54 protein-coding genes and 1 tRNA gene (2 of these 55 running past the window's edge) are annotated in these 55,822 nt (G+C 70.1%); 27 read left to right on the top strand and 28 right to left on the bottom strand.

Going from position 1 to position 55,822, the window contains the following annotated elements; all coding sequences use genetic code 11:
* Positions 1-603, top strand: the 3' portion of a protein-coding gene (locus AC3RX0_RS08860; RefSeq protein WP_491505612.1) for an IclR family transcriptional regulator. The gene continues 207 nt to the left of window position 1, outside the view; 603 of the gene's 810 nt are visible here — the last part of the coding sequence; its start codon lies beyond the left edge, outside the window; its stop codon occupies positions 601-603.
* Between the two features lie 523 nt (positions 604-1,126).
* On the opposite strand, the gene aceE is transcribed toward AC3RX0_RS08860, so the two are convergent.
* A complete protein-coding gene (aceE, locus tag AC3RX0_RS08865; protein WP_491505613.1) occupies positions 1,127-3,853 on the bottom strand; it encodes a pyruvate dehydrogenase (acetyl-transferring), homodimeric type in 2,727 nt (908 codons plus the stop codon).
* A gap of 47 nt (positions 3,854-3,900) precedes the next feature.
* Between aceE and AC3RX0_RS08870 the strand changes: the two genes are divergently transcribed.
* The gene (locus AC3RX0_RS08870) at positions 3,901-4,647 is read left to right on the top strand and encodes an SDR family oxidoreductase (RefSeq protein ID WP_491505614.1); all 747 of its coding nucleotides are present in this window, start codon (positions 3,901-3,903) and stop codon (positions 4,645-4,647) included.
* Between the two features lie 35 nt (positions 4,648-4,682).
* On the opposite strand, the gene AC3RX0_RS08875 is transcribed toward AC3RX0_RS08870, so the two are convergent.
* The 6 genes from AC3RX0_RS08875 to AC3RX0_RS08900 form a co-directional block, all read right to left on the bottom strand.
* Positions 4,683-6,185 (bottom strand): nucleobase:cation symporter-2 family protein, encoded by a 1,503-nt coding sequence (locus AC3RX0_RS08875; RefSeq protein ID WP_491505615.1) that lies wholly within the window; start codon positions 6,183-6,185, stop codon positions 4,683-4,685.
* A 38-nt stretch (positions 6,186-6,223) separates the two neighbouring features.
* Positions 6,224-7,141 carry a factor-independent urate hydroxylase gene (pucL, locus tag AC3RX0_RS08880; protein ID WP_491505616.1) on the bottom strand — a complete coding sequence of 306 codons (918 nt, stop codon included), beginning with the start codon at positions 7,139-7,141 and terminating at the stop codon, positions 6,224-6,226.
* Positions 7,142-7,146: 5 nt separating this feature from the next.
* Positions 7,147-7,488: a hydroxyisourate hydrolase gene (gene uraH / locus AC3RX0_RS08885; RefSeq protein ID WP_491505617.1), complete on the bottom strand. Its 342-nt coding sequence runs from the start codon at positions 7,486-7,488 to the stop codon at positions 7,147-7,149.
* Positions 7,485-7,970: a 2-oxo-4-hydroxy-4-carboxy-5-ureidoimidazoline decarboxylase gene (gene uraD, locus AC3RX0_RS08890; protein WP_491505618.1), complete on the bottom strand. Its 486-nt coding sequence runs from the start codon at positions 7,968-7,970 to the stop codon at positions 7,485-7,487. Before uraD ends, uraH begins: the two co-directional genes overlap by 4 nt.
* Positions 7,971-8,176: 206 nt before the next feature.
* On the bottom strand, positions 8,177-8,653 hold the full coding sequence (gene bcp, locus AC3RX0_RS08895) for a thioredoxin-dependent thiol peroxidase (protein WP_491505619.1): 477 nt from the start codon (positions 8,651-8,653) through the stop codon (positions 8,177-8,179).
* Positions 8,654-8,683: 30 nt separating this feature from the next.
* A complete protein-coding gene (locus AC3RX0_RS08900) occupies positions 8,684-9,538 on the bottom strand; it encodes an HpcH/HpaI aldolase/citrate lyase family protein (protein WP_491505620.1) in 855 nt (284 codons plus the stop codon).
* A 111-nt stretch (positions 9,539-9,649) separates the two neighbouring features.
* On the opposite strand from AC3RX0_RS08900, the gene AC3RX0_RS08905 reads away from it, so the two are divergent.
* Together AC3RX0_RS08905 and AC3RX0_RS08910 are read left to right on the top strand one after the other, a co-directional pair.
* Positions 9,650-10,564, top strand: a complete 915-nt coding sequence (locus AC3RX0_RS08905) for a formylglycine-generating enzyme family protein (protein WP_491505621.1) — start codon at positions 9,650-9,652, stop codon at positions 10,562-10,564.
* Between the two features lie 59 nt (positions 10,565-10,623).
* Complete coding sequence (locus AC3RX0_RS08910; RefSeq protein ID WP_491505622.1) at positions 10,624-11,079, top strand: hypothetical protein; 456 nt, start codon at positions 10,624-10,626, stop codon at positions 11,077-11,079.
* A 16-nt stretch (positions 11,080-11,095) separates the two neighbouring features.
* Here the strand turns inward: AC3RX0_RS08910 and AC3RX0_RS08915 are convergent, their stop codons facing one another.
* Positions 11,096-12,199, bottom strand: a complete 1,104-nt coding sequence (locus AC3RX0_RS08915; RefSeq protein WP_491505623.1) for a glycosyltransferase — start codon at positions 12,197-12,199, stop codon at positions 11,096-11,098.
* A gap of 1 nt (position 12,200) precedes the next feature.
* A complete protein-coding gene (locus tag AC3RX0_RS08920) occupies positions 12,201-13,469 on the bottom strand; it encodes a glycosyltransferase (RefSeq protein ID WP_491505624.1) in 1,269 nt (422 codons plus the stop codon).
* 77 nt (positions 13,470-13,546) lie between these two features.
* Between AC3RX0_RS08920 and AC3RX0_RS08925 the strand changes: the two genes are divergently transcribed.
* Positions 13,547-14,149, top strand: a complete 603-nt coding sequence (locus AC3RX0_RS08925) for a hypothetical protein (RefSeq protein WP_491505625.1) — start codon at positions 13,547-13,549, stop codon at positions 14,147-14,149.
* A gap of 135 nt (positions 14,150-14,284) precedes the next feature.
* On the opposite strand, the gene AC3RX0_RS08930 is transcribed toward AC3RX0_RS08925, so the two are convergent.
* A complete protein-coding gene (locus AC3RX0_RS08930) occupies positions 14,285-15,592 on the bottom strand; it encodes a glutamyl-tRNA reductase (RefSeq protein ID WP_491505626.1) in 1,308 nt (435 codons plus the stop codon).
* 86 nt (positions 15,593-15,678) lie between these two features.
* On the opposite strand from AC3RX0_RS08930, the gene hemE reads away from it, so the two are divergent.
* The 8 genes from hemE to AC3RX0_RS08970 all read left to right on the top strand — a co-directional run bounded on the left by hemE (position 15,679) and on the right by AC3RX0_RS08970 (position 24,650).
* The gene (hemE, locus tag AC3RX0_RS08935; protein ID WP_491505627.1) at positions 15,679-16,803 is read left to right on the top strand and encodes a uroporphyrinogen decarboxylase; all 1,125 of its coding nucleotides are present in this window, start codon (positions 15,679-15,681) and stop codon (positions 16,801-16,803) included.
* A gap of 4 nt (positions 16,804-16,807) precedes the next feature.
* Entirely contained in the window at positions 16,808-18,481 is a 1,674-nt protein-coding gene (locus AC3RX0_RS08940; RefSeq protein ID WP_491505628.1) for a protoporphyrinogen/coproporphyrinogen oxidase, read from the top strand.
* A gap of 35 nt (positions 18,482-18,516) precedes the next feature.
* Complete coding sequence (gene hemQ / locus AC3RX0_RS08945) at positions 18,517-19,248, top strand: hydrogen peroxide-dependent heme synthase (RefSeq protein ID WP_491505629.1); 732 nt, start codon at positions 18,517-18,519, stop codon at positions 19,246-19,248.
* Entirely contained in the window at positions 19,245-20,288 is a 1,044-nt protein-coding gene (locus tag AC3RX0_RS08950) for a ferrochelatase (RefSeq protein WP_491505630.1), read from the top strand. Before hemQ ends, AC3RX0_RS08950 begins: the two co-directional genes overlap by 4 nt.
* Positions 20,285-21,283: a hydroxymethylbilane synthase gene (hemC, locus tag AC3RX0_RS08955; RefSeq protein ID WP_491505631.1), complete on the top strand. Its 999-nt coding sequence runs from the start codon at positions 20,285-20,287 to the stop codon at positions 21,281-21,283. Before AC3RX0_RS08950 ends, hemC begins: the two co-directional genes overlap by 4 nt.
* Entirely contained in the window at positions 21,280-22,260 is a 981-nt protein-coding gene (gene hemB, locus AC3RX0_RS08960; protein ID WP_491505632.1) for a porphobilinogen synthase, read from the top strand. Before hemC ends, hemB begins: the two co-directional genes overlap by 4 nt.
* A complete protein-coding gene (hemL, locus tag AC3RX0_RS08965) occupies positions 22,257-23,558 on the top strand; it encodes a glutamate-1-semialdehyde 2,1-aminomutase (protein WP_491505633.1) in 1,302 nt (433 codons plus the stop codon). Before hemB ends, hemL begins: the two co-directional genes overlap by 4 nt.
* Positions 23,559-23,780: 222 nt before the next feature.
* Complete coding sequence (locus AC3RX0_RS08970; RefSeq protein ID WP_491505634.1) at positions 23,781-24,650, top strand: SDR family oxidoreductase; 870 nt, start codon at positions 23,781-23,783, stop codon at positions 24,648-24,650.
* Between the two features lie 186 nt (positions 24,651-24,836).
* On the opposite strand, the gene AC3RX0_RS08975 is transcribed toward AC3RX0_RS08970, so the two are convergent.
* From AC3RX0_RS08975 to AC3RX0_RS08985, 3 genes are all read right to left on the bottom strand, one after another.
* Entirely contained in the window at positions 24,837-26,468 is a 1,632-nt protein-coding gene (locus AC3RX0_RS08975; RefSeq protein WP_491505635.1) for a fucose isomerase, read from the bottom strand.
* A gap of 22 nt (positions 26,469-26,490) precedes the next feature.
* Positions 26,491-28,005, bottom strand: coding sequence for an FGGY-family carbohydrate kinase (locus AC3RX0_RS08980; RefSeq protein ID WP_491505636.1), 1,515 nt, complete (start codon positions 28,003-28,005; stop codon positions 26,491-26,493).
* 171 nt (positions 28,006-28,176) lie between these two features.
* Complete coding sequence (locus AC3RX0_RS08985) at positions 28,177-29,163, bottom strand: LacI family DNA-binding transcriptional regulator (protein ID WP_491505637.1); 987 nt, start codon at positions 29,161-29,163, stop codon at positions 28,177-28,179.
* Between the two features lie 279 nt (positions 29,164-29,442).
* Here AC3RX0_RS08985 and AC3RX0_RS08990 point away from each other — a divergent pair, with 279 nt between their 5' ends.
* The 7 genes from AC3RX0_RS08990 (at position 29,443) to AC3RX0_RS09020 (ending at position 36,609) form a co-directional block, all read left to right on the top strand.
* Positions 29,443-30,792 carry an ABC transporter substrate-binding protein gene (locus tag AC3RX0_RS08990; protein ID WP_491505638.1) on the top strand — a complete coding sequence of 450 codons (1,350 nt, stop codon included), beginning with the start codon at positions 29,443-29,445 and terminating at the stop codon, positions 30,790-30,792.
* 64 nt (positions 30,793-30,856) lie between these two features.
* Positions 30,857-31,762: a carbohydrate ABC transporter permease gene (locus tag AC3RX0_RS08995; RefSeq protein WP_491505639.1), complete on the top strand. Its 906-nt coding sequence runs from the start codon at positions 30,857-30,859 to the stop codon at positions 31,760-31,762.
* On the top strand, positions 31,759-32,658 hold the full coding sequence (locus AC3RX0_RS09000) for a carbohydrate ABC transporter permease (RefSeq protein WP_491505640.1): 900 nt from the start codon (positions 31,759-31,761) through the stop codon (positions 32,656-32,658). The genes AC3RX0_RS08995 and AC3RX0_RS09000 overlap by 4 nt, the downstream gene beginning before the upstream one ends.
* Entirely contained in the window at positions 32,655-34,121 is a 1,467-nt protein-coding gene (locus tag AC3RX0_RS09005) for an FGGY-family carbohydrate kinase (protein ID WP_491505641.1), read from the top strand. The genes AC3RX0_RS09000 and AC3RX0_RS09005 overlap by 4 nt, the downstream gene beginning before the upstream one ends.
* A 10-nt stretch (positions 34,122-34,131) precedes the next feature.
* Complete coding sequence (locus tag AC3RX0_RS09010; protein ID WP_491505642.1) at positions 34,132-34,770, top strand: class II aldolase/adducin family protein; 639 nt, start codon at positions 34,132-34,134, stop codon at positions 34,768-34,770.
* A gap of 16 nt (positions 34,771-34,786) precedes the next feature.
* Positions 34,787-35,755, top strand: coding sequence for a ketose-bisphosphate aldolase (locus AC3RX0_RS09015; RefSeq protein ID WP_491505643.1), 969 nt, complete (start codon positions 34,787-34,789; stop codon positions 35,753-35,755).
* Between the two features lie 56 nt (positions 35,756-35,811).
* On the top strand, positions 35,812-36,609 hold the full coding sequence (locus AC3RX0_RS09020; RefSeq protein ID WP_491505644.1) for a DeoR/GlpR family DNA-binding transcription regulator: 798 nt from the start codon (positions 35,812-35,814) through the stop codon (positions 36,607-36,609).
* A 36-nt stretch (positions 36,610-36,645) separates the two neighbouring features.
* Here AC3RX0_RS09020 and AC3RX0_RS09025 read toward each other — a convergent pair whose 3' ends face one another.
* From AC3RX0_RS09025 to AC3RX0_RS09060, 8 genes are all read right to left on the bottom strand, one after another.
* A complete protein-coding gene (locus AC3RX0_RS09025) occupies positions 36,646-37,575 on the bottom strand; it encodes a dihydrodipicolinate synthase family protein (protein WP_491505645.1) in 930 nt (309 codons plus the stop codon).
* Complete coding sequence (locus tag AC3RX0_RS09030) at positions 37,560-38,393, bottom strand: SDR family oxidoreductase (protein WP_491505646.1); 834 nt, start codon at positions 38,391-38,393, stop codon at positions 37,560-37,562. The genes AC3RX0_RS09025 and AC3RX0_RS09030 overlap by 16 nt, the downstream gene beginning before the upstream one ends.
* A gap of 20 nt (positions 38,394-38,413) precedes the next feature.
* Entirely contained in the window at positions 38,414-39,556 is a 1,143-nt protein-coding gene (locus AC3RX0_RS09035; RefSeq protein ID WP_491505647.1) for a mandelate racemase/muconate lactonizing enzyme family protein, read from the bottom strand.
* A gap of 37 nt (positions 39,557-39,593) precedes the next feature.
* Positions 39,594-40,505 (bottom strand): carbohydrate ABC transporter permease, encoded by a 912-nt coding sequence (locus tag AC3RX0_RS09040; RefSeq protein ID WP_491505648.1) that lies wholly within the window; start codon positions 40,503-40,505, stop codon positions 39,594-39,596.
* The gene (locus tag AC3RX0_RS09045) at positions 40,502-41,413 is read right to left on the bottom strand and encodes a carbohydrate ABC transporter permease (RefSeq protein ID WP_491505649.1); all 912 of its coding nucleotides are present in this window, start codon (positions 41,411-41,413) and stop codon (positions 40,502-40,504) included. Before AC3RX0_RS09045 ends, AC3RX0_RS09040 begins: the two co-directional genes overlap by 4 nt.
* Positions 41,414-41,415: 2 nt before the next feature.
* Positions 41,416-42,687 carry an ABC transporter substrate-binding protein gene (locus AC3RX0_RS09050; RefSeq protein ID WP_491505650.1) on the bottom strand — a complete coding sequence of 424 codons (1,272 nt, stop codon included), beginning with the start codon at positions 42,685-42,687 and terminating at the stop codon, positions 41,416-41,418.
* A 26-nt stretch (positions 42,688-42,713) separates the two neighbouring features.
* Entirely contained in the window at positions 42,714-43,421 is a 708-nt protein-coding gene (locus AC3RX0_RS09055; protein ID WP_491505651.1) for a FadR/GntR family transcriptional regulator, read from the bottom strand.
* A 147-nt stretch (positions 43,422-43,568) separates the two neighbouring features.
* Positions 43,569-44,156 (bottom strand): TetR family transcriptional regulator, encoded by a 588-nt coding sequence (locus AC3RX0_RS09060; protein WP_491505652.1) that lies wholly within the window; start codon positions 44,154-44,156, stop codon positions 43,569-43,571.
* 56 nt (positions 44,157-44,212) lie between these two features.
* Here AC3RX0_RS09060 and AC3RX0_RS09065 point away from each other — a divergent pair, with 56 nt between their 5' ends.
* Genes AC3RX0_RS09065 through AC3RX0_RS09075 form a run of 3 tightly spaced genes read left to right on the top strand, consistent with a single transcriptional unit; the run spans position 44,213 to position 46,150 of the window.
* Positions 44,213-44,815, top strand: a complete 603-nt coding sequence (locus tag AC3RX0_RS09065) for a biotin transporter BioY (RefSeq protein WP_491505653.1) — start codon at positions 44,213-44,215, stop codon at positions 44,813-44,815.
* Between the two features lie 13 nt (positions 44,816-44,828).
* A complete protein-coding gene (locus AC3RX0_RS09070) occupies positions 44,829-45,545 on the top strand; it encodes an energy-coupling factor ABC transporter ATP-binding protein (protein ID WP_491505654.1) in 717 nt (238 codons plus the stop codon).
* Positions 45,539-46,150, top strand: coding sequence for a CbiQ family ECF transporter T component (locus AC3RX0_RS09075; protein WP_491505655.1), 612 nt, complete (start codon positions 45,539-45,541; stop codon positions 46,148-46,150). The genes AC3RX0_RS09070 and AC3RX0_RS09075 overlap by 7 nt, the downstream gene beginning before the upstream one ends.
* Before the next feature lie 47 nt (positions 46,151-46,197).
* Here AC3RX0_RS09075 and AC3RX0_RS09080 read toward each other — a convergent pair whose 3' ends face one another.
* The 5 genes from AC3RX0_RS09080 to dnaK all read right to left on the bottom strand — a co-directional run bounded on the left by AC3RX0_RS09080 (position 46,198) and on the right by dnaK (position 50,751).
* Positions 46,198-46,668 (bottom strand): DUF1348 family protein, encoded by a 471-nt coding sequence (locus tag AC3RX0_RS09080; RefSeq protein ID WP_491505656.1) that lies wholly within the window; start codon positions 46,666-46,668, stop codon positions 46,198-46,200.
* A gap of 130 nt (positions 46,669-46,798) precedes the next feature.
* The gene (locus tag AC3RX0_RS09085) at positions 46,799-47,251 is read right to left on the bottom strand and encodes a heat shock protein transcriptional repressor HspR (protein ID WP_491505657.1); all 453 of its coding nucleotides are present in this window, start codon (positions 47,249-47,251) and stop codon (positions 46,799-46,801) included.
* A 35-nt stretch (positions 47,252-47,286) separates the two neighbouring features.
* Positions 47,287-48,276 (bottom strand): DnaJ C-terminal domain-containing protein, encoded by a 990-nt coding sequence (locus tag AC3RX0_RS09090; protein ID WP_491505658.1) that lies wholly within the window; start codon positions 48,274-48,276, stop codon positions 47,287-47,289.
* A 12-nt stretch (positions 48,277-48,288) separates the two neighbouring features.
* Complete coding sequence (locus AC3RX0_RS09095; RefSeq protein ID WP_491505659.1) at positions 48,289-48,879, bottom strand: nucleotide exchange factor GrpE; 591 nt, start codon at positions 48,877-48,879, stop codon at positions 48,289-48,291.
* A 3-nt stretch (positions 48,880-48,882) separates the two neighbouring features.
* Positions 48,883-50,751: a molecular chaperone DnaK gene (gene dnaK / locus AC3RX0_RS09100; RefSeq protein ID WP_491505660.1), complete on the bottom strand. Its 1,869-nt coding sequence runs from the start codon at positions 50,749-50,751 to the stop codon at positions 48,883-48,885.
* A 222-nt stretch (positions 50,752-50,973) separates the two neighbouring features.
* Between dnaK and AC3RX0_RS09105 the strand changes: the two genes are divergently transcribed.
* The gene (locus AC3RX0_RS09105) at positions 50,974-52,329 is read left to right on the top strand and encodes an MFS transporter (protein ID WP_491505661.1); all 1,356 of its coding nucleotides are present in this window, start codon (positions 50,974-50,976) and stop codon (positions 52,327-52,329) included.
* A gap of 267 nt (positions 52,330-52,596) precedes the next feature.
* On the opposite strand, the gene AC3RX0_RS09110 is transcribed toward AC3RX0_RS09105, so the two are convergent.
* Complete coding sequence (locus AC3RX0_RS09110) at positions 52,597-53,214, bottom strand: MarR family winged helix-turn-helix transcriptional regulator (protein ID WP_491505662.1); 618 nt, start codon at positions 53,212-53,214, stop codon at positions 52,597-52,599.
* A gap of 106 nt (positions 53,215-53,320) precedes the next feature.
* Between AC3RX0_RS09110 and AC3RX0_RS09115 the strand changes: the two genes are divergently transcribed.
* A complete protein-coding gene (locus AC3RX0_RS09115) occupies positions 53,321-54,160 on the top strand; it encodes a MarR family winged helix-turn-helix transcriptional regulator (protein WP_491505663.1) in 840 nt (279 codons plus the stop codon).
* 302 nt (positions 54,161-54,462) lie between these two features.
* On the opposite strand, the gene dcd is transcribed toward AC3RX0_RS09115, so the two are convergent.
* Complete coding sequence (gene dcd, locus AC3RX0_RS09120) at positions 54,463-55,068, bottom strand: dCTP deaminase (protein WP_491505664.1); 606 nt, start codon at positions 55,066-55,068, stop codon at positions 54,463-54,465.
* A 130-nt stretch (positions 55,069-55,198) separates the two neighbouring features.
* On the opposite strand from dcd, the gene AC3RX0_RS09125 reads away from it, so the two are divergent.
* Positions 55,199-55,272: transfer RNA gene (locus AC3RX0_RS09125), tRNA-Gly, on the top strand.
* 165 nt (positions 55,273-55,437) lie between these two features.
* Positions 55,438-55,822, top strand: partial view of a Dps family protein gene (locus AC3RX0_RS09130; RefSeq protein ID WP_491505665.1) — the 5' portion only. Its footprint extends 167 nt past the window's final position; only the first 385 of its 552 coding nucleotides appear in the window; its start codon is at positions 55,438-55,440; its stop codon lies beyond the right edge, outside the window.

Raw genomic sequence — 55,822 nt, forward strand, 5'->3', positions numbered from 1 at the left:
ACGCTGGTCGCGCTCGGCTACGCGCGCCAGCTGCCCAACCGCCGCTACGCGCTCGGCCCCCGCCTGATCCGCCTCGGCGACGGCGCCACCAAGCAGTTCGGTGCGCTCGCCCGGCCCCAGCTCACGCACCTCGTGAACTCGCTCGGCGAGAGCGCGAACATGGCCGTGCTCGACGGAGACATGGTCGTCTACGTCGCGCAGGTGCAGTCGTCGCGCTCGATGCGCATGTTCACCGAGGTCGGCCGCCGTGCGAACGTGCACGACACCGGCGTCGGCAAGGCGATCCTCTCGCAGCTGCCGGACGATGTCGTGCGCGGGATCGTGACGCGCACCGGGATGCCGACACCCACGAAGTACAGCATCGGAACCATCGACGGGCTCATCGCCCAACTCGACCGCGACCGCCGCCGCGGATACTCGATGGACGAGCAGGAGCAGGAGATCGGCGTGCGCTGCTACGCCATGGCCATCCCGGGCGCGCCGACGCCGAGCGCCGTCTCGGTCTCGGGCCCGATCTCGCGCGTCGACGAGGACTTCGGCGAGCGCGCCGTGCCGCTGCTGCGCGCGGCGGCCGAGCAGATCGCCGGCTCGCTCATCGCCTGACCGCAGGGCTTCAGTCGGCGCAAATGGCGGCCCACGCCGCCGAACACCTACCACGTGCGACGACCGAACGGCGCGCGTGCCGGGGCCCCACGCTTCCGTCGTCACAAATGGCGGCCCACGCCGCCGAACACCCACCACGTGCGACGACCGAAGCGGGTCGCGGGCTTTCGGCCATCATGTCGAGCCGTCCGCCGCGGTCGGCCCTCGCGCAAGGCGAGGGGATCTCACGAAACGAGGGCGGTTCGGGCAGGTTCCATCCTCGTTTCGTGAGATCTCCTCGCGTGAGGCGAGGACGGATGCCGCGGCCCGCCGTTGCACAGAAACCACCGGGTCGAGGGTGGTGCCGAAGCCATCATCGACGACCGGCCCGCGATCCACGCGTGCCCGCATCCCCAGCCGCGGGTGCTCTTACACAAGTACCTTTTCGAACTGTCTGTAAGACAGTCGGAGATGGTCGGTCCTGCCCCCGGAACGGCGAACGGCCCCGGATCCGCGGATCCGGGGCCGTTCGCGTCGAGCAGGGTCAGGCGTCGCCGCCGGCCGAGCCGGACGTGCCCGCGTTCACATCGAGCAGCCGGTACTTCGCCGCCGCAGCGGCCGGGATCGCGGCATCCACTTCTCCGCGCGCAGCCAGCAGCTGGAGCGCGCGCACCACGATCGACGGGCCGTCGATGTGGAAGAACCGGCGCGCGGCGGCCCGGGTGTCGCTGAAGCCGAAGCCGTCCGCGCCGAGGGTCGCCCAGTCGTTCGGCACGAACTGCCGGATCTGGTCGGGCAGGTCCTTGGCGTAGTCGCTGACGGCCACGACAGGTCCGTGCGCGTCGGCGAGCTGCCGCTGCAGGAACGGCGTGCGCGGCTCGCGTTCGGGATGCAGGAACGCCTCCTCCTCAGCGGCGACGGCGTCACGGCGCAGCTCGGTCCACGAGGTGACCGACCAGACATCGGACTCGACGCCCCAGTCGTCGCGCAGCAGCTGCTGGGCCTCCTGCGCCCAGGTCACGCCGATGCCCGACGCCAGCAGGTGCGCCTTGGGGGCATCGACCGCAGAGATGCGGTGGATGCCGCCCAGCACGCCGTCGACGTCGAGGTCGACCGGTGCCGGCGGCTGAACGATCGGCTCGTTGTAGACCATGATGTTGTAGATGTGGTTGCGGTCGGTCGAGTCCGCTCCGTACATCCGCTCCAGGCCCGCGCGCACGATGTGGCCGATCTCATACCCGAACGCCGGGTCGTAGGTCACCACCGCCGGGTTCGTGGCCGCCAGCAGCGGCGAGTGCCCGTCGGCGTGCTGCAGCCCCTCGCCGGTCAGCGTCGTGCGACCCGCGGTCGCCGAGATGAGGAACCCGCGGGTCATCTGGTCGGCTGCGGCCCACAGCGAGTCGCCGGTGCGCTGGAAGCCGAACATCGAGTAGAACACGTACACCGGGATCAGCGGCACGCCGTGCGTGGCGTAGGCGGTTCCGGCCGCGGTGAACGCCGCGATCGAGCCCGCCTCGTTGATGCCGACGTGCAGGATGCGCCCCTCGACCGCCTCTTTGTACGCGAGCACGATGTCGCGGTCGACCGACAGGTAATGCTGACCCTTGGGGTTGTAGATCTTCGCGGTCGGGAAGAACGAGTCGATGCCGAACGTGCGCGCCTCGTCGGGGATGATCGGCACGATGCGCTTGCCGAACTCGGGGTCGCGCATGAGGTCCTTGAGCACGCGGACGAACGCCATCGTGGTGGCCGCCTGCTGCGTGCCGCTGCCACGGTCGGCCACGGCGTACGCCTTGGCGTCCGGCAGGGCGATCTGCGCATGGTCGGGGCGCCGCTCGGGCAGGTAGCCGCCGAGCGCACGCCTGCGCTCCTGCAGGTACTGGATCTCGGGTGCGTCCTGGCCGGGGTGGTAGTACGGCGGCCGGTACGGGTCGGCCTCGAGCTGTGCGTCGGTGATCGGGATGCGCAGCAGGTCGCGGAAGCTCTTCAGGTCGTCCAGGGTCAGCTTCTTCATCTGGTGCGTGGCGTTGCGCGCCTCGAAGCGTGCACCCAGGCCGTAGCCCTTGACGGTCTTGACGAGGATCACGGTCGGCTTGCCATTGCGCTGCATCGACTGCGCGTAGGCCGCGTACACCTTGTGGTAGTCGTGGCCGCCGCGCTTGAGCTGCCAGATCTGCTCGTCGGTATAGCCGTCGACGAGGGCGCGGGCGCGGGGGTCGCGCCCGAAGAAGTTCTCGCGGATGAACCCGCCCGACTCGCCCTTGAACGTCTGGTAGTCGCCGTCCAGGGTCGTGTTCATGATGTCGCGCAGGGCGCCCGAGGAATCGCGGGCGAGCAGGTCGTCCCACTCGCGACCCCACACGACCTTGATGACGTTCCAGCCCGCGCCGCGGAAGAAGCCCTCGAGCTCCTGGATGATCTTGCCGTTGCCGCGCACCGGGCCGTCGAGGCGCTGCAGGTTGCAGTTGATCACGAACGTCAGGTTGTCCAGACCGTCGTTGGCAGCCAGCTGCAGCAGGCCGCGGCTCTCGGGCTCGTCCATCTCGCCGTCGCCGAGGAACGCCCACACGTGCTGGTCGGACGTGTCCTTCAAGCCCTGGTTGTGCAGGTACCGGTTCGACTGGGCCTGGTAGATCGCGTTCATCGGGCCGATGCCCATCGACACGGTCGGGAACTCCCAGAACTCCGGCATCAGCCGCGGGTGCGGGTAGGACGACAGCGCGTGACCCTCGTGCGACTTCTCCTGACGGAACCCGTCGAGGTCCTCTTCGCCCAGGCGCCCCTCCATGAACGCGCGCGCGTACATGCCGGGTGAGGCATGGCCCTGGAAGAACACCTGGTCGCCGCCGCCCGGGTGGTCCTTGCCGCGGAAGAAGTGGTTGAAGCCGACCTCGTACAGGGTCGCCGCGCCCGCGTACGTGGAGATGTGGCCGCCCACGCCGATGCCGGGCCGCTGCGCGCGGTGCACCATGATCGCGGCGTTCCACCGCATCCATGCCCGGTAGCGGCGCTCGATCGCCTCGTCGCCCGGGTAGGCGGGCTCTGCCGACGCCGGGATCGTGTTGAGGTAGTCGGTGGTCACCGGGCCGATGGATGCCGCGGCCCCGCCTGCTCCGGATCTCTCGGCCAGAGTGCGCAGGATGAACTCGCCGCGCTCGGCGCCGCGTTCGCGGACCAGGGCGTCGAGCGAGTCGATCCATTCCGACGTCTCTTCGGGGTCGGAATCGACCGGGTGACCATTGCCGCTCAGGGCGGTGTGCAGTGTAGACACGGATGGTCCTTTCTCTCGTGGATGATGGAGGTCATGAGGTGGTTCGAATGAGCGGGCGGGTCGCCGTCGTCACGGGTGCCGGATCAGGGATCGGGCGGGCCGTGGCCCGGGCGATGCTGGCATCCGGGTACCGGGTCGCGCTGGCCGGGCGCCGGCCCGACGCGTTGCACGAGACGGCTCAGGGTCATCGCGACGCGCTCATCGTCCCGACGGACGTGACCGACGCCGCCCGGGTCGACGCGCTGTTCGACGCCGCCGTGCACGCCTTCGGCCGGGTCGACGTGCTGTTCAACAATGCCGGAGCGTTCGGCCCCACGGCATCCGTCGACGAGATCGGGCTGGGCGAATGGGACGCGATGATCGCCGTGAACGTCACCGGCACCATGCTGTGCGCCCGCGCCGCCGTCCGCGTGATGAAGGCGCAGTCGCCGCAGGGCGGACGGATCATCAACAACGGCTCGATCTCGGCGCACGTCCCCCGGCCCCGATCGGTGGCCTACGCGGTGAGCAAGCACGCCATGACGGGGCTCACGAAGTCCATCGACCTGGACGGCCGGGCGTTCGGCATCTCGTGCGGGCAGATCGACATCGGCAACACGGCCACTGAGATCACGACGGAGTTCGGCGAGGGCAGCGGTGCCCTCCAGCCGGACGGCTCGCGCCTGGTGGAGCCCACGTTCCCGGTGACGGATGCCGCGGCCGCCGTGCTGCTGATGGCAGACCTTCCCGCGGCGGCGAACATCGGATCGCTGGTGGTGACGGCCGCAGGCATGCCTTTCGGCGGCCGCGGGTAGTCCCGCGGCCGCCGAAAGGTCGGTGAGCCGTCTGTTCAGTGCGCTGCTCCCGCGGGCTGCTCGTCCTCGTCCACGTCCAGGACCGGAACGGTCTTGCCCTTGGCGTCGAGCAGCTTGCCTCCCTTGACGTGGTCGCCGTCCTTGAGGACGCGGATCACGTCGGTACGGATCATCCGCACCGGGCTCGCCGCGAACACCGAGGGGTTCTCGGGCACGCCCCGCGTGAAGTGGTTGAACAGCAGGTTCAGCGCCACCGCCATGACCGCCGCCGAGCTGATGCCCGAGTTGAAGATGACCTGGAACCACGACGGGAAGTTGCTGTAGATGTCGTGGTTCAGCTCGGGGAGGGCCCCGAACGTCACCGAGGTCGCCACGATGATCAGATTCATGTTGTTGTCGTACTTGACCTTGCTCAGGGTCCGGATGCCGCTGGCGGCCACCGTTCCGAACAGCACGATCCCCGCGCCGCCGAGGACCGGCAGCGGCACCGCGTTGACGATGCGGCCGAGCACCGGGAACAAGCCCAGCACGACCAGCACGACACCGCCGGCGGCCACCGCGAAGCGGCTCTTGATCCTCGTCACCGCGACCAGGCCGACGTTCTGGGCGAACGCGCTCTGGGTGAACGAGTTGAACACCGGCGAGACGGCGCTGGCGAGCATGTCGGCACGCAGACCCGCGGCGATGCGCTTGCGGTCCACCTTCGTGCCGACGATCTCGCCCACGGCCAGCAGGTCGGCCGTGGTCTCAGTGAGGATCACCAGGATCACGATGACCATCGAGATGATCGCGGCGGGGTCGAACGTCGGCAGGCCGAACGCGAACGGCGTCGGGAAGGCGAAGATCTGGCCCTCGAACACGTGGGAGAAGTCCGCCTTGCCGATCAGCGCGGCGAACACCGTGCCGATGATCAGCGCGAACAGGATCGACAGGCGCGAGATGGTCGCGTTGCCCACCTTGCTCAGGATCATGATCACGGCCAGCGTGAAGGCGGCCAGCCCGACGTTCGCGGGGCTCGCGTAGTCCGGGGCGTCGGGGTTGTTCCCGACGATCCAGCCCGCGGCCACCGGCACCAGCGACAGACCGATCGTGGTGATCACGACACCAGTCACGACCGGTGGGAAGAACCGCACGATCTGGGCGAAGAACGGGGCGATCACCAGTCCGATCAGCGATGCGACCAGCACCGCGCCGAACACTCCGGTGATGCCCGCGCCGCTGTTGACGATCGCCAGCATGGTGGCGACCGCCGCGAACGACACACCCTGGACCAGGGGCAGCTTCGAGCCGAAGAACGGGATGCCGAGCGTCTGCAGCAGGGTGGCCAGGCCCCCCACGAACAGACAGCAGGCCAGCAGGACCACGATCTGGTCGTCGCTGACGTGCGCGGCCTTGCCGATGATCAGCGGCGGCGCGATGATGCCGCCGTACATCGTCAGGACGTGCTGCAGGCCGTACGCGAACGCACTGCCGACCTTCATCCGCTCGTCTTCGGGACGTTCCTCGACGTCCACTGTCTTCTTACGTGTGCGTGCCATTTGTCGACCTCCTCGTCGATGGGGGCGGTGCTGCCGGCTCAGCAGAAGCCGGCGATGCCTGCCCAGGCCTTGTTGTCGGTGTCGGCGCCTTCGCGCAGGAATGCGGCCTCGATCAGGCCGTACGGACGGTCTGCGGCGAAGAACACCTCGTTGGGGTTGTCCAGCCCGAACGGCTCGAGGTCCACGACGAAGTGGTGGCTGTTCGGCGTCGAGAACCGGATCTCGTCGATCTCGGGGTGGGCGATGAGCACGGCCTCGGCCATGTCCTTCAGTGTGTTCTGCAGCGCGTGCGAGTACTTGGCGGTGAAGCCCTCGAGCATCAGCCGGCGCACATCCGCGAACACCTCGTTGAAGTCGATGTCGGTGCGGTTGTACACCCACTTGGCGGTCACCGAGGTCGCGAGGATCCGGTCGGTGGTCTCCTGCAGCGTCGTGTACCGGTCCTTCGGGTAGCCGACGAAGCCGCTCTCGGTCGACTTGAGGACCTTGAGGTCCTGCAGGCCGGCGATCACGCGGGTCTCGCCGTCATCGATCTGCACGACGGCGGTGCGGGTCTCGGTGCCGCCGCGCACGAACGAGTGGTCGTGACCCTCGCCGTCGACCGGGATGCGCTCCCAGGTGTACTGCTCGGCCTTCCAGATGCCGCCGGTCACCCAGTCGAAGTCGGCCGTGAAGTGCGCACCCAGACGCAGCAGGAACTCCTCGGGGCTGCCGATGCCGTCCTTGGCGAAGGCGTAGACCGTGTTCTTCTGGGTGTCGGTCGGGACCACGTGCTCGTTGTTGCCGTCGACGTGGGCGCTGGCGAAGTCGCCGTGCAGGAGCGAGGTGACGTTGAGGTCCTCGATCTCGTGGCGGGGGTTGTCGCGGGTGATGCGGACGAGGCGGACCTCGGCCTTGCCGTACTGGTTGTGTCCCAGCACGATGTTGGTCTTCTGCTCCACAGCGATGTCGGTCATTTCCTTCAGCTTCCTCGGTAGGTGGAATAGGCGAACGGACTGAGCAGGAGCGGCACGTGGTAGTGCGCCTGCTCGGCGTCGACCTGGAAGGTCAGCGCCACCTCCGGAAAGAAGGTGTCCGTGTCGATGCCGGCGAAGTAGGCGCCCGTGTCGAACCGCAGTCGGTACACACCGCTGTCGATCCGCTCGGGGCCCAGTTCTTTCACCCGCCCGTCAGCATCGGTGAAGCCCGTACCGATCCCGACCCAACCATCGCCGTCGCGGGCTTCGAGCACGACGGAGACGCCGGGCGCCGGGCGCCCGAGTGTTGTGTCCAGGATGTGGGTGGTCACGTGGGAAACGCTCATGAGAGTGCTCCTTGCAGTCGAAGGGCTGCGATCTCGCGCAGCTGCGTGTCGATCACGGCCAGCTCCTCGGTGGGAGTGTGCTCCAGCCGTTCGCGGAGGGCCGTGAGGATGTCGTCGGCCGAGCGGCCGGCGGCGCGGACGAGGAAGACCCGATCGAACTTCGCCTCGTAGGCGCGATTGCCGTCCGCGAGCGCATCGGCGGACGAGGCATCCACCCCCGCCTGCTCGCTGCGCGACATCGTCGCCTCGGCGCTGGAGCCCGCGGCCCGCTCGCCGATCCGAGGGTGGTGCACGAGCGCGCCGTCGATCTCGGCCTCGGTGAACGGCATCGCCGCGTTCTGTGCGGCGGCCGCGAGGTCGGCGACCGAGCCGTACGGCCGGCCGTCCACGACGGCGTCGATCCAGCGCGGGACGTCCAGCGCGGGTCGGACGACGGCGACGGCCTGGTCGCGGTCTGCGGTGTTGAAGCTCTCGAGCAACATCCTTGGTCCTCAAGTCCGAAGAATCTCGTATTCCAAGATACGAAAGTCTTATTTCGTTCTGCGTAACTATTGTCTGTTGGGCTCGACAGGCTTGTCAAGGGATTCAAGCAACTTTTTTTGAGGAATTCCAGAAAGGATGCCGCAACCTTCCGGGTATGCCGCAGGGGCCGGCGCACCCTGGCTCCGGCCCCTGTTCTCGCGCGCGTTCAGGCCGCGTCGACGCCCAGCTCCGCCCGCAGCCGCGCCACGTGACCGGTCGCCTCGACACCGTATTCGGCCCGCCGCACGACGCCGTCGGCGTCCAGCACGAACGTGGACCGGATGACGCCCTCGACGACCCTGTCGCCGATCGTCTTCTCGCCCCACACGCCCCAGGCGCGCGCGGTGGCGCCGTCGAGGTCGGACAGCAGCGGGAAGGTCAGCGACTCGGCCTCGGCGAACGCCGCGATGTCGTCCACCGGGTCGGGCGAGACGCCCAGCACGGTGTAGCCGGCCGCCGCCAGCGCCGAGAGGCTGTCGCGGAAGTCGCATGCCTCGGTCGTGCACCCGGGCGTGGCCGCCTTCGGGTAGAAGTAGACGACGACGTCGCCGCCGCGCTGGTCGGCGAGCGAGACCGGGGTGCCGCCGGCGTCGTTCAGCGTGAAGGCGGGGGCGACGTCGCCCGTGGACAGTCGTTCGGTCATGGTTCCTCCAGAGTGGGTGTTCGGGATGCCTCAGCCGACGGAGACGACGTCGAAGGCCTCGGCCAGCTGCATGATCTTGCGGGCGCGGCCGAGGCGCGGCAGGTCGCTGCCGTCGCGGACGATGCGCCCGCGCGCGTCGAAGTCGGCGAGGAACTCCTGGGCCCATTCGACGTCGGTGCGCGTAGGGCTGATCACCTCGTTGACGACGGGGGTCTGATCGGCCGACAGGCACAGCTTGCCGGTCATGCCCATCGTGACGGTGGTGGCCGACTGCTCGCGCAGGATCGGGTGGCTCGTGCCCACGGTCGGGCCGTCGATCGGACCCGGCAGATTGCCGCAGCGGCTGGAGATCACCAGGCGCGCACGTGGATAGGCCATCGCCTCGCGGTCGGCTGACATCCCCGTGTCGCGGCGGAAGTCGCCGCTGCCGAAGGCGAGGCGGAACGCGCCGCGCGCGCGGGCGATCTCGGTGGCGTTCTCGATGCCCAGTGCCGACTCGACGAGCGCCACGACGGGCACGTCGCCACCCAGGCGCTGGGCGGTGTCGGTGACCTGGTCGCCGAACTCGGTCTTGGCGAGCATGACGCCCTTCAGGCCCGGCACCCGCCGCAGTCCCTCCAGGTCGTCCGCCCAGAAGTCGCTGGTGGCGTCGTTGATGCGCACCCAGGCCTCACCGCCGTCGCTGAGCCAGCGGATCACATCGGCACGGGCGTCGGCCTTGTGCGAGGCATCCACCGCGTCTTCGATGTCGAGCACGACGACGTCGGCGTGCGAGCGGGCCGCATCGTCGAAGGTCTCGGGACGGGTCGCGGCCACCAGGAGCCACGACCGCGCCAGTTCGGCGGGGACGGGGCGCTTGGCCGTCGCGGTAAGAAGGGCGTTCATCGTCAATTCCGTTTCATGGAAGTTTGCTTCTATCTAACGGAATAGCGTACCCCTGTGGGGCGAGAAACGCACCCGGTCCATTCTGCCCCATTCCGTGATTACGGTGGAACCATGGCCAACGACGAGCGCGAGACGGTGCTGATCCCGGGCGGTGTGTTCCGGATGGGCTCGGACGAGTTCTACCCCGATGAGCAGCCTGTGCACGAGCGCGAGGTCGCGACCTTCCGCATCGACCGCTACGCCGTGACGAACGCCGACTACGCGCGGTTCGTCGACGCCACCGGCTATGTCACGGTCGCCGAGCGCCCGCTCGATCCGGCGGCGTACCCCGGCATCTCCCCCCACGACCTCGCCCCTGGAGCGATGGTGTTCACGCCGACGAGCGGCCCGGTGGACCTGGCCGACTGGCGCAACTGGTGGCGCTGGCAGCCCGGTGCGAACTGGCGGGCGCCGTTCGGCCCGGGCTCGACGATCGACGAGCGGATGCGGCATCCCGTCGTGCACATCGCCTACGAGGATGCCACGGCCTACGCCGAGTGGGCAGGGCGGCGTCTGCCCACCGAGGCCGAGCACGAGTACGCCGCGCGCGGCGGTGTCGACGGCGCCCGCTTCGCCTGGGGCGACGAGGCGTACCCCGGCGGCGTCGCCCGGGCCAACTCGTGGCTCGGGCACTTCCCCTATGACAACCGCGGCGTCGGCGACACCGCCGCGGTCGGGTCGTATCCGGTGAACGGCTACGGCCTGTACGACATGATCGGCAACGTCTGGGAGTGGACGAGCGACTACTACACGCCGCGCCACCTGCGGCCCTCGGACCGGGCGGTCGACGCCGGCCGGCGGCAGAACCTGCTGGCGACCGCGAGCTCGGGCGAGAGCGGGTCGATCCCCCGCCGCGTGCTCAAGGGCGGGTCGTTCCTGTGCTCGCCCGAGTACTGTCTGCGCTTCCGCCCGGCCGCCCGATCGCCGCAGGCGGAGGACACGGGGATGTCGCACGTGGGGTTCCGCCTCGCCGCCGACGTCGATTGAGCCCTGCGGGCGTCACAGCATCCGCATAGACTCGGGGATCGACGAGAGGTGGATCGACGATGAGCACTCCCCCGTACGGCCCCGAACCGACGCCGGCGTCGCCCGGGCGGCCGCCGCAGGAGCAGACGCCGGCGCAGACGCCGTCTCCGACCGGTGCCGCGTATGCACGGCCGATCCCGCCCCGCACCCGCAACCCCTACGGGGTGGTCGCGCTGATCGCGGGCGTGGCGCTGATCGCGCTGGGGGTCATCCGCTCGGTGTACCAGGCGCTCATGATCAACGGGCTGCGCGGTGGCATGGACTACAGCGCGTTGACCGCTGTGAGCGCCGTGTTCTCGTTCGCCGAGATCGCCCTTGCCCTCATCGCGATCGCGTGCGGTGTCATCGGCCTGGTCGCGAAGGGACGCCCGAGGGCCACCGCGGGCATCGGGCTGGGGATCGGCGCCGCCGTGGCGCTGGGCCTGCTCAGCGGGCTCGTGTATGCGACGCTGATCGGTCTGCACTCTTCCTTCTGAGCGCAGAACGCACTGCTCAGCGAGCGGGGCGGGCCGCCAGCTTCTCGACGACGTCGAGCAGGATCGCCGCGGAGCGCGGCCACGTGAACCGGGCGATGTGGGCGGTGCCCGCCTCGACTAGCGCGGTGCGCACCGCGTCGTCGTCGAGAGCGGCGACGGCGTCGGCGAAGTCGTCGGGATCGTCGGGATCGACGTAGCGCGCACCCGGGCCGGCCACCTCGTGGAAGATCTCCACGTCGCTGACGACGGCCGGCACACCGAGCGCGAGCGCCTCGGCGATCGGCAGACCGTAGCCCTCGTCGACGCTCGTGGTCACCAGCACCGCGCGGTCGGCGAGCAGCCGGGCGTACTCGGCGTCCGAGACCCCGTTGTGGAAGACCACGTCGGCGCCGGCCGGCACCAGAGCCTCGAGCTGGGCGCGGCGCTTCGGCGAGATGCGGCTCAGCAGATGCAGTGTGCGGCCGGGGAGCCGCCCCATCGCCCGAACCAGGGTCTCGACGTTCTTGTAGGGCATGAACGAGCCCATGTAGACGAGGTTGGCCGCCCCGCCGACGACCTCCGCATCCGCCGGCAGCAGGGCGTGCAGGTCCTGCGGCGCGTCGGGGACGACCACCACCGGGCGCCGCGTGAGCCGCACCTGCGCGAACTGCCGCTTGCTGGTGCGGCTGACGGTCGCGACGACGTCCGCGCCGTCGAGCACCATCCGCTGGGGCATGTACGACAGATGGAAGATGCGCCACCCGATCCGCACCGGCCAGGGCAGGTCGGCCGGCGGACGGCGATGCCGGTAGTAGATCATGTCGTGCAGGGTCAGGATCAGGCGGTAACGGCGACCGGCCGCACCGATCGTCTGCATCGGCGAGAACACGACGTCGGGGCGGTGCCGGTTCAGCCGCAGCGCGGTGAAGGGCTCGCGCATCGAGGTGGGCGCGTGGATCTTCAGCACGCGGACGCCTGCCGGCAGCAGCGCCCGCTGCGCATCCGTCCAGATCAGGAACACCACCTCGACGCCCCGCTCGGCAGCCAGCGGCGGCAGCGCCGCCGCCAGATCCGCCGAGTAGCGGCTGATGCCGTCATGGAAGTCGGTGCGGATGTAGCGCGCGTCGAAGAACAGCCGCATCTCAGATCGGTTCGCCGCGATACAGCTTCTCGAACGTCTGGAGGGTCTTCTGGATGTCGTGGATCTCCACGCCCTCCAGCGACGCCTTCTGCATCCGCAGGTACTCGGCGTCGTCGGCGGTGAGCACCCGGCGCAGGCGGTCGGCGAGCGCGTCGACGTCGCCCGGGGGGAACAGGTAGCCGTTCTCGCCGTCGTGGATCAGATGCGGCAGGGCCACGGCATCCGCCCCGATCACCGGCAGCCCCGACGCCATGGCCTCCATCGTCGCGATCGACTGCAGCTCGGCGACGGATGCGATGACGAAGACGTCCGCGCGCGTGTACGCCGCGCGCAGATCGTCCTCCGACACCCGCCCGTAGAACGTGACCCGGTCGGCGATGCCCAGGCGTGCGGCGAGCTGCTCGAGGTTGCGGCGCTGGTCGCCGCCGCCGACCACGTCGAACGCGATGTCGAGCTCGGGCACGAGCTTCGCGATCGCGTGGAGCGTGACATCCACGTGCTTCTCTGTCGTCAGGCGCCCGACGAACAGCACCCGCCGGTGCGGGCGCGGCGTCAGATCGGGCGTGTAGTTCGCCTTGTCGATGCCGCAGCTGATCGGCACGACGCCGTCGATGTCGATCGTGCCCTCGAGGAAGTCGGCGGCCTTGCGGGTGGGCGTGGTCACCGCACGCGCCATCTTGAGGGTGCGCGCCGCATCGTCCCACGCGAGCTTGACCAGCACCTTGTCGAGCATCGGCGGCAGCGTGGTGAAGTCGATGATGTTCTCGGCCATCACGTGGTTGGTCGCCACGATCGGGATGCCGCGCTTGCGGGCCTCGCGGGCGAGGCCCCGCCCGATCACGATGTGCGACTGGATGTGCACGACGTCGGGCTTGACCTCGTCGAGCACCTTGCGCGCATAGTGCTTGCTCATCCACGGCAGCACGAACGTCAGCCAGTCGTGCGGCGTCCAGCGCCACGACGGCAGGCGGTGCATCGTCACGGGCTGCCCCTCGACCTGCTCGACGAACGTGCCGTGGTTGCGGTGCCCGACGCTCGGCGCCGAGACGTGCACGTTGTGGCCGCGGGCCACCAGCCCTGCGGCGAGCCGTTCGGCGAAGCGGGCGGCGCCGTTCACGTGCGGAGCGAACGTGTCGGCGCCGATGAGGACCGTCAGCGGCTTCGAGTCCGGCGTGGCGTCCGAGGCGGCAGGATGCTGCGGGTCCGCGGGGGCAGGAGTCACTGTGGGCGAGAGCCTCTCTGTAGTGCGGCGCCGGGGGCGGCGCGGCATCCACTGTACCCGAGGCCTCTGACCGGACTCGGGAACATCGGGGGCATCTTTCCAGGAGCGGTCCCTAGCCTGGAGTCATGCCCCGACTGCAGGCCGACGCCCCCGCCGATCGCTGGGTCCCGGTGACGGGATCGCTGGGCTTCCGAGGGCGCCGGCACCGGAAGGCCGCGATCCGGATGCTGCTGACGCAGACCGGCAGCGTGCTCGGCGGCGGTCCTCGTCCCGACGGTGCGCGCGCCGGGGGCGGCTTCGCGTGGATGCTGAGTCAGGCCGCGCCCTTCCTGATCCGCAAGGCCGACGGCCGGCTGCTGGTCTGGGTCTGGAAGGACGACCCCGAGCTGCTGGTGGCGATGGCGCAGCTGCAGGAGGCGACACCGCAGCTGCGCACCGCACGAGCCATGATGCCGATGCAGTACGACGACACCGAGCAGTCCCGCAATCCGCACCTGGGTGTCGGCGAACGGCTGCTGATGCCGTTGCCGGACAATCCCGCGACGCCGCCGTTCGCGACCTATACGTGGGACACCGGGACGCACTTCGTGACCCTCACCGCGGTGTGCCCCGACCGCACGCGGTTCGGCACGATCACTGCGGCGGTCGACGACCTGGCCCGGTCGCTGCGGATCGTCGACGACCTCAGCGTGGGCGAGTCGAACGTGCTGCGCCTGGACCCGAGCTAGCCGGCACGGGGCCGCGCGGCCGCGCGGCCGCGCGCGTCTTGACGTCGAGGCCATCGGTGCGGATGCCGATCACCGCGTCGTCCGGCCCTCAGGATGCCGCGCAGGCGCCGTCGCGGCGCACCGCAGCGGGAGGGGTCAGGATGCCGCGCCGGCGGCGCGTCCGTCGGGGGCGGTCTGCGCCCCGATCGCCGGGCATGAACGCGACGCGTCCGCGCCGAACATCGCCTCCACGGCGCCCGTGAACTCGTCGGCGCGGCCGGCGGCGGCCAGCTCACGGGCACGCACCGATGGCGTGTGCAGCAGCACTCCGGCCAGATGCCGCAGGGCCGCTTCGGTCTGCGCCGAGTCGTCGCCGCGCGAACGGACCCGGGCGATCTCGGCGTCGAGGACGTCGAACACGTGCGAGCGCAGCGCGACCAGCGCCGGGGTCACGGCATCCTCGGCCGTCGCCCGGTGGTAATCGGCCAGGGCCTCGTCGACCAGTGCCCGCGCATCGGCGGCGGCCTGGAACTCGGGCAGCGGCGCGTGCGTGCGCAGCAGCTCGAGGTCGATCAGCTCGGTGTCGGGCAGGGTCGCGACCTCAGGGCCCACATTGCGGGGCAGACCGAGGTCGATGATCAGGCGGCGCTCGAGCGCTCCGGGAAGGGCCCGAGCCGCAGACACGGTGGATGCATCGACGATCACCGACTGCACGGTGCTGCATGCGACGACCAGGTCGCTGGCGGCGAGAGCGTCGACCAGATCCTCGGCGGCGGCGATGCCGTGGCTCGCAGCGAAGCCGGCGGCCCGGCCGCTGCGCGAGTACACCTGAACGTCGTGCACACCCCGCTCGCGCAGCGCTGCCAGGCTCGCCCCGGCGTAGCGGCCGGTGCCCACCAGCAGCACGCGGGTGGCGGCCCAATCCGTGATGCGCGACTCGGCCATGTCGAGCGCGAGGCGCACGACGGAGCGGCCGGCACGCGAGAGCGCGGTGCGGTTCTTCACCCCGCGTGAGGTGCGCGAAGCGAGCTGGAACACCCGCTCGAGCTCTCGTGTCGCCGTGCCCCGGTCGCGCGCCGATTCGAGCGCGCGGCGCACCTGGCCGGCGATCTCGCCTTCGCCGACGACGACCGACTCGAGGCCGCTCGCGACCGCGAACGCATGCGCCGCGACGGCGTCGCCGTGCAGCACGTCGCCCGCGGCGCGCACCTCGTGCACGGCCATGTCGGCGGCCTCGGCGATCGTGCCGATCACGAGCTCGTGCGCGCGGGCCGCGGCATCCAGCCCCTCGGCGGCGATGTCGACATACGTCTCGAAGCGATTGCACGTCGAGAGCACGACGTGTCCGGCGACGGCCTCGCCCTGGGCGGCGAGCTGCTCGATCACCCGGTCGGCGCCGCGCTCGAAACGCCCGAGCGTGTCGAAGGGAGCGGTGCGATGACTCGAGGTGAAGCAGAACAGCACGGTCATAGAGGATACGCCGCCTGGCTCAGTGCTCGGCACAGACAACGGCCGCACCCGCTCCCACCTGGGTCTGCGAGAATCGCCGGGTGATCCCCGAACCCGCAGATCCCCGTCCGCTGCCCGCCGAGCATCCGCTGTCGACGGGGGCCACGGCATCCTCCCTCCTCGTGCAGGCCTATCGCGGCCGGCGCCCTGCGACGACGCCGGTATGGTTCATGCGGCAGGCGGGCCGATCGCTGCCGGAGTACCGGGCGCTGCGCTCCGGCCAGAACGCCGGCATGGGCATGCTCGACGCGTGCCTGGATCCGGACATGGCCAGCGAGATCACGCTGCAGCCGGTGCGCCGGCACGGCGTGGACGCCGGGATCTTCTTCAGCGACATCGTGATCCCGCTGCGGCTGGCGGGGGTCGGGGTCGAGATCCAGGGCGGCATCGGTCCCGTGTTCGAACACGCCGTGCGCACCGCCGCCGACGTCGACGCGCTGGTGGGCGCCGGGACGCTGCGGGCCGACGACGCCGCGCTCGAGCCGGTGCGCGAGGCGGTGCGCCGCACGGTCGCCCAGCTGGGCTCGACGCCGCTGATCGGCTTCGCCGGCGCTCCGTTCACGCTCGCGGCCTACCTCGTCGAGGGCCGGCCCTCGCGCGACCACCTGGCCGCGCGGCGGCTCATGCACACCGACCCCGACGCGTGGGCGAGGCTGATGGGGTGGTGCGCCGACGTCACGGGCGCGTTCCTGCGCGCGCAGCTGCTCGCCGGTGCCAGCGCCGGGCAGCTGTTCGATTCGTGGGCCGGGTCGCTGTCGCGCGCCGATTACGTCGCGCACGTGGCGCCGGCCTCGGCCCGGGCGCTGTCGTGGGCGCGGGGGCTCGCCGCCGACGGCGCCGCGGTGCCGCTCGTGCACTTCGGGCTCGGGACGGCCTCGTTCCTGGACGCGATGAAGGATGCCGGGGCGGATGCGGTCGGCGTGGACTACCGTCTGCCGCTGGACGAGGCATCGCGCATGCTCGGCGGCTCGGTGCCGGTGCAGGGCAACATCGACCCCGCATTGCTGGCGGCGCCGTGGCGGGTGCTCGAGGCGCACACGCGCGACGTGCTGCGGCGCGGGCGTTCGGCCCGGGCGCACGTCGCGAACCTCGGGCACGGCGTCCCGCCCGACACCGACCCCGACGTGCTCACCCGGCTGGTCGCGCTCGTGCACGAAGCGGAGTGAGCCGATGCGCGTGGTCGTGATCGGCGGCGGCGTGGCCGGGCTCGTCGCGGCGCGCAGCTGCACGGCCGGCGGCGCCGAGGTCACGGTGCTGGAGGCGGGGCCGGAATTCGGCGGCTCGGTCGCCCGGGCCGAGCTCGCGGGGCTCGCCCTCGACGCCGCCGCCGAGAGCTTCGCGACGCGGGGCGGCACGGTCGAGCGGCTGCTCGCCGAGCTGGACCTGACCGCACGCATCGAATGGCCGAACCCGGCCGGGGCGTGGCTGCACCTGGCCGATCGCACCGTGCCGATGCCGAAGGGCGGGCTGCTCGGCATCCCGATCGACCCGCTCGCCGACGACGTCGTCGCGGCCATCGGGCCGGAGGCGGCCCGACGCGCCCAGCGTGACCTCGACGAGCCCGCGGTCGGCGGTGGCGCCGAGACGCTGGGGGCGCTGGTGCGAGAGCGGATGGGCGACGCCGTGCTCGACCGGCTGGTCTCGCCCGTCGTCACCGGCGTGTACTCGACCGAGCCCGACGAGCTCGACATCGACGCGATCGCCCCGGGACTGCGCGCCGCGTTCGCCCGCACCGGATCGCTCGCGCGAGCCGTGCAGGAGCTGCGGCGGCCGGGCGCGGTTCCGGCGGGCGTAGCCGGTTCGACGGGCGGAGCCAGTTCGACGGGCGGAGCCGGGCCCGCGGCGGCGGGCGGCAAGCCCGGATCGGCCGCCGGCGGCCTGCGCGGCGGCATGTGGACGCTCGTCGAAGCGCTCGTCGCCGACCTGCGCGCCCGCGGCGCACAGCTCGAGACCGGGTCCGCTGTCACGGGGCTGACCCGCACCGCGGACGGCTCGTGGGACGTCGCCGTCGCCGCGCAGCCGCCGTCCGCAGCACCGAGACCCGGCATTCCTGTCAAGACCCCTGTCGACGACACGGGTCTCGACGAGAATCCGGGGTCTCGGCGATCCGTGCTGGGGCCTGCGGCCGAGCGTCGGCGCCGCGCCGACGCCGTCATCGTCGCCGCGGACGGTGTCGAGGCGGTCCGTCTGCTCGCTGACGCTGCCGCTTCAGCTGCCGGTGCCGCTCCAGTTGCCGGTGACACTCACGCTGCCGGTGACGCCGGTGCGCGGGCCGTGGCATCCCTCGCCGCACCCGGCGGTGCCGACTGGCCCGAGCCGACCCGCGTCGACCTGGCGACCCTGGTGCTCGACGCTCCCGCCCTCGACGCCGCCCCGCGCGGCACCGGTCTGCTGGTCGCCGACGACGTCCATGCCGACGTGACCGCCAAGGCCCTCACGCACAGCACGGCGAAGTGGTCGTGGCTCGCCGCGGACGCCGGTCCCGGCCGGCACGTCGTACGGCTGTCGTACGGCCGCCCCGGCGTGCCGAACCCGGTGGCCGACCTCGGCGATGCCGAGCTGTGCGACCTCGCCGTGCGCGATGCGTCCCGGCTGCTCGGCGTCGAGCTGCATCCCGCCCAGGTCGCGGGGTTCCTGCGCCGCACGTGGCTGTACCCGCGGTCGCACGCCGCCGCCGGCCAGGCGGCACGGATACGAGCGGTGCGCGATGCCGTCTCCGCCGCCCCGGGTCTGGAGGTCGCCGGCGCCTGGGTCGCGGGAACGGGGCTCGCCTCGGTCATCTCCGATGCGATGGATGCCGCGGCCCGCGCACTCGCCAGCGCATCCTTCAGTCAGCCAAACTGAAGGTTTACTGGGAACTCACACAAAGCAGGTCGACAATGGCTGACGTGCCAGAACGCGTGACTTCCGCCGCATCCACCTCCCCCCGATCGAACGAGCAGCCGCAGGCACCCGTCTACACGCTGTGGGCCGTGTTCACCCGGCCCCGATCCGGGGTGGGCGCCGACGTGCTCGCGACCGCGGCCGCCGATCTCGACCGGGCCGTCGCCGACATCGCCGCGTCGGGCGTCGAAGTCCGCGGCATCTACGACGTGTCGGGCTTCAAGGCCGACACCGACCTGATGTTCTGGCTGCACGGCGACAGCCCCGAGGCCCTGCAGGCCGCGCTGCGCACCCTGCGCCGCGTGCCCGCGATCGCGGCGCTCACCCCGCACACGAACCTCGCCGGCGCGCACCGCGAAGCCGAGTTCAACCGTGAGCACGTCCCGGCGTTCGTCCGCGGCGTCGCGGCCAAGCAGTGGCTCGCGGTCTACCCGTTCGTGCGCAGCAAGGACTGGTACCTGCTGCGCGACGGCGAGCGCAGCCGCATGCTCGCCGAGCACGGCCGGGCCGGCGCCGCCTACAAGGGCGTGCTGACCAACACCGTGGCCGCGTTCTCGCTCGGCGACTACGAGTGGGTGGTGCCCGTCGAAAGCGACGAGCTCACCGACCTCGTCGACATGATGCGCACGCTGCGCTACGTCGACGCGCGCCTGCACGTGATCGAAGAGACCCCGTTCTTCACCGGTCGGCGCATCGGCACGGCCGACGTGGCCGAGGTGCTCGCGTGACCGCCGGCGCATTCGACGCCGTGCTGCTGGCGAGCTTCGGCGGCCCCGAGGGGCAGGACGACGTCATCCCGTTCCTGCGCAACGTCACGCGCGGGCGCGGCGTGCCCGACGAGCGGCTCGAAGAGGTCGCCGTGCACTACCGGCACTTCGGCGGCGTCAGCCCGATCAACGCGCAGAACCGCGCGCTGAAGGCGGCGCTCGAGGCCGAGCTCGCGGCCCGCGGCATCGACCTGCCCGTGCACTGGGGCAACCGCAACTGGGGCCCGCTGTTCGCCGGCGCCGTACGCGACGCGCACGCGGCCGGCCACGACCGTCTGCTGGCCGTGGTCACGAGCGCCTACACGTCGTACTCGGGCGTCGGGCAGTACCGCGAGAACTTCGAGCAGGCACTCGCCGACACCGGGCTCGAGGGCACCGTCACGATCGACCGGCTGCGCGAGTTCTTCGACCACCCCGGCTTCGTGACCCCGTTCGTCGAGGGGCTGCGCGAGGCGGTCGGCCCCGGCACGGCCAACACGCACGTGCTGTTCGTCACGCATTCGATCCCGACCGCGGCGGCCGCGGCATCCGGCCCCCGGTTCGGCGAGGGCGGCGCCTACGTCGCCCAGCACCTCGCGATCGCCGACGTCATCGCGGCCGCGGCGGCGCCCGGCGTGCCCTACTCGCTGTGCTACCAGTCGCGCAGCGGCGACCCGCGCACGCCTTGGCTCGAGCCGGACGTGAACGACGAGATCCGGCGCCTGGCCGCCGTCGGCGTCGAGCGCGTGATCGTCGTGCCGATCGGGTTCGTCAGCGACCACATGGAAGTGCTGTGGGACCTCGACACCGAGGCGGCCGAGACCGCGGCCGGCGCGGGCGTGGACTTCGCGCGCGTGGCCACTCCGGGGGTGCACCCCGCATTCGTCGCAGGCCTCGTCGACCTGATCGAAGAGCGGGTGGATGCCACGCCCGCCGGGCAGCGTCCGCACCTGACCGCGCTCGGCCCGTGGCCCGACCACGCCGCCGTCGGCGGACGGCCGGCGATGGCTTCCGCCCGATGAGCATCGCCCTGCGCGTCGGCACCCGCGGCAGCGCCCTGGCGGTCGCCCAGACCAAGCAGGTCGCACAGAAGCTGGGCGAAGCCCTGGCCGCCTCGGGCGACCCGGTCAGCATCGAGATCGTGCGCATCACGACCCACGGCGACACGTCGCGGGCGTCGCTGTCGAGCCTGGGCGGCACCGGCGTGTTCGCCACCGCCCTGCGCGACGCCCTGCGCGCCGGGGAGTGCGACGTCATCGTCCACTCGTTCAAGGACCTGCCCACCGCGCCGTCACCGGGCCTGGTGATCGGCGCCGTCCCCGCCCGCGAAGACGCGCGCGACATGATCGTCACCCGCGACGGCACCCGGCTCGAGGATCTGCCGGCGGGCTCCCGCGTCGGCACCGGCTCGCCGCGTCGCATCGCCCAGGTGCGGGCGCTGCGCCCCGACCTCGAGGTCGTCGACATCCGCGGCAACGTCGACTCGCGTCTGGCCCGGCTCACCGCCGACGGACCCGACCGCCTCGACGCGCTCGTGCTCGCCGCGGCCGGGCTGGCGCGGCTCGGCCGCACCGACGTCGCCGCCCAGCCCATGCCGCTCGAGGCCTGGCCGTCGGCTCCCGCCCAGGGTGCCCTCGCCGTCGAGGTGCGCGAGGCCGATGCCGCCGGCACCCTGCTGTCCGACGCGCTCGCCCGCGTGGACGATCCCGCCACCGCCGCCGCCGCGGCCGCCGAGCGGGGCGTGCTCGCCGGGCTCGAGGCGGGCTGCTCCGCGCCGCTGGGCGCGACCGCCGCTTTCGATGAGTCCGGCGCCCTGACCCTGGCCGCCGCCGCGTACAGCCTCGACGGCACGCGGCGGGTCGCGGCATCCATCACGATCGACGCGGCGTCCGCGGACCCGGACGCCGCCGCGACCGCCGCCCGCGAAGTCGTCTCGCGCATGCTCGCCGACGGCGCCGCCGATCTCGTCCCCGGAACCACCGGGTCCACCGGGTCCACGCCGGAAGGCACCGCATGAGCTCCCCCGTCATCCGTCCCCGCCGCCTGCGCACCACGCTCGCGATGCGGCGGCTGGTCGCCGAGACCCGCATCCACCCGGCGCAGCTGATCCTGCCCCTGTTCGTGCGCGAAGACATCGCCGAGCCGGCCCCGATCGGGTCCATGCCGGGTGTCGCGCAGCACACGCTCGATTCGCTGAAGGGTGCGGTGCAGGATGCCGCGGCCGCCGGCATCGGCGGTGTCATGCTGTTCGGCATCCCGGCCGCCCGCGACGCGATCGGATCCGGTGCCACGGACGCCGACGGCATCCTCAACCGGGCGACCCGGGTCGCGGTCGCCGAGGCCGGTTCCGCGCTCGTCGTGCAGACCGACCTGTGCCTGGACGAGTTCACCGACCACGGCCACTGCGGCGTGCTCGACGCGCGCGGCGGGGTCGACAACGACGCGACGCTCGAGCGGTACCGCGACATGGCGCTGGCACAGGCCGACGCCGGCTCGCAGCTGCTGGGCCTGTCGGGCATGATGGACGGCCAGGTCGCCGCCGTGCGCGACGCGCTGGATGGCGCGGGCCTCATCGACACGGCGATCCTCGCCTATGCGGCGAAGTACGCCTCGGCGTTCTACGGCCCGTTCCGCGAGGCCGTCGACTCGCAGCTGCAGGGCGACCGGCGCACGTACCAGCAGGATCCGGCCAACCGGATCGAGGGCCTGCGCGAGGCCGCGCTCGACGAGGCCGAGGGCGCCGACGTGCTCATGGTCAAGCCCGCGATGAGCTATCTGGACGTGCTGGCCGACGTCGCGGCGACCGCGCAGGTGCCGGTGTGGGCCTACCAGGTCTCGGGCGAGTACGCGATGATCGAGGCCGCCGCGGCGAACGGCTGGATCGACCGCGAACGGGCCATCCGCGAGAGCGTGACCGGCATCCTGCGTGCCGGCGCCGGCGCCGTGCTGACCTACTGGGCGCTGGAGCTCGCGGCGTGGGAGAGGAACGCGTGAGCAACGAGTCGGCCTTCACCGAGGCATCCACCGTCATCCCCGGAGGCGTGAACTCGCCGGTGCGCGCGTTCCGCTCGGTGGGCGGCGCGCCGCGGTTCCTGGTGTCGGGGCACGGGCCGTACGTCGTCGACGTCGAGGGCCGCGAATACGTCGACCTGGTCTGCTCGTGGGGCCCGCTGCTGCTCGGGCACGCCCACCCGCAGGTGGTGGATGCCGTGCACCAGGCCGTCTCGCGCGGCCTCTCGTTCGGGGCGTCGACGCCCGCCGAGACCGAGCTCGCCGAAGCCGTCATCGCGCGCCTCGCGCCGGTGACCACGCCCCCGGTCGTCGAGCAGGTGCGCCTGGTCTCGACCGGCACCGAGGCGACCATGACGGCGATCCGGCTCGCGCGCGGCGTCACCGGGCGCTCGCTGGTGATCAAGTTCGCCGGGCACTACCACGGCCACTCCGACGGGCTGCTCGCCGATGCCGGCAGCGGCCTGGCGACCCTCGCGCTGCCCGCCTCGGCCGGGGTTCCCGTCGAGATCGCGGCGCAGACGCTCGTGCTGCCCTACAACGACCGCGCGGCCGTCGAGGCGGCGTTTGCCGACTTCGGCCCGCGGATCGCGGCGATCATCGTCGAGGCCGCGTCGGCCAACATGGGCGTGGTCGCGCCCGAGCCGGGCTTCAACGCGTTCCTCGCGCAGACCGCGCACGATCACGGCGCGCTGCTGATCGTCGACGAGGTGCTCACCGGGTTCCGGGTGTCGCCGGCCGGATGGCTGGGCCTGGAGCCCGTGGCCGCCGACATCGTCACGTTCGGCAAGGTCATCGGCGGCGGGATGCCGCTGGCCGCCCTCGGCGCACGGCGCGAGATCATGGAGCACCTGGCGCCTCTGGGTCCGGTGTATCAGGCCGGCACGCTGTCGGGGAACCCGGTCGCGGTGGCCGCGGGCCTGGCGACGCTGCACGCCGCGGATGCCTCCGTCTATGCACGCGTCGACGAGGTGGCGGCGACGATCTCGGCCGCCGTCGACGACGCGCTGTCGTCGGCCGGGGTGGAGCACGTCATCTCGCGCGCGGGGAACCTGTTCAGCATCCAGTTCCAGCGGGAGTTCGCGCACGACTATGCGGGCGTGCAGCGGCAGGCGGCGTTCCGGTACGGCCCGTTCTTCCACGCGATGCTCGACGCCGACGTCTCGCTGCCTCCGAGCGCGTACGAGGCCTGGTTCGTCAGCGCCGCACACGACGACGCGGCGGTGTCGCGCGTGCTCGATGCGCTTCCGGCCGCGGCGCGTGCCGCCGCCGCCCGGCCCTGAGCCGTCGCTGCCGCCCTTCCCCGAGCCGCCACGTTCAGCTCGCGGGACGATCTGCGCTGTGCACCGCGACACGCCGTCCGGTGGCAGCCGGATCGGACGATCTTCCTGCGCTCTGAACACGGTGAGCGCTCGCGGCGACGTCATCGCGCGCCCCCACTACGCTGAGACCATGCAATGCCGGTGAACCGCCCCCGCACCCACTCCGCACAGAGAGGTTCACCCATGTCTTCTGCACCCCTTGCCCTCGCGGGCAGGACCGCGCTGGTCACCGGCGTCTCGCGCCGCCGCGGCATCGGCTACGCCGTCGCCCGCACGCTCGCCGGCCTCGGCGCGAGCGTCGTCATCCACCACTTCCGCCCGCACGACCTCGCCCTGCCGTGGGGCGGCGACGACCTGGATGCGGTCCGCGCGGGTGTGCGGGATGCCACCACCGACGATGCACGGTTCGCCGACGTGAGCGCAGACCTGACCACCGATGACGGCGTCGCCGACACATGGGACGCCGCGGCGGCGCTGACCGGCCGCGTCGACATCCTCGTCTGCAACCACGCGCGCAGCGGCGGGGACGGCGGCATCCTCGACATGACCGCCACGACCCTCGACGCGTTCTGGCAGACCAACACGCGCTCGACGCTGCTGCTCACGTCGCTGTTCGCGCGTGCGCATGCGCCGGTGACGGATGCGGCGGCCCGGCCGGGCGACCGCATCGGCGGCGGCCGCCCGTACCCGGAGCCGACCGGTCGCGTCTTCTGGATGACCTCTGGCCAGCAGCAGGGGCCCATGCGCGGCGAGGTGGCGTACGCGACGAGCAAGGCGGCGCTGGCCGGTGTCACCGCAACCGTCGCCGCCGAGCTGCTCGAGCTCGGGATCGTGCTGAACACGATCAACCCCGGCCCGGTGAACACCGGCTATCTCGATCCCGAGACCACCGACAGGTCGCTCGACGAGATCGAACGCCTGCGCGCCGAGACGCCCTTCGGCCGCTATGGTCGCCCGGACGACCCGGCCGCCCTGATCGGCTGGCTCGCCACCGGCGGCGCCTGGATCGTCGGACAGGTCATCACCAGCGACGGCGGCCTCGGCCTGGGCTGACCGCCCCCGGTCAGCCGGCTGCGGCTGACCGCCCCCGGTCGGCCGACTGCGGCAGGCCGACCGGTGCTCTCCTGTGTTCACAACTCATCTGATCCGCGCTCTGACGCGCCGAAATCGGGCGGATCACCCCACCCGAGGTCCAGATCGGATGAGTTCTGAACGGCGCGTCCGCAACAATCGCTCGTGTCACAGCGTGACGTCGCCGACCAGGTGCACCGCGATGCCGAGCCGATCGAACATCGCGGCCTTGGCGACGAGGGCCCTGTCGGCGGTCTCGGCGTCGGGGGCGTAGACGAGCTGGGCGTGGTTGGCCTTGTGCCGTGCCATGAACTGGTCGCGGCTCTGCCCGTGCAGCACGACGTGCGCGATCGGCCATTCGGGGTTCGTGGCGTCCTTGCGGCGCTGTGTCTCGTCCTCGGGCAGGGTGACGACCGTGCCGCGGAAGATGTCGGCGTGCAGCGCACCGTCGGCGATGTAGACGCGCGAGAGCACGACCTCGCCGGGCTTGGACACCCCGTTGATCGTGGCGCCGCCGGCGGGGAAGAACACGTGCCCCTGGCGCCAGCCGATGGCGTGGTCCCAGCCGCCCAGGTGCGAGGCGGGCACGGACCCCGAGATCTCGTACGTCCAGACGAACCGCCCGTCGAACTCCTCGCCCCAGCGCACGTCGTGCAGCGTGGTGTCGGGGTTCAAGCCCATCGCCGTCCACACCCGGTTCGTGATCAGGGCGTCCACGGCGACGCCCTCGTCGGCCTCGTTGAAGTGCGGGAAGGCGCGACCGGCGTGCAGCTCGCGCTGTCCGTCGCGCGAGAGCACCGGCGGGCGCTCGGTGGAGTTCAGGATGCCCTCGGCCAGGTCGGACGCCGGCACGAGGTCCTTCAGACCCTGCTGGTACTGGATGCCGACCGCGTCCAGGCCGAAGTCGTCGGCGATCCGCAGCGCTGCGATGTACATCTTCAGCTGCCACTGCACCTGGTCACGGGTCAGCTCGGTCGCGGCATCCTCGCCGTATTCGAACGTCATGCCGTGGTCGATCAACCAGTCGTACGCGGCGTCGGCCTCGTCGTCGCCGACCTCGAGCATCTCGGCGTACAGCGCCGACTGGCTCAGCCGCTCCTTGTAGATCCCGGTGCCGTTGAGCAGCTCGTCATCGAAGATGGCGTTGTACATGCCCATGCAGCCCTCGTCGAACACGCCGATGATGGCCTTGTCGGCCAGCAGCTGGTCGCCCAGGGCTTGCCCGAGCTCGACCTCGGGGCTCTCCGGCAGCGCCGGCAGGTCGCGCACGTGCGATGCGTCATGGGTGACGCGGCCCGTCTCGATCCACTCCGCAAGGCCCGTGCGGAACCAGTCGTCGGTGAAGTCGACCGACCAGATGGTCGAGTACGGCTTGCCCATCTTGGTCAGGCCCGCGTTCAGGCCCAGCAGGCCGACCAGGCCCGGCCAGTCCGGCGCGAAGTTCGCCGTCGTCAGGATGGGGCCGCGGTGCGTGCGCAGCCCCGCGAGCACGTGGTGGGAGTACTGCCAGTTCGCGATCGCCACCACCAGCGGCGCGTCTTCGGGGATGTTCTTGAACACCTCCATACCCATCCGCTGGCTGCGGATATAGCCGTGCCCCCGCTCGGGGTCGACCTCGAACGCGCGCACGACGCTCCAGCCGAGCTGCCCGAAGGCGGCCGTCACGGCGGCCTCGGTCGCCGCCTGCACCGGCCAGCCGGCGACGTTGGCCGACTCGCGCAGGTCGCCCGAGGTGATCAGGTACACCGTGTTCGGGGCAGCGACCGGGCGGGCGGCGGGAGTGGGGAGTGTATAGCTCATGGTGTCTCCGTTGGTTGAGTGGTCAGTGTTCGCGGCGCATGCCGGCCAAGGCGCCGCCGCGCTGGTCGGCGGCCAGCTCGTGCACGACGTCCTTCGTCCCCGCGTACAGCCGCAGGTACCGGTCGAACAGGGCGTCGTAGACGGGGGATGCCGCGGGGTCGGGCGCGATGGTCGCCGCGACCGGGTTCCACTCGTCGATGTGGGGCGCGGCGCCCGGAGCGGCGATCGCGGTGGCGGCGAGGAACGCGGCGCCGTAGCTCGCGCCGATCGTCGTCTGCGGCACCTGCTGGGTCAGGCCCGTGGCGTCCGACACGATCTGCAGCCACAGCGCGCCCTGCGTACCGCCGCCCACTGCGACGATGCGCCGGATGTCGGCGCCCGCGGCCCGCATCGTCTCGACGTTGTGACGCACGCCGAGGGCGGTGGCCTCGAGCGCCGCGCGGTACAGGTCGCCGCGGGTGTGGCTGAGGGTCAGACCCGCGACCACCCCGCGAGCGTCGGGGTCGAGGATGGGGGTGCGCTCGCCGGCGAAGTACGGCAGCATCACGAGGCCGCGCGCGCCCGGGCCCGAGGCTTCGGCCTCGGCCAGCAGCGTCGGATAGTCGGCGTCGGCGAGGTCCTTGAGCCACGCGGTGAGCGCGCCCGAGGTGGCCAGGCCGCCGGCGAGGTTGCGGGTGCCTTCGAAGGCGCCGACGGTGGTCCACATCGACGGGGTGCGCAGGGTGCGCTCGCCGGTGGCGATGAGGAACATCGTCGTGCCGTACATGAGCATCAGATCGCCGACCTCGTGCGCGCCGACGCTGACCGCCTCGGTCCACGCGTCGATCGTGCCCGCGATGACCGGGGTGCCGGCGGCGAGCCCCGTGGCCTCGGCCGCCACGTCGGTCACGGTGCCGGCGATCTGCCCCGCCCACAGCAGATGCGGGCGTTCGATGCCGGGCGCATACCGGTCCCACCACGGCTCGTGCCACGCACCGCGCTCGACGTCGTAGAGGGGGCTGGTCTGGCTGGCGGACTGGTGGTCGAGCACGTACGCGCCGGTGAGGCGCCGCGCGAGCCACGACGCGGGCATGAACAGCCGGCGGGCGCGGGCCGCGGCATCCGGCTCCTCGTCGAAGACCCACGCGAGCTTGGGTCCGCCGGCCTGCGACGTGAGCCGCGAGCCGCCGATGCGGGTGATCTCGTCGTCGCCGAGCTCGGCGGTCATCCGGGCGATCTGGTCGCCGGCGCGGGTGTCGACGCCGTACAGGATCGCCGGGCGCACCGGCACGTCGTCGGCGTCGGCCAGCAGCACGCACGGGCCCATGCCGCTGACGCCCACCGCGACGACCTCGGCGTCGGCGCGCTGTGCGAGCAGGTCGCGGGCGAGGGTGACGAACTCGTCCCACCAGACGTCGCCGTCCATCTCGACCCAGCCGGGGTGCGGGCGCTGCACGTCGTGGGCGACGACGGCGGTGGCCAGGATCGCACCGGCCTCGTCGACCAGCACGCCCTTGCTGCTGGACGTGCCGATGTCGACACCGAGCGTGCACCGCATCGTGACCTCCTGGAACGGATCCGCGCCTGTATCCGGATCGCCGATCACGCTACACGAAATCGATTTCATGCACAATGACCCCCACGAACTGGCGCCCGCGTCGCACACCACCTGTCTCGGCGCGACGCACGATCGTAAACCCGGGAACTACGCGCGCGGATGAGCGATGGGTCAGCGCAGAGGCGAGACGGTCGCGGGCTGCAGCTGGTTGCGCAGCACCACCGTGCGGGCCGGCTGCGTGTCACCGCTGATGCGCTCGAGGAGCATCTTCGCCGCCGTGACACCCATGTGCCGGGCGGGAAGCCGCACGATGGTCACGACGCTCGGCGACAGCGTCGTGAACGGCAGCGAGCCGATGACGGCAACGCCCAGTCGCGGCGGAGTCAGCCCGCGCTCGGTGAGGACTTGAATCGCTCCGACACCGATGAGGTTGTTGCCGGCGACGACGGCGTCAGGAGGAACAGGCAGTGCGAGCAGCTCTTCCATGGCTTGACGGCCCCCATTGACCTGGAACGTGGAGTACCGCAGGAGCTCGCCGAGGTCGGCGACACCCTCACGCCCCATCACCGATCGCCAGCCTTGTGCGCGCTCCTGCGCGGTCTCGATGTGCTCGGGGCCCGCGATGAAGGCGATCCGGCGAAAGCCATCCGCCACGAGGCTCTCCGTGGCGGCCTTTCCCGCCGAGCGGTTCGCCATCACGACGCCGTCCACGTCGTAGCCGGTACTCCGGTCGACGGCGACCACAGGCCGCCCGGTGGCGAGGATGTCGTCGAGGTTCGTGTGATCGGCCGCGGCAGCCAGGATGACACCGGCCATGTGCTCGGCGATGGCGATCTGCAGGTACCGCGCCTCCTTGTCGACCTGGGCATCGGAGTTGCAGAGCACGACCGAGTAGCCGGCCTCCTGCGCGACGTCCTCCACACCACGCGCGAGCTCTGTGAAGTACGGGTTCTCGATGTCGGGGATCACGAGGGCGATGACCTCGGACTCCTGCCGGCGCAGCGACCGTGCAGTGCGGTTGGGACTGAACTTCAGCTGGCGCGCCGCATCGCGCACCGCCGTCGTCTTCGCCTCCGAGACGCTCGTCCCATTGAACACGCGCGAAACCGTCGCCGGCGACACCCCCGCCAGCCGCGCCACCTCGTAGATCGTGGCCATGGCCCCCGCCCTGCATAGTCCGCGCCGACGCGGCGCGACTCTCACCATACCCCCATGAAATCGATTCCTACCAGGATGAGAAGTCTGCGCGCGATCGCAGGCTGTCGCGCCGGGCTTCGGTTTCGACAGTCTCCGGCGTTGGGTTTTCCACGATTTGCGGAGATATAGGAAGAATTCCCGGCGCCCGAACGAAATCGGTTTCAGCTTGACGTAGGCTCCCGGCCAAGACCTCGTGCATCTGCGCGCTGATCGGTACAAGGAAGTAACGGAGGACACAGCATGTCAATCAGGACCAAGCGAGCCTGGATCGCCGCCGCGACCTTGGCCGCCGGAGCACTCGCCTTGAGCGCCTGCGCGGGCGGAGCCGCCCCGAACAATGGCGGAGCCGAGTCCGGCGACACCGGCACGATCACGTTCCGGTCGTGGAGCCCGATCCAGCAGACGACCCAGCAGATGGTCACCGCCTTCCAAGACGCCCACCCTGGCACGACGATCAACGCGACGATCTTCAACTACCCGGAGTACCTCGTCGACCTGCAGACCAGGGCGAGCTCCAACACGATGCCGGATATCATCGGCCTGCAGCCCGGGGCGCTGACCCAGCAGTACCGCAGCAATCTGATGCCGCTGAACCAGTGCGCGGAGAAGACCTGGGGCGCGAACTGGAAGGACAAGTTCTACCCGATCGGTCTCGAGCAGGCGCAGTTGGGCAACCCGAAGGGTGATGACGACTACTACGCCCTGCCGCTGCTCGTGCAGACCGTGAACATGTGGGCGAACACCGATCTGTTCTCTTCGGCGAACCAGCAGATCCCGAGGACGTGGGATGAGCTGGCGAGCACTGTGAAGGCGATGAAGGGCGGTTCGTACACGCCATTCCTGCTGCCCGCGAAGGACAGCTGGCTGCGGAATGTCGTCTTCCTTCAGATCGCGAACAACGTCGACCCCGGCTACGTCTACAAGGCGGAGTCCGGCGAGGCGAAGTGGACCGACCCGCAGATCGTGAAGGCGTTCGAGTACTGGCAGAAGCTGTTCACAGACGGCATCGCGCAGAACGGCGCGCTCAGTCTCGACAGCTACCCGAGTGGGGCGAACCAGTTCGAGGCGGGGAAGGCGGCGATGATCCCGCTTGGAGCCTGGTGGATCCAGCAGTCCGACCCCACGAAGGACCAGTCGACGATCCCTCCGCTGTCCAAGGGCATGTCCGGTTACCAGCCCTTTCTGTTCCCGACCATCCCGGGCGGCGCGGCCGAGTCGCAGTACGTCGGCGGCACGGATGTCGCGCTCGGCATTTCGAAGAACGCGAAGAACCCGACTCTCGCGTGCAAGGTGCTCACCGATTGGATCGCCGGCGAGGGCGCACAGAAGCTCGTCAACACGATGAACGACATCCCCGCTGTGCAGGGCGTGAACCCCGAGAAGTTCACGAGCGACAAGCAGAAGCAGATCTGGGACACGTTCGTGAACGACTGGCTGCCGAAAGTGAAGTACTCGCGCTATTTCGAGAGCCCGAAGATCGACACCGCGGTCGGCGATGCGCTGTCGGCCGTGGCCGCCGGCTCGCAGACGCCGGAGCAGGCGGCCGCCGCCGTGCAGAAGATCCAGGACCAGGTCCTCGCCGCCGGCTGATCTGATCACTCAGGAGAGGGCGCCCCGGGCCGCGTACAACCGGGGCGCCCTGAGAGGACCATCCATGACTGCCCTGACCGTGAGAGCCAGACTCACCCGCAACCTTCCCGGACTCGCGTTCCTCGTGCCCGCACTCGCGCTGTTCGCCGTGTTCGTGGTCTACCCGATCGTCTACAACATCCAGGCGAGCACGCTCGACTGGGACGGCGTGAACGCCGGCACCTTCACCGGACTGCAGAACTACGCGCAGCTGTTCCAGGACCCGGTCTTTCTGATCACACTCCGCAACTCCGCGCTGTGGATCGTGCTCACGATCATCCCTCAGTCCCTCATCGGGTTCCTGCTCGCCCTCGCGCTGAACCGCGGCGTGTTCGCCAGCACCGCCTACCGTGCGGTCTTCTTCATCCCCGCGATCTTGTCGCCGGTCGTGGTGGGCATCGTCTGGCAGCGGATCATGGACCCCTCCAGTGGCGTGATCTCGTCGGTCGGCCGCGCCACCGGCATCACATGGCTCACGGGCGACTGGCTCGGCAGCCCGAGCACCGCGATCTTCGCCGTCATCTTCGTCAACGTGTGGATGTGGACCGGCTTCTCGATGCTCTTCTACCTCGCCGGCCTGCAGCTCATCGACGCGAACGTTCTCGAGGCCGCCAAGATCGACGGCGCGAACGGATTCCAAACCACGCTCCGGATCACGTTCCCGCTGCTGAAGTCCACGCATCTGTCCCTTCTGCTCCTGGGCATCATCGGGTCGCTGAAGACCTTCGAGCTCGTCTACGTCCTCACCCAGGGCGGTCCGGCGCACGCATCGGAGATGCTGCCCACGTACGCCTTCGAGCAGGCGTTCCAGCTGCAGAGCGTCGGTTACGCGTCGACCATCAGCGTCGTGCTGATCGTCATCGCCGTCGCCGCGTCGCTGTCCATGGTCCGGGTGTTCGGCGCCGGCTTCATCACGGGAGACGAGAAATGACGACCACACTGACCGAGCGTCTGGTGACCGCCGACGCTGCGAAGCGACAAGGACGGCCACGCGTGCACCACAGCCGCAGGGTCTCGGGTCGCCGCCGTTGGCTCCACTTCGTGCTCATCCCGCTCGGGCTGCTGTGGATGGTGCCCGTGTTCATGGTCATCGGCCTGTCGCTCATGCCGTCGAACAACCCGACGACGACGTTCTTCGGGATGTTCCCCGCGGCGCCTTCGTTCTCGAACTACCTGCTCGTCTGGAAGCAGAACCCGATCCTGCTGCATCTGCTGAACAGCCTGCTCATCACGGTGCCATCGGTCCTGATCGTCGTCGTCGTGGGGGCGATGGCGGCGTTCGCCCTGGCGCGGCTGCGCGTACCCCTGCGCGCCCTGTTCTTCAGCATCCTCATCCTCGGTCTCGTACTGCCGATGTCGGGCATCGTCGTGGCCGTCTTCAAGATCCTGCAGTCGCTGAGCCTGTACAACTCGATCCTCGGGCTTGTACTGGTCTACTCGGCGCTCGGACTGCCGTTCGCGGTGATCATCATCCGCACCGCGTTTCTCGCTATCCCCTATGAGACGTTCGAGGCTGCGGTGATCGACGGAGCGAATGTGTGGCAGATCTTCTGGCGCATCTACCTGCCGCTGGCCCGGCCGGCGATCTCGGTGGTCGTGATCTGGCAGGTCATGATGGCGTGGAACGACTTCCTGCTCCCACTGGTGTCCCTCAGCGACAATGACAAGAAGCCGCTCACCCTTGTTCCGCTGGCCTACCAGGGCGTCTTCCTCAGCCAGCCCGGCGCCTTGTTCGCAGTGCTCGTCCTGATCTCGATCCCGGTCATCCTGGTGTTCCTGTCGATTCAGCGCTATCTGGTCAACGGTCTGGCCGGAGCGATCAAATGAGCCTGGTCGGGATCGATCTGGGGACGAGCGGCGTCCGTGTCGCGGCGTTCACCGACCGCGGAGCATTGATCGCCGAACACTGTGTGCGCACTCCGCTGAACCGGTCCGGCGATTTCGTCGAGACCGATGCGGAGGCGGTGCTGACCGCGGTCTGGGAGGCGATAGCATCCGTCGTCATCTCTCCGGCCGTGCTGAACGACCCGGTCGCGGCGGTGTCGTTCAGCGTCCAGGGTGAGGCGGTTGTCCCCGTCGACGCGCAGGGGAGGGCTCTGGCGCCCGCCCCGGTGAGCATGGACCGTCGGGGGACGCACGCGGCGTCCGTCGTCGACGGCCTCGTGGGCAGTGCCGCGTTCCAGACGATCACGGGGCAACCGCTTCATCCCATGTTCTCGGTCTTCAAGATCGCGGCGGGCGGCGGAGCCTGGAAGCGCGCCGCCGGCTACCGCACTCTGGATGCCTTCGTGGCTGCACGGCTGGGGGCCGCGCCGACAACGGACTACTCGATGGCCGCTCGGACCGGCACATTCGACATCGCGGGCCTCCGCTGGTCCGACACGATCCTCTCGGCCGCGACAGAAGCCGCCGGATTCGCCGTGTCGGCACCGGCTCTGCCCCAGGTGGCCGAACCCGGAACCGTGATCGGCGCGATCGATGCGGAGGCCGCGGCCCGCACCGGCGTCAAGGCGGGCACACCGATCGTCGCGGGGGTACACGATCAGGCTGCCGCCTTCCTCGGCGCCGGCGGCGGCGCCGGCGGCCCGAGCGTGTTCTCACTCGGCTCCAGCGACTGTCTCACGGTTCTGACCGCGCAGCGCCCCGACGTGGACGGCACCGGCTTCGCCTCCTACCCCATAGGCGCGGACTCGTGGATGACGCTCGCCGGCACCGCCGCCGGCGGCTGGGCACTGGAATGGCTCGCCGACCTCGTCCGCGAGCCGGTGTCCGACCTGTTCACGCTTCTCGACGACATCCCCTCTCCACTCCTGGTCCTCCCGTACCTCGCCGGGTCTGGGACCCTCGACAACGATCCGGCCGCCCGAGGAGTGATCGCCGGTCTCACACTGGACACGACGCGCCCGCAACTGGCGCGGGCCTTCCTGGAGGCGACGGGATACGAGCTCGCGAAGATCGCGGCCGCATTCTCTGACCGAGGCATCGAGGTGGGCGACATCCGTGCAGTGGGGACGGGTGCCTCGAACGAGCGTGCGCTCGGGGTGCGGGCCAGTGCCGCGGGACGTCCACTGCGGGCGGTGCCCGGCCAGGCGTCGGCACGCGGTGCGGCGCTGCTGGCGGGCATCGGGGTCGGCGTGTTCTCCGGCTTGGACGACCTCCCCGATGCGTCCCTCGCCGAACCTGTACGACCCGATCCGCAGCACGCGGACTGGTACCGACGACAGCGCGGCCGCTTCGCCGAGCTGTACACCGCGACCACCACGACCATCCATACCCTCGCCAACGACTAGGAGACACCACATGAGCACGTTCGATCTGGCCGCTGCCAAGGAGCAGGTCCTCGAGTACTGCCTGCGCTCGATGCAGTACGGCCTGAACTTCAACACGCAGGGCAACATCAGCGTCCGGGTACCGGATCAGACCGACCGCTTTCTGATCACTCCCACCGATCTCGAATACGACAGGATGACCGCCGACGACATCGTCCTCGTCGACGGGGACTCGAACCTCATCGAGGGTCGCCACGAGCCCAGCTCGGAGGTCACCGTCCACATGGCCGTGTATCGGCGCCGCCCCGATGTCAACGCCATCGTGCACACCGAGCCGGTGTTCGCAAACGTGTGGGGCGTCATCGGCGAACCGATCCTGGGGACGCTCGTCAACATGGTGATCTACACGAAGGGCAACGTCCCGATCATGCCGTTCGCGCTGAGCAACCGCACCGAGTTCGGCGACGCGATGTGCGACGTCATGGGCGATCTGAACGCGGTGGTCTGGGCGAACCACGGCCTGCTGACCGTCGGCGAGAACCTCCGCGACGCATTCAAGACTTCCGTCGCCGTGGAGTCCGCCGCGAAGGTGCAGATCTACTCGCGCATCGCCACGCCGACGCCCATCGTCCTCGAGTTCGAGAAGCTCGGCATCACCACGTCGCTCTGACCGAGGCATCCCGAACATGGCTCTGAAGACCCTCTCCGATGTCCTCGCCCGCGCCGAGTCGGGCGGCTACGCCGTCGGCGCATTCAACGTATCCGACCTCAATCAGGCCGTCGCCGTCCTGCGGGCCGCGCGGCAGGAGAGGTCTCCGGTGATCGTCCAGGCGATCGCCGGTATGCATCCGTACGACGACGAGGGCTGGTGGTGGGATCGGCTCCGCGAGCTGATCGAGAGCTTCCCGGACGTGGATGCCGTGCTGCACCTCGACCATGGCCGCACGTTCGACGACTGCGTCCGCGCCATCGCGCACGGCTTCACGAGCGTCATGATCGATGCGAGCCGTGACCCTGCGACCGACGAGCCCGCGGACTTCGACGCGAACGCCGCGTTGACGAAGAGGGTCGTCGAGCATGCGCATCCGCGGGGCGTCAGTGTGGAGGGCGAACTCGGCACGATCGGCGGCGCCGAGGCGGGCCTGAGCGGCACCGTGGAGGACATCGTCTTCGCCGACCCGGACCTGGCGACCGAGTTCGTCGCCCGCACGGGCGTCGATGCCCTCGCTGTGGCCGTGGGCACGAGCCACGGGTCGGTGAAGTTCACCACCGACGAGCAGGGACAGCGGCTGCGGATCGAGCTCATCGCCGAGATCCACACCCGGATCCCCGACACATTCCTGGTCCTGCACGGCAGCAGCTCCATCCCCGCCGCCAGCGTCCGCACGATCAACGAGCATGGTGGAACCCTCCCTGAGTCGTACGGGATCGACACCTCCCAGAAGCAGCAGGGTGTTGCCTCCGGCATCCGCAAGATCAACCAGGGGACGGACTCGCACCTGGCGTGGACCGCGGCCCTGCGCGCGGCGCTGGACGCCGACCGGGTCACGGTGGAGCCGAGCGCCGCGATCGGCATCACGGTCGATGCGATGACGGATGCCGTCGCGCAACGGATGCGGGAGTTCGGTTCCGCGGGCCGCGTGACCGTCGGGTGAGCGCGGCGGCCCGCCCACGTTGACAGCGGCCGCCGCTCCCGACGAGACTGCAAGCGATGAACCAGCCATCGAGATACCTGCCTGCCGCGGCCCGACGACAGCACATTCTCGCCCTCATCGAACGCCGTGGCTTCGCGAAAGTGACGTTCCTCGCGAACTACTTCGGGATCTCCGAGGTGACCGCGCGTGCAGATCTGGAGGCACTCGCCGAGACGAACGCGATCCAGCGCGTGCACGGCGGCGCGATCTCGGGCCTGGGATCGGCGACGTTGGAGCGCACGTTCGATGTGGCGGCCACCGAGGCAGCCGCGGAGAAGACCCGGATCGGCGCCGCGGCGGCCGCGCTGATCAAACCGCACCAGGTCGTCATGCTCGACGTCGGCACCACCACGACGGCGATCGCGCGCGAGCTGCTGCGGCGCGAGCAGCTGGCAGATGTCACCGTCGTCACGAACGCTTTGAACATCGCGCTCGAGCTCGAGACCGCCTACCCGCGCGTGACCGTCGTCGTCACCGGCGGCACCCTGCGACCGGCGCAGCACTCCCTCGTGGACCCGATGGCTGATGCACTGCTGTCCCGGGTGCGCGCCGACATCGCCTTCATCGGCTGCAACGGGGTCTCGGTGGAGTCGGGGATCAGCAACATGAACTTTCCCGAGGCCGACGTGAAGCGCCGGCTCCTGGCCTCGGCCGCCCGACGTGTGCTCGTCGCGGACAGTTCGAAGATCGGCGTCGTGCGCAGCAGTCGCGTCTGTGCACTCGGCGACGTCGATCTGCTGATCACCGGCGAGGAGTCCGAACCGAAGCAGCTCGACCTGATCCGCGAGAGCGGACTCGAGGTGCTGATCGCCTGACGCCGGACCTGCCCACAGGCGCGTGTCGCCGCGAGGCTAGCGGACGGCGTCCTCGCGCGCGGTGACGGCGATACTCTCCTGCAGTCGATCCCAGAGCGCATCCAGGCGGCCGAGGCTGCCCGAGGAGAGCGGCGGCATCGGCCGACGACATGCACCGCCCGGGACGGCGTACTTGCCGACGAGGTGTTTCGCGGCGCCGAACACCTCTTCACGGATCATGGCGTCGAGGGTCTCGTTGATCCGCACCTGCACGGCCTGCGCACCCGCGACGTCTCCGCCGTCCACGCGGGCGCGCAACGATCGGAACAGCTCGATCTGCAGACCGACGGTGGTGCCGATGGACGCGGCCGCGCCCATCATGCGCGCCGGCAGGTACAGTTCATCGAACCCGTTGATCAGCTGCACGTCCGGGTACCGGGCGACCAGACGCTCAGCGCGGAACAGATTCTGGGACGTGTGCTTGATGCCGATGACCTGCGGCAGCTCGAGCAGGCCGTCGTACCCGCCATCGACGATGTCCCGGCCGGTGAACTGGGGGATGTTGTAGACGATGAACGGAATGTCGACGACGTCGATCACGGCCCGATAGTGCGCAATCACGGCTTCCGTCGAGTACTGGTAGTACAGCGGCGGGATCATCGAGATCGCGGCGACGCCGGAATCCTGCGCGGCGCGCGCCAGCGCGATCGAGTCCCGAGTGGTCATCGCGCCCACATGGGCGATGACCGGCACGCGGCCTGCCGCCGCCCGCACAGCCTCACGGCCGATCGCGATCCGCTCGTCCACCGACAGCAGCATCCCCTCACCGGTGGACCCCCCGACGTACACTCCCTCGACGCCGCGCGCGATGTCGACGTCGACGAGGGTCCCCAGTCGATCGAGGTCGACAGACTCGTCCTCGCGCATGGGGGTGACGGTCGCGACGAAGAGGCGGTCGCCGACGACGCCGTTCACCACGCCGTCCACCCGCCGTCCACGACGAGGTTCGACCCGGTCATGTAACGCGACGCGTCCGACGCGAGGAAGACGAGCGCCCCGTTGTACTCGTCGGCCTGCGCCATGCGGCCGATCGGGATGCGCGCCTCGTAGTTGGCGTGGAACTTCTCGTCCTGGGTATCGCGCCATACCCCAGCCGGGGTCAGGGTGTTGACCCGGATGCCCTCGCGCCCCCAGTAGGTGGCGCAGTACCGGGTCAGGTTGTAGATGCCCGACTTCGCGGCCGAGTATGCGACGGGCTTCACGAACGGCACGCCCGTGTCGATCGCCTTGTACGCGTAGATGTCCTGCACCGGCGATACCATCCCGTAGATCGACCCGACGTTCACGATCGACCCTTCGAGCCCCGCTTCGCGCATCAGCCGGCCCGCGATCTGCGTGACCAGGAATGTGCCCACCAGGTTCGTGTCGACGACCTCGCGGAACACCTCCGCCGGGAACTGCTCGAACGCACCCGACACCTCCGGTGGCGCGCTTGGTTGCGTATCGATGCCCGCATTGTTCACGATGATCGTCGGCACACCCCACGCATCCACCACGCGCTGGAACCCCGCCGCGACGCTCGCCTCGTCAGTGATGTCGAGCTGCACGGCCAGCAGCCGGTCAGGGTCCTCGACGATACCCAGTCGCGCGGCCGGGTCGGCGACGACGTGCCGCGACGTGACCACCACGCGGGCCCCCCGCTGGTGCAGCTCCCGCGCGAACTCTGCGCCGATCTGGCCGAACGCGCCCGTGACCACGGCGATGCGGCCCTCCACCGAGAACAGCTGGTCGCTTCCTCGCTCCATGACGATGATCTCCTCGAGTCTCAGATGGATGTCGGGATGCGGTGCGCGGCGAGGTAGTCGCGGTCGAGCACGAGCCCGTGGCCGGGTGCCGTCGGCGGCAGGTAGTGCCCGTTGCGGGTCTGTCCCGTCGACGCGAAGATGCCGAGGTCTGTCCACGTGCCGCCGTCGGTCATCTCGGCGTACGAGATGTTGGGAACAGCGGCCAGGATGCTGGCGCTGAGCTCCATGACGAAGTGCGGCGTCATCGGCAGATTGCGGGTGCGCGCAGCGGCGGCGATGTCGAGATAGCCGGTGATGCCGCCGACCCGTCCGAGGTCGGCCTGCACGAAGTCGACGGCGCCGCCGTCGAAGTACTGCACGAACTGGTCGACGGTGTACACGTTCTCGCCCAGTCCGATGGGCGTGCGCACCTCGCGGGCGAGGCGCACGTGGCCGGGGATGTCGTCGGCCGGCAGCGGCTCTTCGATCCACAGCAGGTCGAACCGTTCGAAGCGCGAGAAGGCGCGCACGGCCTGCGGGTAGTTCCAGCCCTGGTTCGCGTCGACCGCGATGGGGAACGCGCCGACGGCTTCGCGGATCTTGCTCAGCCGCTCGACGTCCTCTTCGAGGTCGGGCTTGCCCACCTTCACCTTGGCGGCCGCGTAGCCGTCGGCCTTCCACCGGCGGACCTGCTCGACCACCTCTTCGGCCGACAGGTTCAGGTTGATGCCGCTGCCGTAGAGGGGCACTGCATCCCGAACCCGGCCGATGATGTCGATGACATTGACGCCGAGGGACTTGCCGAGCAGATCCCACGCGGCGATGTCGAAGGCCGAGATCGCGTGGGTCGTGACGCCCGCGCCCCCGATGTCGTGCACGTACCGGTAAGCCTTGCTCCAGAGAGCGCGCGGCGAGACGCGCTGGCCGACGAGCGCGGGGGCGATCTCGGCCGCGAGCGCGCCGATCGTGCGTGCGCCCATCCCCGAGGTGTGGCTGAAACCGGTACCGACGAGGCCGTTGTCTGCGCGCAGGTCGACCACGGTGACCTCGATGTCGGTCACCTTGTGGATCTGGTCGCCCCATGGTCCCTGCGGAAGGGGCACGCGAGCGAGTGAGATCTCGATCTCGTCGATCCGTGGGATCTCGGTGGTCGCCTGCGCTGTGCCGGTCTGCGCGTATGTCATTCGTGTTGCCTTTCGCATCGAGTGAAGTGTGAGATGGTCAGCCCTTGACCGCGCCGGCGGCCAAGCCGCCGATGAGCTGCTTCTGCACGAGCATGAAGCCGAGCAGCACGGGCACCGCGGCGATGACGCCGCCCGCGGTGAGCAGGTCCCAGCGCACCTGGTAGTCGCCGATGAACAGCTGCAGCCCGACGGGGATCGTCTGGCTCGCGGTCGTCGAGGTGAACGTCAGGGCGTAGAGGAACTCGTTCCACGAGAAGATGAAGATGTACGTGCCGGCCGCGGTCAGGCCGGGCCGCATGAGCGGCAGGAGGATGTGCCGCACCATCTGGAACTTCGAGCAGCCGTCGACCGTGGCCGCCTCATCGAGTTCGGGCGGCAGGCCGTCGAGGAACCCCTTCAGAAGGTACGTCGCGAACGGGGTCGCGAACGTCGTGTACACGAGAACGAGTCCCACAGGGCTGTCGAGCAGGTGGCCGCTCTTGAGCATCGTCGACAGCGGAATCACCAGCAGCACAGCCGGGAACAGCTGCGCGATCAGCAGCACCGTCAGCAGCGCCGTGCGGCCGCGGAACCGGAACCGTGACAGCGAGATCGCGGCGGCCGACGCCACGATCAGCGAGAAGATCACGGTGCTCAGGGCGGTCACGAGGCTGTTGCGCATGTAGTCGAGGAACGGCGTGGTCTGGAACAGTTCGACATAGCCCTGGATGCTGAGGCTTGAGGGCAGTCTGCTCATCCCGTTCGCGATGAGCTCCTTGCCGGGTGTGAACGAGGTCAGGAGCATGACCAGGTACGGCCCGAGCGTGGCGACCAACCAGCCCACGATCAGGATGTACAGGCCGGTGCGGCCCAGACGCCGCAGGGCGCGGAACCGGCTGCCGGGTGGGCGCACCACCGGGATGTGGACCGTGTGCAGGCCGTCTGTCGTGACGAGCGTGTCGGCGGTCATCGCTTGACCCCCTTCGTCTGCGTGAGGCGCAGGTAGATGACCACGAGCACGGCGAGGACGATCGCCTGGATGACCGCATAGGCGGCTCCGCTGCCCATCTGGCCCTGCTTGTACGCCGTCAGGTAAGACTGCAGCGGGATCGTGGTCGAGGCGATACCCGGCCCGCCGCCGGTGAGCACATAGGCGAGGTCGATGTAGTTGGCGGTCCAGATCAGCCGCAGTACAAGGGTGATCAGCACGGTCGGCAGGATCGACGGAACGACCACGTGCCGGAACACGCCCAGTGCGCCGCACCCGTCGGTGCGCGCCGACTCCTTCAACTCTTCAGGGACGGCCTGCAGGGCTGCGAGCACCATGACGGCGAAGAACGGGATGCCCTGCCACGCGTCGATCGCGATCAGGGTGGGCAACGCCGTGTGCGCGTCCGAGAGCCAGGCGACGGGGTTGCTCATGATCCCGGCCTTCTCGAGCAGCGTGTTGATGAGCCCGCGGTTCGGGTCGAGCAGCCACAGCCAGATCAGGGCGACCAGCACACTGGGCGTCGCCCACGGGATCATCGCAAGACCGCGCACGACGCCGCGGAGCTTGAACCTCTGGTTCAGCAGCAGCGCACCGATCACGCCGAAGACGAGCTGCAGCCCGACTCCGCCCAGCGTCCAGAACAGCGAGTTCGCCACGAACGTGCCGAACTGAGGGTCCTGGAACAGGGCGGTGAAGTTGTCGAAGCCGACGAACCCGACCGTGCCGCCCAGAAGGGTCGTCTTCGTCAGCGACAGCCAGATCGCCCGCAGGAACGGGTAGGCGACGAAGACGAGCAGCAGGATCAGGGTCGGCGAGACGAAGATGAGGATGGTCGGGTCGAACCGGCGCTTCGCACCGGTCCGACCCCCCGCTGTCGCAACAGTCATCGTTACTTCTTCTTCAGCTCCGCCGTGAGCTGCTGCAGCATCTGCGCGCTCGTGATCTGGCCCGAGAACGCCTGCTGGATCGTCGGCGACCACGTCGCGTTGATGACCGATGTGGTACCCGGCAGCTGCGGCCAGCTCTTGGCGGTCTTGGCCGCTGTGATGGCCACCTGGTAGGCGGGGTCCTTCTTGAACGCCTCGTTGTCGGCGACCGCGGTGGTCACCGGCAGCTGCCCCTGCGGGGAGGTGCTCATCTTGAGCATCGGAGCGTCACCGAGCAGGAACGTCTCCCATTGCCAGGCGAGCTCCTGCTTCTGCGAGGCCTGGAAGATCACATTGCCGCTCATGGACTGCACGGTCGACGGCTTCGACGGGTCGGCGGCGGGAACCGGGATCACCCCGACGTTGTCGCCGAACTGCGCGCGGACTGCGGCGAGCGAGCCGATGTGGTGGATCATCGTCGCCGTGGTGCCCGACAGGAAGTTGCTCTGCACCTGAGAGAACGATGCCGTCTCGGATCCGGGAGGAGCGTACTTGGCCAGGTTGAGGTACTTCTGGTTGACAGTCTCGGCCGGCGCCTGATCGAGCACGACGTCACCGGACGCGTTGACGAACTGGGCGCCGCCGGCCAGCATCCACGCCGCCCACTGGTCCTGCCCCCCGGCTCCGCCGCGCACGTCCATCGCGTAGTGGCCCTTGCCGGTGAGTTTGGGAGCGTCGGCGAGCATCTCGTCCTGCGTCGCGGGCGGTTGCAGCCCTGCGCCCTTGAACAGCTTCTTGTTGTAGTACATGTACAGCGCCGTGTTCTGATGCGGCATCATGTAGATCTCGTCGCTGCCGGGCACCTTGCCGGCGTTCCACGCGCTGGACTCGACCTCGGACTTGTCCTTCCACGAGTCGATGCGCTTGCTGAGCGGGGCGAGCACGCCGGCTTCGACGAACTGACCGATCCACGAGTCCTTCATGCGCGCGGCGTCGGGTCCGTTGCCGCTGCTGAGCGCGGTGGAGAGCTTGTCGAGGTACTGCGCGGCGGGGACGACCTGCAGCTTGACCTTGCCGTGGCCGCTCTGGGCGTTGAACTCGTCGGCGAGCTGCTGCCACGTGGTGTCGGTGGCGTTGTCCTGCCACAGCCAGTACGTGAGCGTCTGGCCCTTCGTCGAGCCGCCGTCGTTCGAGCCGCCGCTGCCGCTGCTGCCGCTGCAGCCGGCGAGGAGAAGAGCGGATGCCGCGAGGGTGCCGACGGCGACGACCGAGACGCGGCCGATGCGATGCTTCATTGCAGTGCCTTTCGAGGTGAGGTTTCTCAGGTGGTTCGGGTGGAGTGATCGGATGACGGGGCGGCGCGCTGCTGGTCGCGCGACGCCGTGAGACGGGCGCGCACGTCGAAGAAGTGCACATTGAGTTCATGGATCGCCAGCGGCGTGTCGCCGGCCTCGAGGGCCTCGACGATCGTGGCGTGATTGTGTGCCGATGCCGGCAGGTCGCTGCCGACCTGCAGCTGCTCGGACGACTCGTCGAACATGTGCCAGAAGGCGGCGATCAGGCCGTGGAAGGTGTCGTTCGGCACGTGGGTGTAGAGCAACTGGTGGAACGCGGCGTCTTCGTGGATGAACGGCAGCCCGCGGGCGGCCTTCGATTCCATCCGATCGGTGAGGCGGCGAAGCTCGCGCAGGGTCGCAGGCGACATGTTCGCGACGGCGGTGGGGAAGAACGCGGCCTCGAGCACGCGGCGCACGTCGAGCATCTCGAGCATGAGGTCGATCGAGGGCTCCATGAACCTCGTCAGCGCCTCGACGACCGACTGCATGCTGAACTCGCCGAGAACGCGCCGCGATCCCTGTTTCGAGACGACCAGTCCGAGAGCCTGCAGAGCGGCGAGCCCCTCGCGCAACGCAGGCCGACTGACCGACAGGTCGCGGGTGAGCTCGTGCTCCGGGGGAAGCGGTTCACCGGGAAGCAGCTCCAACTCGCGGAAGTGCTGGAACAACCGCATCTCGAGTTCGACGGGCATCACTGACCTCGGCTTGTCTGACAATCGGGTGGGGCCGGTAACGTTCCGGCGACCTCGATCGTACGAACCTGCGCAGTACGGCTGCCAGTTTTGGCCGTCAATCACCGAAGATTGTCTGACAAGCAGCGGGATCTCGTCGCGCGGAACTCAGCGCGACACCTGCAAGCGGGCGCACAGCCCCGCGACGAACACGTCGACCCCGAACGCGAACGCACCGGCCGCATCGTCGACCGCATCGGGCGCGACCACGCCGAGGCTGTCGAACTGCAGCCGCTGCTGCTCGTGCGAGACGTGTCCGAGCACGAAGTGCAGCAGTGCGGTCGCACCCCGGCGGGTGGTGTCGGCGTCGAACCCGCCGCCCGCGATCGCCTCGGCCAGCCGGTCTCGCGCGGCCTCGGCGCCGAGTCCCATGCTGAGGGTGCTCGCGACGACCTCGGCGCCGTCGCGGTAGGCGAGCAGACCGTCGCGGAGTGCGTCCGCTGCGCGTCGCACGTCCCGCGTCCAGTCCTCGGATGCCGCAGCCGCCGGTCGTGCGGTCACGATTCGGTCGGCGAGCTCGGCGAGGATCGTCTGCTTGTTGGGGAAGTGGTGGTACAGCGCGCTGGGCTGCACGTCGAGTGCCGCGGCCAGGCGTCGCATCGTCAGATCGGGCAGGCCGACATCGTCCAGCAGTGCGAGCGCCGCGCGGGCCACGTCGTCGCGCGAATGACGTCGCGGGTTGTCGATCGGGGCCACTCCGCCACTATAGTGAACACCGTTCAGGTGAACAATGTTCAGGTAGAGGCATCCCCATGACAGACATCCCCACCTCCGCACGCGCAGCCGTCCCCGCGCGACGCCGGCTCGATGCGACAGACATCGCCCGCGTCGCCGTGTTCGCCGGGATCATCGCGGTGCTCGGTCTGCCCGGCGCGGTCACGATCTTCGGTGCGGTGCCGATCACCGCGCAGACGCTCGGCGTGATGCTCGCCGGCGCGATCCTCGGTCCATGGCTCGGCGCGCTGTCGATGACGGCGTTCCTGGGCCTGGTGGCGATCGGCCTGCCGCTGCTCAGCGGCGGACGCGGCGGCCTCGGCGTGTTCGTCGGCCCGTCGGCGGGGTACCTCATCGGGTTCGTGGTCGGCGCGCTCGTGATCGGGCTGATCGTGCACGCCGGATCGCGCAAGCCCACGCTGTGGCGCACGTCCGCGGGTGTCGCGGTCGGCGGGATCGTGGTCGTGTACGCCTTCGGCATCCCGCTGCAGGCGCTGATCACGCGGCTGCCGCTGCCCGAGACGTTCCTCACGAGCCTGGTGTTCCTGCCCGGCGACATCATCAAGGCGGTGCTGGCCACCGCGATCACGCTGACGCTCGTGCGCGCGTACCCGCGCGCGTTCCGCCGCACGTGGGCGTGACCCGGTCGCACTCGTGATCAGCCTGCAGGACGTCACGGTGCGCCTCGGCGACGTCGAGGCGCTGCGCGAGGTCACGCTCGAGCTCGACGCCCGCACGATCGCCGTGATCGGCGAGAACGGCTCGGGCAAGTCCACGTTCGCGCGGCTGCTCGCCGGCCTCGTGCCCGCCGCCGCCGGCGCCGTGGCTGTTCTCGGCCTCGACCCCGCACGCGACCTCGACGAGCTGCGCCGCCGGGTCGCCGTCGTGTTCAGCAATCCGGACGCTCAGATCGTCATGCCCACCGTCGCCGAGGACGTCGCCTTCTCGCTGCGCCCGCAGCGGCGGGCACGCCCCCGGCGCGCGGAGGCGAAGGGGGCGAAGGATGCCGCGGCCGTTGCCGCGCGCGTCGCCGCGGCCCTCGACCGGTTCGGGCTCACCGCCCTGGCCGAGCGTCCGTCGCACGACCTGTCCGGGGGTCAGAAGCAGCTGCTGGCCCTCGCCGGGGCGTTCGTCCGGCGGCCCGACCTCGTCATCGCCGACGAGCCGACGGCATACCTCGACGCGCGCAATGCGCGGCGCATCGCCGACCACCTCTTCGAGGACGCGGGCCACCGGCTGGTGCTCGCCACGCACGACCTCGGCCTCGCACGCCGGTGCGAGGCGGCTGTGCTGTTCGACGGCGGCCGGGTGCGCGCGACCGGCGCGCCCGGCGAGGTCGTCGCCGAGTACGAGGCGAGCCTGCGATGCTGACCCTGTACCGGCCGGGTGCCGGCATCCTGCATCGCCTGCCGGCCGGTCCGAAGCTCGTCGGCATCGCGATCCTGGTGCTGGCCGTGTCACTGCTGCCGTCGACCCTGTGGGCGGCGGGCGCGGCGCTCGCGGTCGTGGTCGTCGTGTTCGCTGCCGCCGGTCTCGGTGACGGGATGCTGGGGCTGCGCGTGCTCGGATCGCAGGCGTGGGCGCTGCGCTGGGTCGCCGTGCTGATGCTCGCGGGCCAGCTGGTCTTCCTCGGCCCGGTGCCGGCGACGATCAACACCGGGCGCGTCGTCGCGGCGCTGCTGCTGGCGGGGCTGCTGGCGCTCACCACGCGCGTGACCGACCTGCTGGACGCGATCGAACGCGGGCTCACGCCGCTGGCGCTCGTGCGGCTGGACCCCGCGCGGATCGCCCTCACACTCACGATCGCGCTGAGCACGCTGCCGGTCATGGGACGCATCGCCCGCGACGTGCGCGAGGCCCAGCGGGCGCGGGGCGCTCGCCCGAGGCTGCGCCGCTTCGCCGTGCCCTACCTGGTCATGTCGCTCAAGCACGCCGACGAGCTCGGCGAGGCCCTGGCCGCCCGCGGCGTTCGATAGCCGCAGCTCAGCGCTCGTTGCCGCGACGGTAGTCGCCGGTCACGCCGCTACAGGCCGAGCTCGGTCAGCCCGGCGTGCCCTTCGGGGCGCGGACCCGGAGCATCCCACCGGTACATCCTGTCGCCTTCGGCGATCTGCAGGTCGTTGATGCTCGCGTGCCGGAACAGGCAGCGGCCGTTCTCGTCGAACTCCCACTGCTCGTTGCCGTACGAGCGATACCAGAGGCCGTCCTTGCCCATCGACTCCGAGGCGAAGCGCACCGCGATGCGATTGCCGCCGTACGCCCACATCTCCTTGATCAGTCGGTAGTCGCGCTCCCGGTCCCACTTCTGCGTGAGGAACGCGACGATCTCGTCGTGCCCGCGCACCCACGTCGTGCGGTTGCGCCAGCGGCTGTCGGGGGCGTACGCGGCCGCGACCCGCTCCGGGTCGCGGGTGTTCCACAGATCCTCCGCCGCGCGCACCTTCGCCACGGCATCCGATTCGCTGAACGGTGGGACGATCGGCGTGCCTGCCATCGTCATCTCCTTCGTCGACGGCTGCGCGCGTCCGCGGCCGCGTCGATGCGGCCACTCGTCAGCGCGCGACAGCCCTACGGCCAGGGTAGGCCCGGGATCGTCGGCGGGGGCGCGAGAGGGATGCCGGGGCTCAGACCTCGTCGTCGGGGTGGCGCGGGCGCCACAAGACGATGTCGGTCGATCGACGCACGCGGCGCCCGTGCCGCAGGGTCACGACAGACCCGGTCGCCCCGGCGGCGAACACGCGCGCGCCGGGGCGGTTCTCGACCTCGACGCGCACGCGCGCCTCGAGCGTCTGGACGCGCACGTGCAGTTCGCGCACGCGCTCCTCGAGCTCGAGGATGCGCACGATCGCGGGCAGGCTCATCCCGTCCGCCGACATCCGCGCGACCTCGCGCAGCTGCTGGACGTGGCGGATCGAGTACCGGCGCGATCCGCCCTGCGTCCGTGCCGGCACGACCAGACCGATCCGGTCGTACTGGCGCAGGGTCTGAGGGTGCATTCCGGACAGTTCGGCGGCCGCGGCGATCGCGAAGACAGGGGCGTCCTCGTCGATCTCGCGCTCAGGCTCGCGCTGCGGCATCCGGAATCACCTCCCTCTCCTTCTCAACTATGCGGTCACGCGCGGGACTTGGTCATGAGGTCCGCCCGCGGGTTCTCTTTCGGCTCGACCTCGGCGAAGTGCTCGAGGGCGGCGCGGGCGGCATCGTCGAGGTGCGCGGGCACGGCCACCTGCACCTCGGCGAGCAGGTCGCCGGTGCCCTTCTTGCTCTCCACGCCGCGGCCCTTCACGCGCAGCACGCGTCCCGACGGCGTGCCGGGTGCGACGCGCAGCCGCACCGGGTCGCCGCCCAGGGTCGGCACCTCGATCGTGGCGCCCAGCGTCGCCTCGGTGAAGGTCACCGGCACGGTCAGACGCAGGTTCAGCCCGTCGCGGGTGAAGACGGGATGCGGCCGCACGGTCACGGTCACGACGATGTCGCCGTTCTCGCCGCCGTCCGGCGACGGGCGGCCGCGGCCGCGCAGGCGGATCTTCTGGCCGTCGGCGACCCCCGCGGGGATCTTGACCTTGAACGGCTTGCCGTCCTCGCCGGCCAGCGAGATCGTCTCACCCTTGACCGCGGTCGTGAACTCCAGCGTCGTGTGGGCCGTGACATCCGCCCCGCGCTGCGGTCCGCCGAAGCCGCGGTAGCCCCCGGTCGGCTCGCCGAAGCGTCCCGACCCGAACCCGCCGGGCTGCTGGCCGAACATCGAGAAGATGTCCTCGAAGTTGCCGGCGGTCTGGTAGCGACCGCCGCGGCCCTGCCCGAACGCGCTGAACACGTCCTCGAACCCGCCGGCGCCCTGGCCGCCCGCCGTGAAGCGGGCGCCCGAGCCCATCGCGCGGATCTGGTCGTACTCGGCGCGCTGCTCCTTGTCGCTCAGCACGGCGTACGCCTCGCTGATCTCCTTGAACTTCGCCTCGGCGGCGGCATCCCCCGGGTTCGAGTCCGGGTGGTACTTGCGCGCGAGCTTGCGGTACGTCTTCTTCAGGTCGGCGTCGTCGACGTCCTTCGACACCCCGAGGGTCTTGTAGAAGTCCTTGTCGAACCAGTCCTGACTGGCCATCGGTCCTCCCGGCTATTCCGCCGGGACGGCGACGACGACCTTCGCGGGGCGCAGCTCGACGTCACCGAGCCGGTAGCCGACCTCGACCACCTCGAGCACCGTCGCCTCGGCCACACCGGGGGTCGGCTGCTGGAAGACCGCCTCGTGCTGCTGCGGATCGAACACCTCGCCCGCCGTGCCGTACGCGACCACGCCGAGGCGCTCGACGACACCGCGGATCTTGTCGGCGATCACGGCGAAGGCGCTGCCCTCTTCGAGGTCGCCGTGCTTGGCGGCCCGATCGAGGTCGTCGAGCACGGGGAGCATGCCCTTGGCCGCCTCGCCCTTGGCCCGGTCGATCTCGACGCTGCGCTGCTCCTCGGTGCGCCGACGGTAGTTCGCGTACTCCGCCTGCAGGCGCTTGAGGTCGTTCAGCAGCGTCGACTCGAGGTCGGCCAGCTTCGCGTCCTCGGCCGCGGCATCGGGGTTCTGGGCAGTGCCCAGGATGTCGTCGACCGTCAGTTCATCATCGGTCCCGCCCTGCGCGTCGGGGCCGGAGGACTGCTCCTCCGACCCCTCGCCACCAGGACGGACCTCGTCGTCTTCGAAGTCCTTGCCGGTCATGTCCTACTTCTTCTCGTCCTCGTCGTCGACGACCTCGGCGTCCACCACGTCCTCTTCGGGGTTCGGCACCTCGCCGTTGCCCGGGTCGGCCACGTTCGGGTCGCCCTGGGCGCCCTCGGCCTGCGCGGCCTGGTAGATCGCCTCACCGAGCTTCTGCTGCGACTGGTTCAGCGTGTCGTACGCGGCCTTGACCGCGTCGTCGTCATCGCCGGCCAGTGCCGTCTTCAGCGCGTCGACGTCGGCCTGCACGCTCTCCTTGACGTCGACCGGCAGCTTGTCCTCGTTGTCCTTGATCAGCTTCTCGATCGAGTACGACAGGGTCTCGGCCTGGTTGCGGGTCTCGGCGGACTCGCGGCGCTTCTTGTCTTCGGCGGCGTGCTCCTCGGCCTCGCGCACCATGCGCTCGATGTCCTCCTTGGGCAGCGACGAGCCGCCGGTGATGGTCATCGACTGCTCCTTGCCGGTGCCCTTGTCCTTCGCCGACACGTGCACGATGCCGTTCGCGTCGATGTCGAAGGTGACCTCGACCTGCGGGATGCCGCGGGGCGCGGGGGCGATGCCGGTCAGCTCGAACGTGCCCAGCGGCTTGTTGTCGCGGGTGAACTCGCGCTCGCCCTGGAAGACCTGGATCGCGACCGACGGCTGGTTGTCGTCGGCGGTCGTGAAGGTCTCGCTGCGCTTGGTCGGGATGGCCGTGTTGCGCTCGATGAGCTTGGTCATGATCCCGCCCTTGGTCTCGATGCCCAGGCTCAGCGGGGTCACGTCGATCAGCAGGACGTCCTTGCGCTCGCCCTTGAGGACGCCGGCCTGCAGGGCGGCGCCGACGGCGACGACCTCGTCCGGGTTCACGCCCTTGTTGGGCTCCTTCGAGGTCTCGCTCTTGACCAGGTCGCTCACGGCGGGCATGCGGGTCGAACCGCCCACGAGCACGACGTGGTCGATGTCGCCGACCTTGATGCCGGCCTCGCGGATGACGTCGGCGAACGGCTTCTTGGTGCGGTCGAGCAGGTCCTTGGTGAGGTCCTCGAACTTGGCGCGGCTCAGCGTCTCCTGCAGGTTCGCCGGACCCGACTCGGTCAGCGACAGGTACGGCAGCGAGATCGAGGTCGAGGTCGAGCTCGACAGCTCCTTCTTCGCCTGCTCCGCGGCCTCCTTCAGGCGCTGCAGCGCGATCTTGTCACCCGACACGTCGACGCCGGTGGTGTCCTTGAACTGCTTGATCAGCCAGTCCACGACGCGCTGGTCCCAGTCGTCGCCGCCGAGGCGGTTGTCGCCGGCGGTGGCGCGCACCTGGATCGTGGAGAAGTCGTCGTCCTTGCCCACCTCGAGCAGGGACACGTCGAACGTGCCGCCACCGAGGTCGAAGACGAGGATCAGCTCGTCCTCCTTGCCCTTGTCGAGGCCGTAGGCCAGGGCCGCCGCGGTCGGCTCGTTGATGATGCGCAGCACGTTCAGGCCCGCGATCTCGCCGGCCTCCTTGGTGGCCTGGCGCTCGGAGTCGTTGAAGTACGCGGGCACCGTGATGACGGCATCCGTCACCGCGTCGCCCAGGTACTGCTCGGCGTCGCGCTTGAGCTTCTGCAGGATGCGCGCCGAGATCTCCTGCGGCGTGTACTGCTTGCCGTCGATGTCCTGGGTCTTCCAGTCGGTGCCCATGTGACGCTTGACGGAGGTGATGGTGCGGTCGACGTTCGTGACGGCCTGGCGCTTGGCGGTCTCGCCGACCAGCACCTCGCCGTCCTTCGTGAACGCGACGACCGACGGCGTGGTGCGGAAGCCCTCGGCATTCGCGATGACCTTCGGCTCGCCGCCCTCGAGGACGGAGACGACCGAGTTGGTCGTCCCGAGGTCGATACCCACTGCACGTGCCATGTGTTTCTCTTTCTGTCCGGGGGTCGTGACGGATGCCGCGGCCCGGTGTACGTGTGAAGTCCTGGACGGCCCGCAATTCCGGTGTAACCGGGATCTTGAGCCGTGATGACTCAAGTGTACGGCGATCGATTCGACGTGTCAACAAACTTGATACGCGGTCACTCAACTTTAAGACAGGCGGCGGGAGTGGCATCCACTCGCGCGCTCCAATACGGTGAGAGCGTGACCGGCACCGACGCCCCCGATCCGCGCTTCTCGAACGCCGCCTTCCAGGCCGCACCGGCCGCCGCGCCCGTGCCGCGTCGCCGCGTGTTCGCCTGGGCGCTGTGGGACTGGGGCTCGGCCGCCTTCAACGCCGTCGCGACGACGTTCGTGTTCACGGTGTACCTGACCAGCGCGTCGTTCGGCGACAAGACGGCCGCCTCGCAGGCGCTCTCGCTCGCCCTCACGATCGCGGGGCTGGTGGTGCTGCTGATCGCACCGGTCACCGGTCAGCGGACGGATGCCTCAGCCCACCGCAAGCTGTGGCTCGCGCTGAACACCGCCGTGGTCGTCGTCATGCTCGCCCTGATGGTCTTCGTGCGCGCCGATCCGGCGTTCCTGTGGTTCGGCCTCGCGCTGCTGGGGGTCGGCACGATCTTCTTCGAGCTGGCCGGCGTGAACTACAACGCGATGCTGGCGCAGGTGTCGACGGCGAAGTCCGTCGGCAAGGTCTCGGGCTTCGGCTGGGGCATGGGGTACCTGGGCGGCATCGTGCTGCTGCTGATCGTGTACTTCGGCTTCATCCACCCGAAGGTGGGGCTGTTCGGCGTCACGAGCGCCGACGGCATGGACGTGCGCATCTCGATGCTCGTCGCCGCCGCATGGTTCGCGGTGTTCGCGATCCCGGTGCTGATCGCGGTCCCCGAGAACAAGGCGGCGCCGGGCCGGACGCGGGTGGGCGTGTTCCGCTCGTACGGCATCCTGTTCCGCGACATCGCCCGGCTGTGGCGCGACAGCCGGCACACGGTGTACTTCCTGCTCGCCTCGGCCATCTTCCGCGACGGGCTCACCGGCGTGTTCACGTTCGGCGGGGTGCTCGCCGCAGGGACGTTCGGCTTCAGCGCCGGCGAGGTGATCATCTTCGCGATCGCGGCGAACGTCGTGGCCGGCATCGCGACGATCTCCAGCGGCGCGTTCGACGACCGCTTCGGCCCCAAGCCGCTCATCGTCGTGTCGCTGATCGGGCTCGTGGTCAGCGGCACCCTCGTGTTCGTCCTGCACGACGGCGGCCAGACCATGTTCTGGATCTTCGGCCTGATCCTCTGCCTGTTCGTGGGACCCGCCCAGTCCGCATCGCGCACCTTCCTCGCGCGACTGATCCCGCCCGGGCGGGAGGGCGAGGTCTTCGGCCTGTACGCCACGACCGGCCGCGCCGCCGTGTTCATCGCACCGGCCATGTTCGGCGTGTTCGTCACGATCGGCGGCGTGCAGTACTGGGGCATCCTCGGGATCGTCCTCGTCCTGCTGGTCGGCCTGATCCTGCTGCTGCCGGTCAAGTCCCGCCAGGAGCAGCTGCACGCCCACCCCGGCTCGTAGCCGCGCTGTGGCTTCGCCCCGGGCATCGCTCCGAACCGCGCGGCTCCCCCCTCCGGACCACACGGCTCCCCGTCCGAACCGCGCGACACCCTTCCGAACCACACGAATCCATAGGGATTCGGCGAATCAATACGTCATGGCATATGGACTCGCCGAATCCCTATGGACTGGGTAGGCGAGTCCGTCCATAGGGGCGAGCTCGATCCATAGGGGGCGAGTCCGTCCACAGGGGGCGAGTCCGTCCATAGGGGGCGAGCGTCCCGCGGATCAGCGGGGCCAGCCGTCGGCGAGCTTCGCGAGCAGCCGCGCGAGCTCTTTGCGTTCGGCGTCGGTGAAGTCCGCGAGGGCGCGTTCGATCGCCTCGCGCCGGTCGCCGCGGAAGCGGCTGAGGATCGCCCGCCCGTCGTCGGTCAGCACGATGCGGGTGCGCCGAGCGTCGTCGGGGTCCGCCTCGCGCCGCACAAGGCCGAACTCGACGCACTGCTGCACGAGCCGCGATGCGCGCGGCTGGTCGACGCCGATGGTCTCGGCGAGTTCGCTGACCGACAGGGGAGTGGATGCCGCGGCCAACGCAGCGAGCAGCCGCAGCCGCGCCGGACCGGCGAAGCGCCCGTGTCCCGCGGCCCACGGTGGCACGGGGCGGCCAGAGTGCGGTCCGTGTCCATGTCCGCCGTGCACATGCGGATCGTCCGGCATGCCGTGGGCGCCCATGCCGCCGTGCCCGTGCGGTTGTCCGCCCCGATGCGCGAAGGGATCGCCGGCGCCGAAGGGCCCGCCGTGCGTCCAAGGCCCGTCGCTGCCCGGCCGCGGGCCCCGGCCGGGACGCAGGCGGGCGAGCGCCGCGGCGATGGCGTCGACGGCGTCGGAGTCGGAGTCGCTGGTCACGGCATCCAATTTACATGTGACTTGACATGCAACGGAAGTGCATGTCACACTACATATACATGCCACATGACATGGACTTCTTCGGAAGGCTACGAAAGGAGTTCGCATGAACACCGATGACATCACCCCCGACGAGCCCGATGAGGGCGCGTCGACCCCGACCGATCGCCGCCCGCTGGGCGCGTGGATGCGCCTGGTCGACGCACTGATCACCCGCGAGTTCGCCGCCGCCTTCGAGGGCGAGGAGGTCTCGCGCCGCGATTGGATGCTGCTCGGCGCGATCGCGGGCACGGTCGACGCGCCGTGGATCACCGAGAAGCTCGCCCGAGGCGGCAAGCGCCTGCACCATCTGATCGAGCTCGGCTGGGTCGACCAGGATGCCGAGGGCGCCTGGATCCTGACGGACGAAGGGCGGGCCGCCCAGGAGCGCCTCGCCGAGAAGGTCGCCGCCGTGCGCTCGAAGGTCGCCGGCACGGTCTCGCCCGACGAGTTCGCAGCGCTGACCGCCTCACTCGAGAAGATCGCACGGGGGCTCGGCTGGGACGAGTCGCAGCCGAAGCCGCGTCGACCCCGGGCCTTCGGCCGCGACCGGTTCGGAGGACGGCACGGCTTCGTGCCCGGCTTCGGGCCGCACGGGTTCGGACACCAGGGGTTCGGGGCGCCCGGCGTCGGGCCGCACGGGTTCGGGCCGCACGGGTTCGGACACCAGGGGTTCGGGCCGCACGGTTTCGGGCCGCATGGGTTGGGGCCGCACGGTTTCGGCCGTCACGAGTGCATGCACGGCGAGTTCGGGCACGGTCACCACGGGCACGGCGCGGGCGCGCACGGCAAGAGCGGCCACCGCCGCGCCGAGCGCGCCTACGAGCGGGGCTTCACGGCCGGCTTCGCGGCCGCGGAGCGCGGCGCCGACAGCGCCGACACCGGCTCATCCGAGCCCACCGCCTGATCCGTCGCACACAGCGGGGCCGAGCGCACGCGCTGCGCCCGGCCCCTCTCGCTTGGTCGCCAAGGCAGAACTCGGTTCATAACTCATCCAATCCGCCACCGCAGAGCCCGAAACACGCCGCTATCGCCCCGCCGAGCGCCGGATCGACGGAGTTCTGAACATCGCCGAACTCGAGAGCCCACCGAGCTGACCCCTGGTCATCGAACACGGGGAACACCCGCCCCACCGACGCAGGAACGACAGATGGTGCGTCGCACGACGGCCGTACCGACAGCCGGTCGACCGTCGCGGCGTGCGCCCGCTCAGCCCCCGAGCGACCCCGCGTCGCTGGCTCCGACATCCGTCACATGGAAGTTGCGGAACGAACGGGATGCCGTGGGTCCGCGCTGTCCCTGATACCGATTGCCGTACGCCCCGGCGCCGTACGGCGTCTCGGCGGCCGACGAGAGCTGGAAGAAGCAGAGCTGGCCGATCTTCATGCCCGGCCACAGCTTGATCGGCAGGGTCGCGACGTTCGACAGCTCGAGCGTGACGTGGCCCGAGAAGCCCGGGTCGATGAACCCGGCCGTGGAGTGCGTGAGCAGCCCGAGCCGACCGAGCGACGACTTGCCCTCGAGGCGCGCCGCGATGTCGTCCGGCAGCGAGACCTGCTCGAACGTCGACCCGAGGGCGAACTCCCCCGGGTGCAGCACGAACGGCTCGTCGGGCGCGACCTCGATGAGGTGCGTGAGGTCGGGCTGATCGTCGGCCGGATCGATGAAGGGGTACTTGTGGTTGTCGAACAGCCGGAAGTACCGGTCCAGGCGCACATCCACGCTCGACGGCTGGACCATCTCGGGGTCCCACGGGGCGAGGCCGATGCGCGCATCGGCGATCTGACGGCGGATATCGCGGTCGCTGAGCAGCACGAGGCCAGCCTACCCGCGGGTCCGCCGGCGCCCTCGCCGTGTTGCCGTGTGCAGCGCGCTGCGCCCGGTCGGTCCGCCCCCGGGCACCGCGCGAGAGCCTGTTATGCTAGCGGGGCGCGTTCGCGCGCACGGGGCTGTAGTTCAATGGCAGAACTTCTGCTTCCCAAGCAGACAGCGCGGGTTCGATTCCCGTCAGCCCCTCCACCAGGCTCAGCCGCGCCGACGGCGATGCGCCCGCCATTCGCGTCCCGGCGACCCAGCCTCTGTGCCCGACGCACCCGGCACTCCTCCGCTAGCACGATGGCTCTGGGCGAGCAATCCCCGTGCGCTCGGCGCGCCGTGCCCATAGCGTCGGTTCGTGGAGACGACATGACCACGAACGCCAAGAAGACATCGAGCACCAGAAATCAGACAGCGCAAGACGCCGGCGCCCGCTTGACCGCGGAAGAGAACGCCGAATCCGGCTTCACCGCGTCGCAGCGTCTCGGCGAGAATCTGCAGGCGGTGCTGGTCGATCTCATCGAACTCTCGCTGCAGAGCAAGCAGGCGCACTGGAACGTGGTCGGGCACAACTTCCGCGACACGCACCTGCAGCTCGACGAGATCACGGCGGCGGCTCGCCTGTTCGCGGACGCGATCGCCGAACGCATGCGCGCACTGCACGTCGTGGCCGATGGGCGCAGCGATGTCGTGGCGGAGTCCACCACCCTGGCCGAATTCCCCGGGGGCGAAGTGATGACCACGGCCGTCATCG

This window comes from Microbacterium sp. W1-4-2, from assembly GCF_058349885.2.

Bases quoted from the DNA above. Each gene is read 5' to 3' on its own strand.
- AC3RX0_RS09010 (WP_491505642.1), top strand. From the start codon at position 34,132: ATGAGCACGTTCGATCTGGCCGCTGCCAAGGAGCAGGTCCTCGAGTAC.
- AC3RX0_RS09045 (WP_491505649.1), bottom strand. From the start codon at position 41,413: ATGACTGTTGCGACAGCGGGGGGTCGGACCGGTGCGAAGCGCCGGTTC.
- bcp (WP_491505619.1), bottom strand. From the start codon at position 8,653: ATGACCGAACGACTGTCCACGGGCGACGTCGCCCCCGCCTTCACGCTG.
- hemQ (WP_491505629.1), top strand. From the start codon at position 18,517: ATGGCTGACGTGCCAGAACGCGTGACTTCCGCCGCATCCACCTCCCCC.
- uraH (WP_491505617.1), bottom strand. From the start codon at position 7,488: ATGAGCGTTTCCCACGTGACCACCCACATCCTGGACACAACACTCGGG.
- AC3RX0_RS09065 (WP_491505653.1), top strand. From the start codon at position 44,213: ATGACAGACATCCCCACCTCCGCACGCGCAGCCGTCCCCGCGCGACGC.
- AC3RX0_RS09000 (WP_491505640.1), top strand. From the start codon at position 31,759: ATGACGACCACACTGACCGAGCGTCTGGTGACCGCCGACGCTGCGAAG.
- AC3RX0_RS09015 (WP_491505643.1), top strand. From the start codon at position 34,787: ATGGCTCTGAAGACCCTCTCCGATGTCCTCGCCCGCGCCGAGTCGGGC.
- AC3RX0_RS09080 (WP_491505656.1), bottom strand. From the start codon at position 46,668: ATGGCAGGCACGCCGATCGTCCCACCGTTCAGCGAATCGGATGCCGTG.
- AC3RX0_RS09115 (WP_491505663.1), top strand. From the start codon at position 53,321: ATGAACACCGATGACATCACCCCCGACGAGCCCGATGAGGGCGCGTCG.
- uraD (WP_491505618.1), bottom strand. From the start codon at position 7,970: ATGTTGCTCGAGAGCTTCAACACCGCAGACCGCGACCAGGCCGTCGCC.
- AC3RX0_RS09005 (WP_491505641.1), top strand. From the start codon at position 32,655: ATGAGCCTGGTCGGGATCGATCTGGGGACGAGCGGCGTCCGTGTCGCG.
- AC3RX0_RS08905 (WP_491505621.1), top strand. From the start codon at position 9,650: ATGGCCAACGACGAGCGCGAGACGGTGCTGATCCCGGGCGGTGTGTTC.
- AC3RX0_RS08925 (WP_491505625.1), top strand. From the start codon at position 13,547: ATGCCCCGACTGCAGGCCGACGCCCCCGCCGATCGCTGGGTCCCGGTG.
- AC3RX0_RS09030 (WP_491505646.1), bottom strand. From the start codon at position 38,393: ATGGAGCGAGGAAGCGACCAGCTGTTCTCGGTGGAGGGCCGCATCGCC.
- AC3RX0_RS09085 (WP_491505657.1), bottom strand. From the start codon at position 47,251: ATGCCGCAGCGCGAGCCTGAGCGCGAGATCGACGAGGACGCCCCTGTC.
- pucL (WP_491505616.1), bottom strand. From the start codon at position 7,141: ATGACCGACATCGCTGTGGAGCAGAAGACCAACATCGTGCTGGGACAC.
- AC3RX0_RS08870 (WP_491505614.1), top strand. From the start codon at position 3,901: ATGAGCGGGCGGGTCGCCGTCGTCACGGGTGCCGGATCAGGGATCGGG.
- AC3RX0_RS09055 (WP_491505651.1), bottom strand. From the start codon at position 43,421: ATGCCCGTCGAACTCGAGATGCGGTTGTTCCAGCACTTCCGCGAGTTG.
- AC3RX0_RS08915 (WP_491505623.1), bottom strand. From the start codon at position 12,199: ATGCGGCTGTTCTTCGACGCGCGCTACATCCGCACCGACTTCCATGAC.
- hemC (WP_491505631.1), top strand. From the start codon at position 20,285: ATGAGCATCGCCCTGCGCGTCGGCACCCGCGGCAGCGCCCTGGCGGTC.
- AC3RX0_RS08940 (WP_491505628.1), top strand. From the start codon at position 16,808: ATGCGCGTGGTCGTGATCGGCGGCGGCGTGGCCGGGCTCGTCGCGGCG.
- AC3RX0_RS08980 (WP_491505636.1), bottom strand. From the start codon at position 28,005: ATGCGGTGCACGCTCGGTGTCGACATCGGCACGTCCAGCAGCAAGGGC.
- AC3RX0_RS08910 (WP_491505622.1), top strand. From the start codon at position 10,624: ATGAGCACTCCCCCGTACGGCCCCGAACCGACGCCGGCGTCGCCCGGG.
- hemB (WP_491505632.1), top strand. From the start codon at position 21,280: ATGAGCTCCCCCGTCATCCGTCCCCGCCGCCTGCGCACCACGCTCGCG.
- AC3RX0_RS08875 (WP_491505615.1), bottom strand. From the start codon at position 6,185: ATGGCACGCACACGTAAGAAGACAGTGGACGTCGAGGAACGTCCCGAA.
- AC3RX0_RS08995 (WP_491505639.1), top strand. From the start codon at position 30,857: ATGACTGCCCTGACCGTGAGAGCCAGACTCACCCGCAACCTTCCCGGA.
- AC3RX0_RS09040 (WP_491505648.1), bottom strand. From the start codon at position 40,505: ATGACCGCCGACACGCTCGTCACGACAGACGGCCTGCACACGGTCCAC.
- AC3RX0_RS09090 (WP_491505658.1), bottom strand. From the start codon at position 48,276: ATGGCCAGTCAGGACTGGTTCGACAAGGACTTCTACAAGACCCTCGGG.
- AC3RX0_RS09035 (WP_491505647.1), bottom strand. From the start codon at position 39,556: ATGACATACGCGCAGACCGGCACAGCGCAGGCGACCACCGAGATCCCA.
- AC3RX0_RS09095 (WP_491505659.1), bottom strand. From the start codon at position 48,879: ATGACCGGCAAGGACTTCGAAGACGACGAGGTCCGTCCTGGTGGCGAG.
- AC3RX0_RS08990 (WP_491505638.1), top strand. From the start codon at position 29,443: ATGTCAATCAGGACCAAGCGAGCCTGGATCGCCGCCGCGACCTTGGCC.
- AC3RX0_RS09020 (WP_491505644.1), top strand. From the start codon at position 35,812: ATGAACCAGCCATCGAGATACCTGCCTGCCGCGGCCCGACGACAGCAC.
- dnaK (WP_491505660.1), bottom strand. From the start codon at position 50,751: ATGGCACGTGCAGTGGGTATCGACCTCGGGACGACCAACTCGGTCGTC.
- AC3RX0_RS09050 (WP_491505650.1), bottom strand. From the start codon at position 42,687: ATGAAGCATCGCATCGGCCGCGTCTCGGTCGTCGCCGTCGGCACCCTC.
- AC3RX0_RS08920 (WP_491505624.1), bottom strand. From the start codon at position 13,469: ATGCCGCGCCGCCCCCGGCGCCGCACTACAGAGAGGCTCTCGCCCACA.
- AC3RX0_RS08975 (WP_491505635.1), bottom strand. From the start codon at position 26,468: ATGAGCTATACACTCCCCACTCCCGCCGCCCGCCCGGTCGCTGCCCCG.
- AC3RX0_RS09075 (WP_491505655.1), top strand. From the start codon at position 45,539: ATGCTGACCCTGTACCGGCCGGGTGCCGGCATCCTGCATCGCCTGCCG.
- AC3RX0_RS08970 (WP_491505634.1), top strand. From the start codon at position 23,781: ATGTCTTCTGCACCCCTTGCCCTCGCGGGCAGGACCGCGCTGGTCACC.
- AC3RX0_RS08985 (WP_491505637.1), bottom strand. From the start codon at position 29,163: ATGGCCACGATCTACGAGGTGGCGCGGCTGGCGGGGGTGTCGCCGGCG.
- AC3RX0_RS08900 (WP_491505620.1), bottom strand. From the start codon at position 9,538: ATGAACGCCCTTCTTACCGCGACGGCCAAGCGCCCCGTCCCCGCCGAA.